At 50.8% G+C, this 57671-nt stretch carries 43 protein-coding genes (1 of these 43 cut by a window edge); 32 read left to right on the top strand and 11 right to left on the bottom strand.

Annotated elements, in window-relative coordinates:
* The 5 genes from RRY12_05175 to RRY12_05155 form a co-directional block, all read right to left on the bottom strand.
* A protein-coding gene (locus RRY12_05175; GenBank protein ID MEG2184046.1) for a hypothetical protein crosses the window boundary here: on the bottom strand, positions 1-174 show its start. The gene continues 2799 nt to the left of window position 1, outside the view; only the first 174 of its 2973 coding nucleotides appear in the window; the start codon lies at positions 172-174; its stop codon lies off the left edge, out of view.
* 240 nt (positions 175-414) lie between these two features.
* Entirely contained in the window at positions 415-2010 is a 1596-nt protein-coding gene (locus tag RRY12_05170; GenBank protein ID MEG2184045.1) for a BCCT family transporter, read from the bottom strand.
* 55 nt (positions 2011-2065) lie between these two features.
* A complete protein-coding gene (locus RRY12_05165) occupies positions 2066-3520 on the bottom strand; it encodes a trimethylamine methyltransferase family protein (GenBank protein ID MEG2184044.1) in 1455 nt (484 codons plus the stop codon).
* A 36-nt stretch (positions 3521-3556) separates the two neighbouring features.
* A complete protein-coding gene (locus RRY12_05160) occupies positions 3557-4231 on the bottom strand; it encodes a GntR family transcriptional regulator (GenBank protein ID MEG2184043.1) in 675 nt (224 codons plus the stop codon).
* 409 nt (positions 4232-4640) lie between these two features.
* On the bottom strand, positions 4641-5279 hold the full coding sequence (locus RRY12_05155; protein ID MEG2184042.1) for a GntR family transcriptional regulator: 639 nt from the start codon (positions 5277-5279) through the stop codon (positions 4641-4643).
* 335 nt (positions 5280-5614) lie between these two features.
* Between RRY12_05155 and RRY12_05150 the strand changes: the two genes are divergently transcribed.
* From RRY12_05150 to RRY12_05090, 13 genes are all read left to right on the top strand, one after another.
* Positions 5615-6244: a corrinoid protein gene (locus RRY12_05150; GenBank protein ID MEG2184041.1), complete on the top strand. Its 630-nt coding sequence runs from the start codon at positions 5615-5617 to the stop codon at positions 6242-6244.
* Between the two features lie 27 nt (positions 6245-6271).
* Positions 6272-7663 carry a monomethylamine:corrinoid methyltransferase gene (locus tag RRY12_05145; GenBank protein MEG2184040.1) on the top strand — a complete coding sequence of 464 codons (1392 nt, stop codon included), beginning with the start codon at positions 6272-6274 and terminating at the stop codon, positions 7661-7663.
* 105 nt (positions 7664-7768) lie between these two features.
* Positions 7769-9136, top strand: a complete 1368-nt coding sequence (locus RRY12_05140; protein ID MEG2184039.1) for a uroporphyrinogen decarboxylase family protein — start codon at positions 7769-7771, stop codon at positions 9134-9136.
* 215 nt (positions 9137-9351) lie between these two features.
* Entirely contained in the window at positions 9352-10911 is a 1560-nt protein-coding gene (gene nhaC, locus RRY12_05135; protein ID MEG2184038.1) for a Na+/H+ antiporter NhaC, read from the top strand.
* Positions 10912-11028: 117 nt separating this feature from the next.
* The gene (locus RRY12_05130; protein MEG2184037.1) at positions 11029-12378 is read left to right on the top strand and encodes an aminotransferase class III-fold pyridoxal phosphate-dependent enzyme; all 1350 of its coding nucleotides are present in this window, start codon (positions 11029-11031) and stop codon (positions 12376-12378) included.
* On the top strand, positions 12378-13991 hold the full coding sequence (locus RRY12_05125) for an ASKHA domain-containing protein (protein ID MEG2184036.1): 1614 nt from the start codon (positions 12378-12380) through the stop codon (positions 13989-13991). The genes RRY12_05130 and RRY12_05125 overlap by 1 nt, the downstream gene beginning before the upstream one ends.
* Positions 13991-14785: a hypothetical protein gene (locus RRY12_05120; GenBank protein MEG2184035.1), complete on the top strand. Its 795-nt coding sequence runs from the start codon at positions 13991-13993 to the stop codon at positions 14783-14785. Before RRY12_05125 ends, RRY12_05120 begins: the two co-directional genes overlap by 1 nt.
* Before the next feature lie 355 nt (positions 14786-15140).
* Entirely contained in the window at positions 15141-15770 is a 630-nt protein-coding gene (locus tag RRY12_05115) for a corrinoid protein (protein MEG2184034.1), read from the top strand.
* Between the two features lie 63 nt (positions 15771-15833).
* The gene (locus RRY12_05110) at positions 15834-17225 is read left to right on the top strand and encodes a monomethylamine:corrinoid methyltransferase (protein ID MEG2184033.1); all 1392 of its coding nucleotides are present in this window, start codon (positions 15834-15836) and stop codon (positions 17223-17225) included.
* 109 nt (positions 17226-17334) lie between these two features.
* Positions 17335-18876, top strand: a complete 1542-nt coding sequence (locus RRY12_05105; protein MEG2184032.1) for an AbgT family transporter — start codon at positions 17335-17337, stop codon at positions 18874-18876.
* 14 nt (positions 18877-18890) lie between these two features.
* Positions 18891-20078: a M20 family metallopeptidase gene (locus RRY12_05100; protein ID MEG2184031.1), complete on the top strand. Its 1188-nt coding sequence runs from the start codon at positions 18891-18893 to the stop codon at positions 20076-20078.
* A gap of 85 nt (positions 20079-20163) precedes the next feature.
* Positions 20164-21564, top strand: coding sequence for a sodium:alanine symporter family protein (locus RRY12_05095; GenBank protein ID MEG2184030.1), 1401 nt, complete (start codon positions 20164-20166; stop codon positions 21562-21564).
* 228 nt (positions 21565-21792) lie between these two features.
* Entirely contained in the window at positions 21793-24750 is a 2958-nt protein-coding gene (locus RRY12_05090; protein ID MEG2184029.1) for an AAA family ATPase, read from the top strand.
* Positions 24751-24870: 120 nt separating this feature from the next.
* Here RRY12_05090 and RRY12_05085 read toward each other — a convergent pair whose 3' ends face one another.
* Genes RRY12_05085 through nhaC (RRY12_05070) form a run of 4 tightly spaced genes read right to left on the bottom strand, consistent with a single transcriptional unit; the run spans position 24871 to position 29650 of the window.
* Positions 24871-27060, bottom strand: coding sequence for a hypothetical protein (locus RRY12_05085; GenBank protein ID MEG2184028.1), 2190 nt, complete (start codon positions 27058-27060; stop codon positions 24871-24873).
* Positions 27057-27683 (bottom strand): molybdenum cofactor guanylyltransferase, encoded by a 627-nt coding sequence (locus RRY12_05080; GenBank protein ID MEG2184027.1) that lies wholly within the window; start codon positions 27681-27683, stop codon positions 27057-27059. The genes RRY12_05085 and RRY12_05080 overlap by 4 nt, the downstream gene beginning before the upstream one ends.
* Entirely contained in the window at positions 27680-28207 is a 528-nt protein-coding gene (mobB, locus tag RRY12_05075) for a molybdopterin-guanine dinucleotide biosynthesis protein B (protein ID MEG2184026.1), read from the bottom strand. Before mobB ends, RRY12_05080 begins: the two co-directional genes overlap by 4 nt.
* A 15-nt stretch (positions 28208-28222) precedes the next feature.
* Complete coding sequence (nhaC, locus tag RRY12_05070) at positions 28223-29650, bottom strand: Na+/H+ antiporter NhaC (GenBank protein MEG2184025.1); 1428 nt, start codon at positions 29648-29650, stop codon at positions 28223-28225.
* A gap of 186 nt (positions 29651-29836) precedes the next feature.
* Here nhaC (RRY12_05070) and RRY12_05065 point away from each other — a divergent pair, with 186 nt between their 5' ends.
* From RRY12_05065 to RRY12_05040, 6 genes are all read left to right on the top strand, one after another.
* The gene (locus RRY12_05065; GenBank protein MEG2184024.1) at positions 29837-31651 is read left to right on the top strand and encodes a helix-turn-helix domain-containing protein; all 1815 of its coding nucleotides are present in this window, start codon (positions 29837-29839) and stop codon (positions 31649-31651) included.
* Positions 31652-31948: 297 nt separating this feature from the next.
* Positions 31949-33361, top strand: a complete 1413-nt coding sequence (locus RRY12_05060; protein ID MEG2184023.1) for an AbgT family transporter — start codon at positions 31949-31951, stop codon at positions 33359-33361.
* A gap of 22 nt (positions 33362-33383) precedes the next feature.
* On the top strand, positions 33384-34586 hold the full coding sequence (locus RRY12_05055) for an amidohydrolase family protein (GenBank protein ID MEG2184022.1): 1203 nt from the start codon (positions 33384-33386) through the stop codon (positions 34584-34586).
* Between the two features lie 268 nt (positions 34587-34854).
* Positions 34855-36084: an FAD-dependent oxidoreductase gene (locus RRY12_05050; GenBank protein ID MEG2184021.1), complete on the top strand. Its 1230-nt coding sequence runs from the start codon at positions 34855-34857 to the stop codon at positions 36082-36084.
* Positions 36085-36102: 18 nt separating this feature from the next.
* The gene (locus tag RRY12_05045; protein MEG2184020.1) at positions 36103-36612 is read left to right on the top strand and encodes a 4Fe-4S dicluster domain-containing protein; all 510 of its coding nucleotides are present in this window, start codon (positions 36103-36105) and stop codon (positions 36610-36612) included.
* Positions 36602-38671, top strand: a complete 2070-nt coding sequence (locus RRY12_05040) for a molybdopterin-dependent oxidoreductase (GenBank protein ID MEG2184019.1) — start codon at positions 36602-36604, stop codon at positions 38669-38671. The genes RRY12_05045 and RRY12_05040 overlap by 11 nt, the downstream gene beginning before the upstream one ends.
* 55 nt (positions 38672-38726) lie before the next feature.
* On the opposite strand, the gene RRY12_05035 is transcribed toward RRY12_05040, so the two are convergent.
* Positions 38727-39608, bottom strand: coding sequence for a DMT family transporter (locus RRY12_05035; protein MEG2184018.1), 882 nt, complete (start codon positions 39606-39608; stop codon positions 38727-38729).
* A 250-nt stretch (positions 39609-39858) separates the two neighbouring features.
* On the opposite strand from RRY12_05035, the gene RRY12_05030 reads away from it, so the two are divergent.
* The 7 genes from RRY12_05030 (at position 39859) to RRY12_05000 (ending at position 49817) form a co-directional block, all read left to right on the top strand.
* The gene (locus tag RRY12_05030) at positions 39859-43659 is read left to right on the top strand and encodes a hypothetical protein (GenBank protein MEG2184017.1); all 3801 of its coding nucleotides are present in this window, start codon (positions 39859-39861) and stop codon (positions 43657-43659) included.
* A gap of 2 nt (positions 43660-43661) precedes the next feature.
* Entirely contained in the window at positions 43662-44237 is a 576-nt protein-coding gene (cobU, locus tag RRY12_05025) for a bifunctional adenosylcobinamide kinase/adenosylcobinamide-phosphate guanylyltransferase (protein ID MEG2184016.1), read from the top strand.
* A 107-nt stretch (positions 44238-44344) separates the two neighbouring features.
* Positions 44345-45049 carry an adenosylcobinamide-GDP ribazoletransferase gene (locus RRY12_05020; protein MEG2184015.1) on the top strand — a complete coding sequence of 235 codons (705 nt, stop codon included), beginning with the start codon at positions 44345-44347 and terminating at the stop codon, positions 45047-45049.
* Positions 45046-45852 carry a Cof-type HAD-IIB family hydrolase gene (locus RRY12_05015; GenBank protein ID MEG2184014.1) on the top strand — a complete coding sequence of 269 codons (807 nt, stop codon included), beginning with the start codon at positions 45046-45048 and terminating at the stop codon, positions 45850-45852. The genes RRY12_05020 and RRY12_05015 overlap by 4 nt, the downstream gene beginning before the upstream one ends.
* A gap of 60 nt (positions 45853-45912) precedes the next feature.
* Complete coding sequence (metF, locus tag RRY12_05010) at positions 45913-46782, top strand: methylenetetrahydrofolate reductase [NAD(P)H] (GenBank protein ID MEG2184013.1); 870 nt, start codon at positions 45913-45915, stop codon at positions 46780-46782.
* Positions 46775-47461 carry a vitamin B12 dependent-methionine synthase activation domain-containing protein gene (locus RRY12_05005; GenBank protein MEG2184012.1) on the top strand — a complete coding sequence of 229 codons (687 nt, stop codon included), beginning with the start codon at positions 46775-46777 and terminating at the stop codon, positions 47459-47461. The genes metF and RRY12_05005 overlap by 8 nt, the downstream gene beginning before the upstream one ends.
* Complete coding sequence (locus tag RRY12_05000; protein MEG2184011.1) at positions 47439-49817, top strand: homocysteine S-methyltransferase family protein; 2379 nt, start codon at positions 47439-47441, stop codon at positions 49815-49817. Before RRY12_05005 ends, RRY12_05000 begins: the two co-directional genes overlap by 23 nt.
* Positions 49818-49933: 116 nt before the next feature.
* On the opposite strand, the gene RRY12_04995 is transcribed toward RRY12_05000, so the two are convergent.
* Positions 49934-50149 carry a 2-hydroxymuconate tautomerase family protein gene (locus tag RRY12_04995; protein ID MEG2184010.1) on the bottom strand — a complete coding sequence of 72 codons (216 nt, stop codon included), beginning with the start codon at positions 50147-50149 and terminating at the stop codon, positions 49934-49936.
* A gap of 84 nt (positions 50150-50233) precedes the next feature.
* Between RRY12_04995 and RRY12_04990 the strand changes: the two genes are divergently transcribed.
* From RRY12_04990 to RRY12_04965, 6 genes are all read left to right on the top strand, one after another.
* On the top strand, positions 50234-51010 hold the full coding sequence (locus tag RRY12_04990) for a prepilin peptidase (GenBank protein ID MEG2184009.1): 777 nt from the start codon (positions 50234-50236) through the stop codon (positions 51008-51010).
* Between the two features lie 79 nt (positions 51011-51089).
* The gene (locus RRY12_04985) at positions 51090-51707 is read left to right on the top strand and encodes a nitroreductase family protein (GenBank protein MEG2184008.1); all 618 of its coding nucleotides are present in this window, start codon (positions 51090-51092) and stop codon (positions 51705-51707) included.
* Positions 51708-51714: 7 nt separating this feature from the next.
* Positions 51715-55302, top strand: coding sequence for an ATP-binding protein (locus tag RRY12_04980; GenBank protein MEG2184007.1), 3588 nt, complete (start codon positions 51715-51717; stop codon positions 55300-55302).
* Positions 55303-55347: 45 nt separating this feature from the next.
* Positions 55348-56736 carry a phosphomannomutase/phosphoglucomutase gene (locus RRY12_04975; GenBank protein MEG2184006.1) on the top strand — a complete coding sequence of 463 codons (1389 nt, stop codon included), beginning with the start codon at positions 55348-55350 and terminating at the stop codon, positions 56734-56736.
* A 30-nt stretch (positions 56737-56766) separates the two neighbouring features.
* Positions 56767-57459 carry a hypothetical protein gene (locus RRY12_04970; protein MEG2184005.1) on the top strand — a complete coding sequence of 231 codons (693 nt, stop codon included), beginning with the start codon at positions 56767-56769 and terminating at the stop codon, positions 57457-57459.
* Between the two features lie 12 nt (positions 57460-57471).
* On the top strand, positions 57472-57671 hold a 200-nt coding region (locus RRY12_04965), incomplete at its 3' end, for a GGGtGRT protein (protein MEG2184004.1).

The following is a 57671-nucleotide window of genomic DNA, read 5'->3' as shown; positions in this document are numbered from 1 at the left end:
TGCTTTTTCAATCGTTTTGTCGGCCCAGAGGTATTCGCAGACCTTGTCGCGGGCGATGCTCTGCTCCTCTATAAGTATCAGCGCGAATATCTGCGCCTTTCTGAACGGAAAGACGTGAGGGGCGCCATCTATAAACAGTTCCGGGTTGCCAAGAAAGCGAACCTTGTATTTCATTTTTATCCCCCATGAAAAAGACTTGCGCTCTATCTTATACAAAACGCAAATACTTTACTCAAATTTCACTGAATTTTAACATAAATTTTGCGCCTTTATTTTGTATCGATCCAATCTCACACTGCCATACTCTATAGTATACAAAGGCAGGCTAAAAAAAATGCAAAAAGCATAGCCCACGGTTTTTGATAAAATCGTGGGCTACGCTTAAGTTTCTTTGTCCAGCTGGACAGAAAATTGCTACTTTGCGGAATTTACAGGAGCTTCCATCACCTGGGAGCTTTTTGCAGTGGCGCAGGCCGCTTTCTCGGACGCTTCATTTTTATAATGCCCCTTGAGCATTATATATGAAGATGCCGCCTGAAGGATAACTACTAAGGCCGCCGGCGCCGCAGCCAGCGTTACCACCATCCTCAGTCCGTCTATCTTAGCGAAGGTTATAACGATCCATGCGATGAACCCCATTAAAATGCCCCATGCCAGCTTTATAGGAGCGGGCGCCTCTTCACCTTCCTGAACCGCGTCCTGCTTCGTGCACATAAGAGCTACTGTCGAGGTCATTGAATCCGCCGCAGTTGAAAACGAGAGCACGATGACTACGAAGAAGATAGGTACCATGATTTTTGCCAGCGGCAGGAAATTCAAGAACGCGAACATTGCCGCTTCTACTCCTGAATCATTCAGTATCTTTGCGATGCCCAACTTTTGTACTATCTCCATGTGCATGGCCGTGCCTCCGAAGAAGGTGAACCATATAGCGCCGAATGCGGCTGGAAGGAGCATGTTCATAACCACAAATTCTCTTACAGTGCGTCCATAAGCCATCCTAGCCAAGAACATGCCTGTGACTGGAGCCCATGCGTACCATATCGCGAAAAAGAATAGGGTCCAGTAACGGGGAAACGGATCTCCGCTGACAGGTGCCAAGAAAAGATGGCGGCTGAAAAATGTCTCGATATAACTTGCGAATGCTTCCAAGCCGATGTTTATATTAAAAATAGTAGGTCCGACTATCATCACAAAGCCAAGCAGGAAAAAGAAGAGTTTACCGTTGATATCGCTGAGGATGCGTATTCCCTTGTTGATGCCTGTATAGCTGGAAATAGTGTAGATGACTACCATGATAAGCGAGATTATGCCCCAGCTCAACCTTGAGGACGGAATGCCAAACTGTGAGTCCAGACCGCTTGCAACCTGCAGAACGCCTTCGCCAAGGGAGGTCACAACGCCACCGACAAGCGCGAAGATGATGAAAGCGTCAAGTATCTCTCCGCCTTTACCGCGCACCCTGTCTCCAAAAATAGGAATGAAGGCGGAGCTGATTGTCTTAGGTTCCTTCAAATTGTAGAAGGCATAAGCGCAGGAAATGCCGCATACGCAGTACATCGCATAAGGTGTGAATGTCCATTCAAGAAAAATCTGTGCAAGCGAAAAACGTGCCGCGGCTTCAGAAAATGGCGCAATGCCAAACGATTTCGGGGGATCTTGGAACTGCATGATAGGTTCAGCCACTCCCCAGAATACAATCCCTATCGCTATACCAGCGCAGAGCGTCATAGCAAACCAGTTCCAGTAAGTGAACTCCGGCTTTGCGTCGTTGCCTCCGAATTTTATATCTCCGTAGCGCGAACAGGCAAGATAAATCGTGAGAAGACAAATGACGAGCGCGGCGGAGGCGTAAAGCCAGCCGAACTTGTCGAGTGCCATGTTGAACATGTTAGACATTACCTCGACAGTATGCGCTTCGTTCTGCATACCGGCGACTAGACTAAATATTGCGGCTATTATCAGCAGGATAAATGGTGGAAAAAATGCAAACGGCCTTATAGACTTCATTTCATATTCCTCCTCTATCAAACTTTCTATGATACATGCAGAAATAAAGTAAGAATTACTTTTTAGTGATGTTTCTATACCCTGAATCCATAATTGCAGCGATTTCAGCGTCGACAGATTCACTAAGCGGCTGAGGCTTATATTCTGCTACGATCTCCAGCACCTTTTTATGGGCACGCTCACCCATAGAGAAGGAACCGCCCTTGGACCAGTTGTCAAAAGTCATGTAATCTCCGAGGTCGCTGCGCCAACCCTCTTTTGCAGCCTTTCTGGTGGAAGCGCATCTTAGGTAATTGCCGTTGAAGCCGGCCTGCTTGATTTCATCAACGGAGAGCGTTGACTCGCTGATCTCCACGCCAGCCATCACTTCTTTTGTTCTTGCGATGATGTCGTCGGAGATAAGAAGCAGTTCAAGTGAATAGCTGAGGCCAAAATCCAGATAGCCTACGTCATGGGTCAGATTGCATCCCTGTAGCGCCGCCATCTGAATGAACTGCGTCGCTTCCTCGACCGCCTGTTCGTCGCATATTTTTGAGCATCCGTCGCCGGCCTCTCCCCAGCAGGGCAGATTATAGTAATGCGCCATGGCGCACATTCCGCTCTGTATCTGTATCGCTAGTGGAAGCGCGTAGCAACACTGGAGCGTCCTCATATCCATTGGTGAATTTCCGAAGCCGTAAACGAAGGGAGCTCCAGGATTGACAAGCTGATGGATGACCATGCCAAAAAGGCATTCAGCGTTGTTGAGTACCACCGTGCCGGCGGCTGATATCGGCGTAGTTGCGCCCGCCATGCTGCCCGCCGCGTAGTTCGTTGGAACGCTGTACCTTGCGCAGAGCATCAGTTTGTCAATAGCTTCATACGAGTGCAGCAGAGGCGACGTCGGTTCGTTGTAGACGACCGCATAAGGTTTGTGCTTGAGCGCCTCTGCGCTTCCCCTTACTGCAATATACATTTTGAAAATGTCTTCAAGGTCGCCCGCGTTATCGGCCACCACTACATGCGGCTTGATGGAGTTATTGATCATAGCGCGATACTGTTCTCGAGTGTTCATTTCGAATGGAATATCGGACATAATTCCCATCGACATAATAAAGTCGATATTTGGGAGGTAGTCGCAGATTTTTACCGCATTCTCGACATCATTTTTTGTCCACAGCTTTCTTCCTCGGCTTTCAAAATCAAGAAGGTTTACTGTGTCTGAGCCGCTTCCGTAATAAACATTTCTGCCTTCAAGGTACATGGCAGGTTCCCCGTTTCTGTCAAAGAGCGTTACGCGAGACGGAAGCCGCTTTAAGGCGTCCTCAACGAGAGAGGCGCTCAGATAGACCTTCTCCCCATCAACTGTTGCGCCAGCTTTCTTTAACAATTCTCTTGCTTCTTCGTGCTTCAGGAGCATTCCTTGTTCTTGAAGAACACGGCAGCTTGCTGCATGCACCTGTGCCGCCTCATCCGCGCCAAATGCCTGATAAGATGAATCTTTGCTGTAATACCTTTTTCCGATGTACATGAAAATAGCCCCCTTGATAAGTTTATGATTAGTGCGTTAAAAAATTTTATTGATATTATTTAAATCAGCGCAGTGTTCGTAAACTTCATTTATATGATGATGTAGCAGTTCCTGCGCCGCCTTTGTTTTTTTGTCACGAATAAGAAGGACAAGTTGATGATGCTCGTCCAGTCCCTTTGTCATGTATTCTTCCTCTGCGGCGCAAAGCATAAGCCGCTGGAGTTTTTCCAGTGTCTTTACAAGCTGCTCGTATATGATCCTGTTGCCGCCAAGCTCGGCCAAATAAATATGGAATTGACTGTCCCGCTCAACCTTTTCCGGCTTCTTTGCAAAACGAGGGGGTTCATTCTCGTAGTAAAGTCTGTCTTTGTACGAGAGACTGTCTAAATGAGCTAATTCATCCGCATGGATCCTTTCAATAGCTTTTAAAAGGCAGGTGTTTTCAAGGATGTATCGATATTCATGCATCTCCTGAATATCATCCAGAGAGATTTCGCTGACACAATATCCCCTGCGTGGAAAAACAGTTACCAGGCCGTCGTACGAAAGACGTAACAAAGCCTGTCTGACTGGAGTTTTGCTTGTCTCAAATTTTTCTGCAAGAAATGATTCAGTGAGAAATTCTCTGGGCTTAAGACGGAGCCATAGAATATCCTGCTTAAGAGAAAGATAAATGTCTTCGAATAAGATTGACTCATGATTGTTTGTCATTGCCTGTCACCTCATGAAATCTTACAAATATTTTACTAATATCTTTATGATATATTACAGATATCTTAGCAAACATCTCAGATAAAGCAAGTGTCTTTTTGAATTTATGTATATACGGAAATATTTTTTGCGTTATAGTTGATATTATTAAGTGGATTATGTTTGAATCGTTAAATAATTAACCAATTTTGAGTTTTGGAGAAAATAGTAAAGTGCGCAAGCCGCCCCGAACTCATGCATGCGCTTTTTTATTAATATGTATGACGTAGTGGGGAAAGCAAGCGGCATTGATATGCTGTTTCTGACAAACGGCGGTCTTTCATCGCTTACGTGGAACACGCGAAATCACATGGGCATAGGCGCAAAAGAGCCGCTACTACTTTATAGACATATTATGACGAATGCTGCATTAAAATAATTTAGAAATGGCGCGAGCCTGGGAGATGTGTTCCAGAACTTCGCTTATGTGATGGTGCAGAACTATCTGAGCTTTTTCTAATTCTTTGTTTGCAATATGTCTTACCAGCTGATGATGCTCCTCGCAGCCTCTAAACATATAGTTTTTTTCTGCGACAAAATACATTATGCGTTGGAGTTTTTCAAGGGTATCAGTCAGCTGTTTAAGCAATATTCTATTTCCAGTCATTTCAGCAAGGTAAAAATGAAAGGCGTTGTTTGACATTGCCTCTTTTGAAAAATGGGGTACTTCTTCTGTGTAGTAGCGATCTTTTTCTGCCAGCGCGTCAAGATGCTCCAGCTGTTCCTGTGTAGCGTTCTTTACCGCGTAGACCAGATTGGCATTTTCAAGTATGTAGCGGTATTGATGCATGTCACGCATATCAGTAAGAGAAACGTCCGTTACCATGTATCCTTTTCTTGGAAAGATACTGACGAGTTCGTCCCTGACGAGCATTGAAAGTGCCTCGCGTATAGGCGTTTTGCTAGTTTTGTAAATATCCGCCAACAGAGATTCGGTCAGCATAGTTTTTGGCTTTAAACGAAGCCAGAGAATATCCTGTTTTAGTGATATATAAATATCATTTACCATACTTTTTCCTCGGTCTGATTGCATTCAATTCATCTCCATTTGAAAATATGATACACAATAAAATGTTTTCTGGATAGCCTTATGTCCGATAAATTGTTAATTTTGCGAGGTACCGCAGGTGATGAGGCTTTGGAATTACTTGGAATGTTGAAAATCTTGTCTGCTGTTTGGATGTTATCTGCAAAAAAATTACGGCAATTTGCGGGTGATAAAATTTTTACCTATTGCATCCCAGGCTCCTTTTGCATTCATTTTACCCCCACATGATAAATTGATGTTGTTAGCGAAAATCAATGATTCAAAATTTAAATTTAAACGTATGGAGGTAGTTGTTAATGTCAATAGCTCAGATTCAGCAGTACATGGTAGACGGAGAAGGAGACGCGGCGGTAGCTCTCGTCAACGAGCTTCTCGCAAAGGGAACACCGGCACAGGATATCATGACCGGTCTCACAGATGAAATGGGAGAACTTGGAAAGAAGTTTGAAAACTTTGAAGTCTTCCTTCCCGACCTTATGATCGCGGGCGACGCGTTCATGCAGATCATGGATGTTCTCAAAGAGCACCTTGTTGCAGCCCCTGGCGACAAGAAGGCTGCTACAGTCATCATTGGTACAGTAAAGGGCGACTATCACGACATCGGTAAGAATATCGTGGGTATAGTCCTTCAGGCAAACGGCTTCAACGTCATCGACCTTGGTGCAGACGTAGACCCCGTCGCTTACCTTGACGCGGCGCGCAAAGAAAAGGCCGATGTTGTTGGACTGTCCGCTCTTATGACAACCACAATGCCTGGACAGGAAGAATTTATAAAAATGATCAAAGACTCTGGCGATAATGGCAAATACCTTGTGTGCGTCGGCGGCGCGCCGACCTCTGTCGAATGGGCGGAGCGTATCGGAGCCGATGTGTGGTCATTTGACGCGTTTGAATGCGCGGCAAAACTGAAAAAGCTTCTTGGCTAATTTAAACAGGATAACGGAGGAATAATAATGTCAACATTCAGAATGTGGGAAGTATTTGCAAAGGCTGATAACGGCCCCTTCTACAAAGATCAGAGCGAGTGGATGATCAAGAGCTTCATTCCTAATATGAAGAGGGTCATCAAAGAGCATGATATCAAATATGATGGCAAAACAATAGTTAACTGCGACGACGCTCTGGCCGACAGAGTGTGGGAAGCTGCAAAAGATTTCTTTGTTTCCGTTGGCGTTTATAACCAGGATACCCACCGCGTAATGAAGTTTACAGAACGCGAAGTCAACGAAGTGCTTTACACAAAGCGCCCGAAGTACATGATCGGCGCAGGCCATGATCAGCGTTGGCTCCAGGTTCGCGGAATAGAAGATAAAGAGCGCCGTCCCTTCCATCTCTTCAGCCCCGACGCCAACTTCAGCACCGATATCCATAAGAAGGCCTGCATGGCTTACCTGAAGGAACCCCTTCTTGACGGTCTATGCGCACCTCTGCTTGAAGACTTCATGGGCCGCAAGGCTACGTCACAGAGCCCGACCGAAGTTGCAGCCGCTATGGAACATGCGATGAACTTAAGAGACGCGCAGCGCCTCGTTGGACGCCCTGACGTTTGGACTGTTTCTGTTGGTACGGCGGAATCAGCGCAGGCTCAGATCGCAGCCGGAAACCCAGAATGGGGAGTACGTCAGTCACACCTTGACGGCCGCATGGTCTCTATCCTTACAGAAATGACCACCAACAATGCGATGCTCAATAAGTCCCTCCATTACCGTTCATACGGCAACGTATTCGGCAACCTTTGCGGAGCCATCTACGGCGGCCATGCCGGCGGCACTGAAGGTACACTGATCCTCCAAACGGCCTATAACATCGAAGGCGCATGCCTCTACGGTTCATGCTGGGCACTGAATTTCCCCTTCCATCTGAAGTGGCAGTCAACGACGACAAGGGAACTTCTCTGGCTCCAGAGTGTGCTGAGCCAGGCGATGTCACGCAATTCAAACCTTATCTTCCTCAACAACCTCTTTGCAAACGCCGGCCCCGCCACAGAGCAGCTCTACTGGGAATGCGCGAACCACGCGATCGCCACAGAGTCTTCCGGCGGAAATCCGTGGGGCGCAGCCACCTGCCGCAATAAGTTCACCGACATGGCGACCCCGCTTGAGGGACGTTTCTATCATGAGACATCTGAAGCGTCATTCAAGATGCGTCTTACAAGAGCTCAGGCAAATGAAATATGCCAGAAGCTTATGGAGAAGTATGAGAAACTTATTCCTATCGATAACTACGGCAAGACGATACAGGAAGTGTACGACATGGAGAAACTTGCGCCGCGTCAGGAGTTCCTCGATCAGTACAACCGTATGAGAGACGAACTCAATAAGCTGGGTGTAGAGTACGCATATTAATATAAACTGAAGATCCATGCAAAGGGAGGAGTCGTCTCTTTGCATGGTCTTTTCTTATATCTGCCAAATTTCAGTAACTAAAAAATTATTGGATGGGGTGAATTCATGAACGGAAAAGAAAGAGTTTTGAAAGCTCTACGTTTTGAAGAGGTGGATAGAGTCCCGTGGGTGCCCTTTACAGGGGTACATGTCGCAAAATTGATCGGTTCAGACGCAGAAATATTGCTTAAGGATGAAGACGTACTGGTCGAGGCTGTAATGACTGCCGCGGAGCGCTATAACGCGGACGGCGTATGTTCGGCGTTCGACCTTCAGGCCGAAGCCGAGGTCCTTAGCTGCACGTTGAACTGGTGCAAAAATAACCCACCCGCAGTGACGGGACATGTTCTCTCACAGGGTAAGACGCTGGAAGATCTTCCTGAGTTTACGAAGGACAAGGGACGTCTGCCTATGTTCTTTGCGGCTACCAGAAAACTTGTGGAAAAAATAGGCGATGAGAAGGCCGTTTTTGCCCTCTGCTGTGGTCCGTTTACTTTGGCGCTCCATCTGCGCGGTTCCGCCTTCATTATGGATATGATGAAAAAACCCGACGAAGCGCACAAAGTCCTCAAATACTGCGCTGAGATCACAAGACGCATGGGCGAATGGTACATGGAGACCGGGGCTCATGTAATAGCTGTCGTCGATCCCATGACAAGCCAGATAGCCCCTAAACATTTCGAGGCTTTTGTCGCTCCCTATGTAAAACCCGTCATTGACGAAGTGCATGGTAAAGGCGGAATCGTTACCCTCTTCTGCTGCGGTAACGCTACGAAGAACATCGAACTTATGATGAAGAGCGCGCCCGACGCCATAGCGTTTGACGAGCAGGTCGATCTTCAGCATGTAAAGGATCTTGCCGATAAGTACCATGTGGCGTTTGAAGGCAACATCCCGCTTACCACTACGCTTCTTTTCGGGTCCCCGCTTGAGTGCGTTGAAGATATCAAGAAGAGGGTAGAGATCGGCGGCAAGAGAGGCTACATACTCTCTCCCGGATGCGACCTTCCGTACGACACGCCCTTCTACAATCTCGAAGCTATCGGAAACTATATGGCGAAGGGTGAAGAACCGCTCAAGACCTCAGGATTCCTGTCTCTGGAAGAGGCCCTCAATCAGGCTGAAGAATCAGGCGAGCTCATTGAAGATGTCAAGATCGAACCTGGAAAGGTCTTTATCGAAATAGTAACGCTTGACTCAGAAGGCTGTGCCCCCTGCCAGTACATGTGCGAGGCAGTTAAGAATGTGGCGCCGATTTACGGCGATAAGCTGGTATGGAGAGAATCTCTCATCAAAAGCGCCGCAGGAATCAAACGCACAATGGCTCTTGGCGTTGCGACGCTGCCTACTCTTTTGATAAACAATGAAGTCGTTTTCGATAATATAACGCCGACTCCTGACGCTCTTATTAAAGAAATCGAAAAAAGGATGTAACCAGCCAACACAATAGTTATATGAACCAGGCTGTATCAGTTGCAGTACGGGGGAAGGCGTCTTAAGAACGCAGCCGCCTTCCCTTGTTATGTATCATGCTTTTTTGTCTGTCACTTTAAATACCACTTTCAGCACCAAAACATCTCAGATATTTTATGCCTCATTAAATTAATTGGTTTCACAGAAACATATTTAAATAGAGGGGTTGAATTATCATGGATCACGGTAACAGCAAAACAAGGCCCAGTTTCGCAATTGCTTTGGTAACTTTTGTCATCATCGCAGCAATAATCAGTTTTGGTCTTCTTGGACTAAAATTGGACGCACACGTACCCATCGCCCTCGCAGCAACCGTTGCGGCTCTCGTCGGAAAATTTATTGTAGGTATTACTTGGGAAGATATGGAGATTGCTATTTGCAACGCGATATCGTCCTCAATAGGAGCGCTGCTCATCCTTATAGCGATAGGTATGCTTGTAGGTTCATGGGTGCAGGCCGGAGTCGTGCCAGGGCTTATTTATTATGGATTTGATGTCCTTTCTCCCGGCATTTTTCTGACAGCTTCGTTGATTATCTGTTCGATAATTTCTGTAGCAACAGGGTCTTCATGGGGCGTAGGCGGTACGGTCGGAGTCGCTCTCATCGGCATAGCGGCCGGTCTTGGCATCCCAGCTCCGCTTACAGCCGGAGTCATCATCTCTGGAGCATACTTTGGAGATAAAATGTCCCCCCTTTCGGATACGACCAATCTGGCCCCGGCCGTTTCCGGTTCAAATCTTTTTGACCATATCCAGGCGATGATGTGGACCACCATTCCAACTTACGTAATCGTGGTGATTATTACAATAGTGCTGGGATTTGGATACGCCACCGATTCCGCGTCTTCTTTCGACGCAAGCCGCATAGAGGCATTCCAGAAAATAATCGCCGCCGAGTTTTCCATCAACCCGCTGTATGTAGCTGTTCCTCCGATAATAGTCCTGGTTCTGGCCGTCATGAAATGCCCGGCCCTCCCGAGCATGATAGCGGGTACTGCGGCGGCCTCAGGACTTGCGATGCTTCAGGGAAAGAGCCTTGCGGACGCCCTTGGCGCGATCCATTACGGCTACGAATCCACGGTAGCTACAAAACTCTCAGAGGCGGCCACAGAGGGACTGCCAGCACTGATGAATGAACTGGGCATAGCAGGCGTCACGCCGCAGGCGGCGCATGAAGTCAGCTCTCTTGTCACGGAACTCCTCAACAGAGGCGGCCTGGACAGTATGATGTGGTCACTTTCTCTTATCATGATCGCCCTTGTTCTTGGCGGAGTTATGGAAAGCTGCCATTATCTGGATGTTCTTCTTAACCCGCTGCTCTACAGAGTCCGTACAGTCGGCGGTTTCGTAACGCTTGTCGTCTCCTCCTGCTTCGTCAGCAACGTCTTCCTCGGTGACCAGTACCTTGCGATAGTGGTTCCCGGCCGCATGTTCAAAACGGCCGTCGCCAGAACGGAGCTCTCTCCGAGGATGCTTTCCAGAACGTTGGAAGACTGTGGAACTATGACGGCGGTCCTTGTCCCCTGGACTGGGTGCGGAGCGTTCCAATCTGGAGCCCTAGGCGTTCCGACCCTTTCGTACGCGCCGTATTGTTTCCTCAATTATCTAAACCCGTTCGTTGCTATAATCATCTCCTACCTTGGCATAGGGAATTATTGGGGCAAGGATAAGGCCGACAAAATTGAGAAGCGTACAGCTTTGGTCTTCCCACCTGAGGAGGCCGACGCAACAGCCTAACGCGGAGATTGGATAGACAAATACACGCTAGGTTTTAAATATTTAAATTCAAACTGGGACGGAGAAGATATAAATCATCTTCGTCCCTTGTTGAAATTTGAAAGGATGGCTGCCTATATGTACACCAACATCAAACATTCTTTGGAGATAGTTGCGCGCGACAAGAAGGTCATATCTCCGTGTTCACGTTCTCCGTACTATCCCTTTGCCGTTCGGTCCGGTTCAGGCGCGCTGCTGAAAGACGCTGATGGCAATCAATATATAGATTTCTCCGCCGGTGCAGCCTCTCTTAACACAGGAACATGCCATCCTAAAATTGTAGAGGCAATAAAAAAACAGGCGGATGAACTGCTTTGTTATACCATCGGGTATATGTATGAAGAATCCGCGGTAGAGCTTGCCGAAAAACTTGTCAATATCACGCCAGGCGGCTTTACTAAGAAGGTCGCGTATGGACTTTCCGGTTCGGACTCCATTGACGGAGCTGTAAAATTTGCCAGAAAATTCACGGGACGCAGTGAAATAATCTCATTTGAAACCGCCTATCATGGCAGCACCTACGGAGCGCTTTCAGCTTCCGCAATATGTCTTGGCATGAGGCGAGGCATCGGCCCCATGCTGCCTGGTTTCCACCACTTTTCCTACCCTCAGTGCGCGCGCTGCCAGTGGAAAGAAGAGCCGCACACGTGTCAGCTTCACTGCCTGAAAGAGATAGAACACGCCTTCGCGCTTTATCTTCCTCCAGAAGAGGTTGCGGCCGTTCTCTTTGAGCCGATCGGAGGCGACGTCGGCATAGCCGTTCCCGCGAAACGCTATGTGGAAGCGCTTGCCGAGCTTTGCCGCAGGCACGGCATACTGCTTGTCTCAGACGAAGTACAGCAGGGAATGGGACGCACCGGAAAATGGTTTGCCATAGAACATTTCGGTGTGGAGCCGGATATGATAGCCGTTTCAAAATCTCTTGCGTCGGGCATGCCGCTCAGCGCCATCATCATGCGTGAAGAAATAGCCGATTCCCTGACAGACCCAGGACACTGTTTCACGCTTGCCGCAAACGCCGTTTGCTGCCGCGCCGCCCTTGCCACCATAGAAGTGATAGAAGATGAGGGACTTATTGCAAGAAGCCGTCTTCTGGGACAAAAAATAATGGAGCGCCTTGAAGAGATGAAGCGTGACATCCCTGAACTTGGAGAGACCAGAGGGCTTGGACTCACCATCGGTCAGGATATAATAAAGACGGACGGTTCTCCTGACAGGAACGCCTGCGCAAAAATCTGCTATCGCTGCTGGCAGAGAGGCCTCATCCTGACATTTCTCAGCGACAACGTACTGAGGATCCAGCCTCCGCTTGTTATCTCCGACGAGGAGGCCGAGAGAGGGCTTATAATAATAGCAGAGGCCATCAGCGACTACAGAAACGGCCTTATAGGAGACGAAGTGCTCGAGTTTGCAAAGGGATGGTCATAATGGAATCTTCGGAAAAGGTAACAATAAAATTTCTTCCAGACGGAATTGAGGCCACAGCGCCAAAAGGCCGGATGCTCTTTGATGTCGCGGCATCAGCCGGTGTAAAAATAGACCGCCACTGCGGTGGAGCCGGGGTGTGCGGCAAATGTCGCGTCATGGTCAAAGACAAAGATATTCTTGGGCAAATAACGGAGACAGAGAAAAACTTCTTTTCGAGTGATGAGGTTGAGGCCGGCATCCGTCTCTCCTGTTGTTCTGCCGTGCAAAAAAGCGGCACAGTCTATGTAGTAGACAGAGCTGCGTCAGACGGCCACCGCATACTGGAGGGCTTTTCAGGGAGCATCTCCGAATGGAGGCCTGACTCTGCAGGCTACGGCATATCCGTTGACATTGGCACAACGACGGTAGTCTGCTGTCTCTATGACCTTAACGAACATAAAGAGACCGACAAAATTTCATTTCTGAATCCTCAGGTGACCTTTGGCGACGATGTCATCTCAAGGATAGCCTACTCTTCGTCCGAACAGGGCGCTCTTGAACGCATACAAAAAATTATAACGGACGATATGAATAAAGCAGTTGGGACGCTTGTTCATAGAAACGGTATCAAACGCTGCGCCGTCACAGAAATCGTTATCGCAGCCAACACCGTAATGGAACACCTCTTTGTCGGCGTCTCTCCCGAAAGCATCGGCAGGAGCCCCTATGCACCAGCCTTTTCGCTTTACCCGCCCTTTAAGGCGTCTCAGATAGGCATAGAAATAAGCGAAAACGGAACTATCAAAATGCTGCCGAATGTGGCGGGCTATGTCGGAGCGGACATAGTAGCTGGAGTCGCAGCGCTTGATATAGACGCCTCAAATGAAATAAGGCTGCTAGTCGATATAGGGACAAATAACGAGATAGTCATCGGCAACGCGCAGGCGCTATACTGCTGTGCTACGGCCGCGGGGCCGGCCCTTGAAGGCGCGCGCATACAATATGGCATGAGGGCGAGCCTAGGCGCGATAGAAAAGGTCACGTTCAAAGATGGACAGCTTTGCTGCGAGACGATAGGGGATGTCCCGCCCACAGGACTCTGTGGCTCAGGACTCATCGACGCAGTGGCCCTTTTGGTCAATACCGGCGTCATCAACAAAGGCGGCCGCTTTGAATATCCTGAAAAATGCACGGACACCCGCTTTAAAGACAGGCTGGGACGCAATAAAAACGGAATGGTGCAGCTGCTCCTCACCGACGAGGAAAACCCCGTCTATCTTACCCAAAAGGACATAAGAGAGGTACAGCTTGCAGTAAGCGCCGTAAAGGTCGGCGTAGAGGTAATGCTGGAAAAGGCCGGCATCACAACGGAGGAGGTCTCCGAGGTCTGCCTTGCTGGCGCCTTCGGCAATCATATCAACATCGAAAGCGCAGTCCGCGTCGGGCTTATTCCAGACGTAGACAGTACAAAAATCCGCGGAGTCAGTAACACGTCGGGATTGGGCGCCTCAATGGCCCTTGCCTCCGTTGATTTTTATGAGCGCACAAAAAAGACGGCGGCAAAAATGTCGTATATCGAACTGTCTTCCCTTTCAGATTTTCAGGACCGCTTCATTAAAGCGATGACCTTCTGATGGCTGTGAATAAAATGGAAAAAAAACTGAAGAAAATAAAAATCTGCCAGTCAGTCTACGGTAATGACCTTTGTACAATGGATGAAAGCAGCCTCATGGACGTAGATTTGCACGCCCTGGAAAATTTTTACATGGAAAAAGGCGAGAAGCACCAGAAATCCCTCTCCAAATTCATGAACTTTTGGGAACAAGACGGGTATGAAAAACTCTTCAACCCAAGCGCTAGGATACTTTCTTTCACAAAAGACGAGGCCATAAATATATTTGGCAAAGGCTTCATGGAAGTTAATGAGAGCGTTGACCGCATAGTCATGTCCGTATGGACCATAGGAGGCACCCTAGAACAATCTGGAAGCGCCCTAATGTCCACTACCGGAAGTCTAATGACAGGTTACCTTCTTGATGTCACAGGCTCCATTGCGCTCTATGAGATGCACGCTATGCTTATAGAATGGATACAATCCAAAATAGCGCTTCCGGCGAACCGTTACATCAACGGAGAATTTTATCCCGGCATGGGAAGCATGCGACAGGATCTGATGGAAAAAGTAGTCAGCGTCGGCGACACGGAACGTTTGATAGGAGTCTCTGCCAGTGGAAATTCGCTGCTTCGCCCACGAAAATCACAATGCTCCTTCTTGTCGCTGGGATCCGCCGAGAACGCTGTACTAGTAAGAGAAGAACCGTGCCATCCGTGCAGCGGCAAAAAATGTCTCTATTACCAGCTTGGAGGCTGTCACATGCTGGAAAGCAAAAAAGGCCTGCCGGATAATTTAATAAGCAGCGAGAGATAAGCGCGCCAAGACAATCCGCAAATCGCCGCTCAGTCCTTAACTGAGCGGCGATTTGCGCTGTTATGCGGCAGCATACTTATTTTCTGAAAAATTTAGTTATTTACCAGATTATGATTTTATCCTTCTTTATAAAATCATTTATGCAAGATGTTATGGCCTCATACTGTCCCTTCTGACTCAATTATCTGCGCAATAAAAAAGAAATTCTATTATATGCTTTTTTTATTTTATAAAAACACATATTTATTACCTTTTTACACGTATTTTATATCACTTTATTATTCTTGTTTTATTAAGGATAGTTATTTTGATGCTACCTGTTTTAATTGATATTTATTCTGGGAGGTTTGTGGTGATGTCAATAACAACGGTTCGTCAGTATATGGTTGACGGAGAGGGCGATGAGGCTGTAACGCTTGTAAAACAGCTTATTGCTGATGGCACAGAGGCTCGAGATATTATGAACGGGCTTACGGACGAGATGGGGATACTTGGTAAGAAATTTGAGAACTTTGAAGTTTTCCTGCCGGACCTCATGATTGCTGGCGATGCCTTTATGCAAATAATGGAGGTCCTTAAGGGACATCTGATAGCCAATGCTGATGATAAAGCCGCGAAGAGAGTCATCATCGGTACGGTCAAGGGCGACTATCACGACATAGGTAAAAACATTGTAGGGATAGTGTTGCAGGCCAATGGCTTCGAAGTTATTGATCTTGGAGCTGACGTTGACCCAGTTGCTTATCTGGAAGCAGCGCGGAAAGAAAAGGCGGATGTCGTCGGGCTTTCGGCTCTAATGACAACGACGATGCCAGGGCAGGAAGAATTTATCAAGATGGTTGCTGAAGCAGGAGATAAGGGCAAGTATCTCGTCTGTGTAGGCGGAGCTCCTACTTCCATCGAATGGGCAAAACGCATCGGCGCTGATGTATGGTCATTTGACGCCTTTGAATGTGCCGCGAAATTAAAAGAAATCCTTGGCTAACGCTTTCAATTCGTTACTAGCATCAGGGAATATTATTTGTATTTGATTGGGAGGAAAATATAAATGTCTACGTTCAGAATGTGGGAAGTTTTTGATAAAGCACAGACAGGGCCTTTTTGCAAAGACCAGAATACGTATACCATCACCCGCTTTATTCCAGAAATGAAGAGAGTTATAAAGAAATACAACATCGTATGGGATAAAAAAAGCGCAGTGAATATGGACGACACTATGGCGGATGCTGTATGGAATGCAGCAAAAGAGTTTTTTATCAGCGTGGGAGTATATAACCAGGACACGCACCGCGTCATGGAGTTTACAGAAGAAGAAGTCGATGAAATCCTTGGCACCTGCCAGCCTCGCTATATGGTTGGCGCCGGTCATGACCAGCGTGCAATAGGCGCCAGAAAGGTTGAAGATAAAGAGACCCGCCCGTTCTTTCTCTTCAGCCCTGACATGAGCTACAGTTCCGATATACATAAAAAGGCATGCATGGCATATCTTAAAGAACCCTTAATTGACGGACTTTGCGCCCCGCTGTTGGAGGATTTTATGGGCGTTAAAATACGCTCAAACTCCCCGTCGGAGGTTGCTGGAGCGATGGAGCATGCCATGAATCTTCGTGATGCGATGCGCCTTGTCGGTAAGCCCGATATCTATTCAGTGTCAGTTGGCACGGCAGAGAGTGACCAAGCCCAAATCGCCGCGGCCAACAAGGAATGGGGGGTTCGTCCGTCACACTATGACGGCCGAATGGTTTCAATACTTACAGAGTTGACGACCAATGATGCGATGCTCAATAAATCATTCCACTATCGCGCCTATGGGAATGTCTTTGGTAACCTGTGCGGCGCAATATATGGCGGTTATGCCGGCGGAGTAGAAGCCACAGCCATACTCCAGACGGTATATAACATTCAAGGCGCTTGTCTTTATGGGGCACAGTGGAGCCTTTGCTTCCCATTCCACATGAAGTGGCAGACCAATACTGGTAAAGAAATGTTGTGGATCCTTTCCGCAAATTCACAGGCCGTTGCTCGCAATTCAAACCTGATCTTCCTTGAAAGCCTGTTTGCAAATGCGGGGCCAGGCACAGATTTAGTTTATTATGAGGCCGCCGCCCACGCACTGACCGTTGAGACTTCGGGAGCGAACATTTGGGGAGCGGGCACCTGCCGCAATAAATTCTGCGACATGGCGACCCCGCTTGAGTCACGCATGTTCCATGAAACAGCGCTTGCCTCTTTTAAGAACCGTATGACGAGAGAAGAGGCTAACGACATTGCACTTAAACTTCTTGAAAAATATGAAAAACATATCCCTGAAGATCACTATGGTTACAAGATCCAGGAAGTGTATGACATGGATAAAGTGACGGTGCGCCCTGAATTCACGGCCCAATATAAGAAAATAAAAGAGGAGCTCAAAGCGCTTGGAGTGAAGTACGCCTATTGATCTATAAATAAACTAGAAATTTTCGGAGAGAGATATCTCTCTTCGAAAATTTATTCTTGATTTGGCACTGTAGACTTAATTCATGATTCTAACAGGATGGTGAAATAATATGTCGGATATCTTAGCGGAAAATAAGAGAACCAGCGGATTCTTTGGTATGGTTGAGAGGATCGGAAATAAAATCCCTCATACCCTTACATTATTCATCTATCTCACAATATGTTTGATTATATTATCTATTTTGTACGCGGTTGCCGGTATAAGAGTAATACACCCTGTCTCAGGTGAGACCATTGCTCCCATTAACCTGTTCAGTAAAGATGGATTAATGCTTTTTTTGACGGCGTTCACGTCCAGCTTTCAAAAGTTTCCAATACTTGGAATAACGATCACTGTTGGCCTGGGGATGGGATTGTGTGACGCAAGCGGTACCTTCTCGGCCATTATCAAACTACTCTTTAAACGAGTTAATAACTCGTGGCTCGCCTTTTCTGTCACATTTGTCGGAGTGTTTATGTGCAGTCTAGACGGCAGCGTTTCTATGATCATCGTCCCAGCGCTTGCAGCCGCGATATACAAGGCAGCTGGCAAGAATCCACTCATAGGTCTTTTCTGTGGCTACGCTGCCGCATGTTCCGGCGCGGCGCTAGAGTTTGTTCCTGCTTTTTGGCAGGTCTGCCTTACTCCGATGACGGTCAAAGCTGCCCAACTATATGACCCCAACTTTACAATGCCTCTTATGAGCGATTACTACGCTGTGCTTTTTAGCTCCTCTGTATTGGTTTTGGTCACAACATTTGTAACTATAAAATTTGTAGCTCCACGATTTGCAGTCTACAATGAGGCGGACGCGGAGGAGGGGTTCGTTAGCGCAGAGGCAGAACTGACAGATACGGAGCGTTGCGCGGCAAAAAAAGCTATCATGGGTGTCGCCGTGTATTTTGCACTTATCTTTGTAGCCTGCATCCCCGCAAGTAGCTTTTTTAGGGCGCCAAGCGGCTCTCTTGTTATAGATGCGCCGTTTATGTGGTCTATGGAAAACTTGCTTGTATTCTTCTTCTTTATTCCTGGTTATATCTATGCGAAAAATACGGGGCAAGCAAAGACCATCGGAGAAATGGCGGAGTTAACCGCTAAAGGGGCATACTTTATTTTGCCTGTTTTGATCATATTTGTAGCCATAGCCCTCTTCTTGGCGTTCTTCCAACTGTCCAATCTGGGGCCGATTATCTCGATACAAATTGCGGACACACTGAAGAGCCTCGCTGTTCCTCCTCAGGTGACTGTTGCGACCATTTTCATATTTGTTGCTCTCGTTGGAGTTTTCATCACAAGCGGAAGCTCAAAATACATTATATTTGCTCCGATTTTCATTCCGCTCCTAATGCAGTTTAACATCCATCCTGCGTTTGGTCAGTATATTATGAGAATGGCAGATGTGTGTGGGAATAATATTTCGCCGCTTATGGCCTTCTTCCCTGTTGTTGTTGTAATGGCACAGAAATATGATAGAAAAGTCGGAGTGGGAACAATGTTCTCCGCGATGCTTCCCTATACTATCTCCTATGTAGTAATTCTTCTGACTATTGTTTTATTGTGGATGACATTGGATTTGCCGCTTGGGCTTGCTGGTGGACGAGTATGGCTGTGAAGGGGAATGCCGTTATGAAAATCGAGACAATAGAAAAAATGATGGATGAGTTTATCTTTTCTCATAAAGCCGAAATCGTTGAGGTAAGCGATTACATTGGAAGGCATCCGGAAATATCCTCTCAGGAATTTGCCACAAGTCAAAAATTGGCGAAAATACTCAGTGATGATGGTTTTGAGGTCGAGTATCCATTTCTAGGGATCCCGACGGCCTTCAAAGCTGTTAAGAAAAACGGCGTTGGAGCTAAAATAGCCATAATGGCGGAGTATGACGCGCTTCCAGAGATAGGACATGCTTGTGGGCATAATCTTCATGGAACGATGTCTGTGTATGCAGCGATGGCGCTCTCACGAGCGCTAGATTCTGTACCTGGCGAAGTGCATCTCATTGGAACGCCTGCAGAAGAATGCGAGGCAGAGAAGGTTCGCATGTGCGAGGAAGGTGTGTTTGACGATTACGACCTCGCTATAATGTTTCACTCTTTCAGCAATATAACCGGCGTAGATTATAAATGTCTAGCCATGGACGGTTATACCTTTGAATTTAGAGGGCGCACCTCTCATGCCTCTGCCAGCCCATGGCTTGGACACAGCGCACAAAATGGCCTAAGGCTTTTTATGGATGCCATAGATATGATGCGGTTTTCGCTGCGAGATGGCAGCAGGATTCACGGTATCGTAACAAAAATTAGCGGTGCTACAAATATTGTCCCAGATTATGCCTCGTGTCGTATTGAATTTCGAGGTACAAAAAGATTCTTGGTCAACCAGATGTTAAGCGACATAGAGCTGTGTGCAAAGGGAGCGGCTATGGCCACAAAGACCAGTGTGCAGTGGGAGAAATTCATGTACAGTTGTGATGATATGCTTCCTAACGCAAAAGCCGAAAATCTTGCAGAAGAGATATTGAATGAATTGGGCGTCAAATGTTCGCCATTCCCGGCGGATGCTCTTGGTTCGACTGATGTTGGGAATGTTTCTTATCGTTGTCCCACATTACAGCCCTATCTAAAAATAATTAGCCAAAAATTAGATTTACATACTAAAGAATTTGCCGAAAGCATGTTTACAGAAGAGGCGCATCAATCTCTTATAACTGGTGTGCGTGCTCTAGCAAGAATCTCTCTGCGCGTCATGGCAGACGAAAAGCTCCGGGCTCAGATTTATGAAGATTTTAAAAACAATCTGAAAGACGCTGGGTAAGGAGGGGCACGGCATAGTGGTTGTAAGCATTTTATCTCACAGAGTTTGTTGTCTTTGCAGCGAATACTGAACAGGGGGGAAAAATATGGACAACGTAATTATGAAATTTATCCTTGCTTTCTCGGGGTGGATATGGGGCGATCCGATGCTCTATATTCTTGGTTTAGGCGGAGTATTTTTGATGGTGCGCCTCGGATTTATCCAGATTCGTTATTTTAAATATATCTGGAGCCAGACACTGGGTAAAATATTTGATAAATCCACGGATGAAAGCGCCGCAGGGACGCTAAAACCGATTCAGGCTCTTTCAACGGCTCTAGCTAACACTGTGGGCGCGGGAAACATCGTAGGCGTTGGACTCGCTATTGCTTGGGGCGGTCCAGGAGCAGTCTTCTGGATGTGGCTGCTTGGAATTATTGGAATGAGCACTAAATTTGCGGAGGCCGTTCTTGGGCAGAAGTACAGGACGCGGAACGAGAAGGGTGATTATGTCGGCGGGGCTCAGTATTTCTTAAGCGGCGGTCTGCGAAAATATCACCTTGGATGGCTCGGCGCATTTTACGCCTGCGCCTTGGTTGGTCAGTGTTTTGCGGACTGTATGGTGCAGTGTAATGCTATAGTTGGTTCTCTTAACGAGGCATTTGGGTTGAATATTTATGTGGCAGGCGCTGTTATCACGCTAACAGCAGGAGTTTGTCTTTTCGGTGAAGTCAAACGTATCGGTGCTATTGCAGAGAAACTTGTACCTACAATGGCCGGGCTATATATTCTTGCTACAATAATAGTGGTTGTCTGCAATCTGGGTAAACTTCCTGGAGTTATCTCTTTGATATTCACCTATGCCTTTACTCCTATTGCGGCGGTGGGTGGTTTTGCTGGAGCTACATTAGCTACCACTATGCGCTGGGGGATTGCAAGAGGCGCTTATTCGAATCAGGCAGGCGATGGAACTGCGGCGGTCGCGCACGCTACCGCTATAACAGACCATCCTGTTCGTCAGGGTTTTTATGCCGTGATGGAAGTATTCCTTGATACGATAGTAGTCTGCTCCTGCACCGCTTTTGCGATATTGATTTCTGGTGTCTGGACCGCGCCTGACGTGGCTGAAAAAGCCTCTGTGCTGACGACGGTTGCCTTCTCCTCTCAATGGGGTTTCTTCGGCAAAGTGCTCGTTGCTGTCAGTCTTACATTGTTTGCATGGACAAGTATCCTGGCATACGCATGGTATGGTGAAAAACAGGCTGAATTCCTCGGCGGCTATAAATTCTCCGTATTTATGCGCTGTGTTTTTATAGGCTGTATATTTGCTGGAACGTTCTGGAATGCGGAACTGTTATGGCCGTTTATGGATCTATTCTTTGCGTTTATGATACTTCCAAGTATGTTGGGTGTTGTGCTCATGAATGGAGAAGTCGTAGCTCTTGTAAAAGAATTTTTCAACACGCCCGGTAAGTACTACCTGAAAGATATCGACTCGGGCAAATAGAGCCGTATCTAGTTGCACCACTATAATACAGTGTGTCTGAGGTTTTGAGCTCTCCAAAATGTCAGGCACGCTGTATTCTACATTGATATTATCCCGTTATAGTTGATGAAAATTTGATATACTTTAAGTAAAATATGTTAAATATCTACTTAAATTTTATTGTATATGATGGCTGATAGCCTTAATTCTACAAGATTGGATAGCACTAGTAAAAGACGAGAGGGTGACATGATGGAAAATGGATATTATGTAAAGCTGCTGGGTGCGCCGGAACTTTTTGAGAATAATCAAAAGGTGAATTTTCCCTTTTTAAAGGCAAAAATCCTTGCCCTACTCATAATAGAAGAACGTCATGTCTCTCGTGAAAAGGCAGTCGCGTTACTGTGGAGCGAAAAATCCTCCGAAGCTGGAAGGCGCAACCTTAGTAATGCGCTTTGCTGTATTAGAACTATAGCGCCATTTATACATGTGACAAGCTCTGCTTTAGGATTGTCTGAATGTTTTGAATTAAGGCGTGATATTGATAATTTGACCAACATCAAATCTCTTGAGGCTTCAAAAATGGCCGCGCTGTTCGACGTGTATATGGATCTGCCTAAACTGGACGATTTGCCTCTGTTTGAAGAATGGCTCTCTGGACGAAGAGACGAGTATCGCGGGCGGCTGATTGAAAATGTAAAAAAGCGCGCTCAGATGATGGAGCAGCTCAACGCGGCCTTTTCTCTCGCGGATGCGGTCATGTGCTACGAATGGCTTGTAAAGTGGGAGCCATACAATGAAGTCATCAACGGGGAGCTTGTTCGGCTTTATATCAAAACTGACCAGAAGATCAAGGCGGCGGAAGCGGCGAAGAGATTTTCTCTAAGAATAGAGAATGACCTTGGCGTGAAACAAAGCCTTGCATCCGCCCCTCCGCTTGTTCAAAGGTGTAAAAAAGAATTTTCCATAGCTGCGCTGCGCCTGCCCACGGACGATAATCCGCTTGAGCGAAATAACGAGTTGGTGAAGATACTTGCGTTTTTATCGGAAGAGCCTGATCGTGATTTAGTGTTGCCAGCCTCGGTGTTTGTATGGGGTGAAGAGGGCATTGGCAAAAACGTATTAATAAACGACATCGATGCAAAATTGGCAAAAACGGGATGGAAATGCAGCCATATCCGTTGTTTTCAAGAAGAAATGAACCGTCCGCTAGCTTCAATCCTCAAGTTTCTCTATGATGGCAGTGATGAAAGCGAACTTGAGCACCCCTACCTTACAGAAAAAAACATCCCGTCGCTGATTCAGGAACTTATCAAAAAATGTTCGCTCAACTGCAGTTATAAAACGCTGCTGATTGTGGAAAATATTCAATGGATGGATAGCTCGTCGTGGATGATTCTGGAGGCTATATTGTGGAATAGTGATTCTCCGAGATATATTATCGTCAGTGGTTATGAAGAGGCCAGAAGCTTATTTATGTATAGAGCCGGCTTTATTGACGAAGATTTTAAGAAACTGGAAATATTCCTTGGCCGTTTTAACAGAAAAGAAACAGAGACAATTTGCAGACAGTTAAAAAAAGATGTGGAATGGAGCAAGGAACAACTGGACGACATTTATGCAAAGACTGAAGGAAATCCGTTTTTTATTCGGGAGATGCTGGATTTTTATTGTGACGCCGGAGAATATCGAAGCGTAAAGTCGCCCGAGAGTCGTTTTTTGTACCGCGCGGAGATACTCTCCGAAACCGAAAAATTTTTTTTAGAGGCGGTGGCTGTTTTTGGAGATGGCGTTTCCATGCTTCAAATTGCAGACATATTGCAACTAGAGCCTCTTGCCATCGCAAATAGTTATAAAAATATAAAACTCCAGGGTCTTTTGAGGGAATATATAAACGATAAAGGAGAAATTTTTTACTCGTTCACGCACCCTAGGATAAGAGAAGACTTTCTGGCTAAAATGTCTGTCTCGCTGAAAAAAGCGCTTCATGTGAAGATACTTGATTATCTGAAAAAGGATCAAGCAAGGAGCTTTAGAGGGGAACAGGAATATTCCCTGCTTATATATCATTCTTCTGAGGCGTCTTTCAAGGAAGAGGAATTAATGTGGAGAATTGAACGGCTGAAGTTCCACTTTCAACACACACATGTTATTTCCCCTGTACTGAGCGATCAAGAGATAACGGGCTATAATCCTTCAACTGGAGATACCGGATATGTTATGGATGATATAGAGGGCGCCTCCGCACTGTTGGACAACCTTATACGGGCGCATGGCCGTAACGAAAGGCTGCTGTGGGCGGAGAGAGAACTTTTGATTATTGGCGCCGGCTATAACTGTTGGAAGGGAAATTTTACAGAGGCGCGGACGATCCTAGAAGAGGTGTTGAAAAAAGCGCTGAGGGACGGAACTTCCACCAATATAATCAACGTCTGTGAACAGCTCTGTTATCTTGCCGTTGAAACTGACGATCCGAAAATGTTGGGTGTCTATGCTAAGAAGGTTTATAGACTGGCAATGATGGAGCACGATCATTTATGGATAGGAACGGCTTTGAGATTTCTTGCAACATTTCAACTTATGGAATGCCGCTACGACGCAGCTGTCAGGCTGTTGGACATGTCTGTCCGCCTCTTTGAAAAACTTGAGGAGGAGGGTGTTAGTTACACGACCTCTCTTATCGCCGCCGAACATACAAAAGGCAATATCAATATAGCCAGGGAAAATTATAGCGAGGCTCTCTCCCATTTTAAAAATTGCATGTATATGGGCGAATCTCTAATATTGCATCGAGGACAGTCTCTCTTTTTGACAAAGGCTGGATATTGCCTTATTCGTCTTGGGAGAGACAAAGAGGCCGAGGAGATACTTATCAGAACGGAGCGTTTCAACAATATCATTGGCTCTAGCCGTGAGCATTTCGGCGTCTTACAAAATGGAGCTATCACTTTAATACTGTTGGGGTATTTGAGTGCAAAAAATGATGACTGGCAGCTGGCGGAAGATTACTGGAACAGCGCGGATAAACTTGTAAAGAAAATAATGCGTCCTGTCTGGAAGGGGATACTGTACTGGGTAAAGTGGTCTCTTTTGGAGGCCGGTCTCACGCCGCCGCATGAGTTTGCAAGGTTGTTTTTTAGTGAAAATAAAGAATGGTATCATTCTGCATATATAAAAATTTTGAACAAGTCCAGTTGGAATTATTAAGCACCGCTGGAAATAATGAGTATAAAATCAAGTCCGGGCGTGCCGCAGACTCTGCGGTACGGCCGGACTTGATTTAGATAAAGATATAGGAACTTGTGTGGATTTTAAGAAATCGCTGGCTTAGTGTTCTATGTACAGTTTCTCAACGCAGGAGGCGATGATTTTTCCGTTGGAGCTGTCTATCAGAACGGGGCGTTCGTATTCTTTTACACGTCTTTTATAGACGGCGGTATTGTATGGGACGCCTTTGCTTTCACTGCGGCTGTAGGCGATAAAGCAGTTGTTGAGCTCCGAGATAGGAGCGCCGTCCGGCGAAATTTTTACGGTGCAGTGCGACGCCGCTATCCCCAGTCTCCGCAGCAGCGCCGTTATGAACCATCCTTCGTATCTGTAGAGCAGATAGAGTTCGTACCCAAACGGGGTTGTGTGGTCCGCGATATCACGCGTGTCTATGTATAGGTTTCTTATCGGCTTACTGCTTGTCCTGCGGTTTTCGGTTATCTCGCACGCCTCTCCGGAGGCTAGCATCGCCGTCACCTCTTCAAGCGACGCCGGAATTACCGTCGCCTCGTCGCTGAGATCGCTTACGCGGATAGGTTTTGGACTGCCGTTTATGATCAATTCTGTAAATGGTTCTTCCGTATACCTAAAATTGACTTCCGCGTTTGCATTTATGTAGACGGCGGCCGACTTAGGCGAAAGCGTAGTAAAACGCGCGATGTGGGGTGCGCTTACGCCTACCGTCATGCCCTCGAATACTCCCTTGACGCGGCTTGTACGAATAACGGCGTTATTTTTATCGGCGTTTAAAAGCTTCAGGGTGTAGCCTACCAGCTTTATTGCAGACGCTCTCTCCCTTATGACGACGCCAAGCAGACCCTTTACGGCAGCCTCATTTGCAGAGACAGCGCATCTGTACACGCATGGCGCGGCAAGCTGAGAAAAATCCTTCTCGTTCTGATGAAGTTCGTCGGGCGCGGCGAAGGTTTCTTTTTTCTCAAAGGTCAAGACGGGACGGCACTGGCCCCTCACGTCAAGGATGCTGTCGATATATGTGGGCGTGTTTGCGTGATAACCGTCATTTTCAAGATACTGCATCTTCCATCCGTCCGGGATATCAAGCGTATTGCCGTCTTCGCCGCAGAGGCTGCTTATGATTTCAGAAATCAGGATCCCCCGGCAGACAACAGTTTTGAATATGCCGTGATCTTCGTAAGAATAGTTTTGTTCGCATAGGTTGTAATTTTCACAGAGTTCTTCCGCAGAAAAATTATAATATAGCATGCCGCCGTTCCACTCGACCGCACAGTAGAACGAGGCTCGAGAGATGTCCTCTTCCCTTTGCCAAGGCTTTTTCTTATATTGAGGCCGTTTGCCGATTGCAATCGTTGTCTCTATAGGAGAAAACTCCAGCGCGGATATGTCGTCTATGACGACTCCGTCGCCGTATAATTTTAAATCGGTGTTGTTCGTCTGCGGCATACCGTTTGCGCAGTCCTCTGAATGCCACGCCAACATGTACCGCTCTTTTTTTATGGAATCAAGCGTCAGGCGTTCTCCGCTAGAATTTTTTACGCCTATATTCCACCCGTTTATTTTTAACCTGTGCAGCAGCGAGAACAGGTCGATGCCGGTGCATTGATAGGAGTTCCCGGAGATCGTGTAAATTTTCTTTTCGCAGCCTATAGCTATCAAATCGGCCAAGGCGAACGAGCCCCATGGTTTTGAGGATGACAATATAGCAAGGGCCGGCGGAAGGTCCGTAGGCTGGATGCGGCAGAGGTCACGTACAAACGAACATTGGTTGATGTCGCTCGCGCCCCTCTGTCCGAAGATGAGCCGCGGATATATGCCAGATTTGCGCGCGGAAAGAGCCTTGCCGTCCTCCGCTATTCTCACGCTCTCCAGTGCAAGCATCGCTGGGGCCTCTTTTTTGGGTTGATTACCGTCAAAATAATAACGTGCCGTAGTGGGATGTTCAACGATGGCTTTGTAGTTTGTGGCTGCGAAAAGAAGCTGTCCGTTTTTCTCTTCTTCGCTTAGGCCTGCCCTATCGAGCACTTTTTTAAGATCAAGGCCGCCCGCGACGTAACGATGGTCGGTGACTACGCCATGATCCTCACGCGCCGAATATCGGTTCCACCGCCAGCATGACCCCCATTTTTTATTCAGTTCACGCTCTTCCACCAGGCGGCGGAGCTCTGATTCCCCTATTACGAAAATACGCTTTGAATATGTGTGTGTAGCGCCTTCATCTTCAGAGCCATACTTTCTGCCTATAACAAGTCCCCTTAACGGAAGGTCGTTCATTGCCGTCTGAGCCCCTTTTCACCACAAAAAGTATGTAGTCTTCGTTTATATCTCTTTGAAAGATTTGATTGGATCTCGTGTATTTTTTCCGCGTCTTCCTGATAATTGATGTTGAAAAAGCAGTTTTCACTCTTTAAATAAATCGTCGGAAGCATATCGTACATGTCCAGGATGCAGTTGCTGTCTGCGCTCAGCATCTTTTCCGCGCAGGAAAGGCAGTCTGCGTGATATAGGGCGCAAAGAGGTTCTATCACTCCGTCGTGATGCGGGAGTATTATTTTTACGTTTTCTGATGTCGCCTCGAAGAGTTTGAGTATCAAGTTTCTGTTGATGCTGGGCATGTCGCAGGCGGCTACGAAAGACCACTTGCAGCTTGAAACGGTCAACCCCGCGTGGACCCCGCCCAATGGGCCTCGTTCTGTGTAGATGTCCTTAGTTTCCGTGACTCCTGGGATAAGAAATTTGTTGCCAGTGTCGCTTACAATGACCACCTCTGCAAAAAGGTCCCCCCACGTTTCTATAGAGCGCTCTATGAGCAGCTTGTCATCTACCTTAAGAAGGCTTTTGTCACTGCCGAAACGGCTGCTTTTCCCGCCGGCGAGGATGATGGCGGAAACATTCAATATGATCCCTCCGCTTTCTCCAGCACCAAGCCGACATCTTCCCAGGCGCGCCGCAGCGCAAGCTCAGTCAGTTTATCCGCCTCAGTAAAACAGTTTAAGAGCGGAATATCTTCAAGATGCCCCAAGCACTCTGCGGCTTTGCCGGAAAGCGCGAATGTCTGCGATGTACAAAGTGACGCGGCCTCTTCGATAGACGAAGCTGTTACAATTTTGGGGATGTCCAGTTTCTTGAATCCTTCAAGAATCACGACGTCGAAGTTCAAACACGGAAGTATCTCACAAAGCGTAAGCTGTCTCCCGTAAACGAAGGATGTGACCTCTGGAGTTCTAAGTACGGCGGCGGAGGCTCCCGCCGCTCTTTGACGGCCCGTGTCCGACCCCGTGTTCTCCATTGCGATATCTTTGCAGCCGCTGTCCTTGATCGTAGCCACCAACAGGCCGCGTCCTGAAATAGAGCGGATAAGCGCCTCTGTTACCGTAGTTTTTCCGGTCTTTGAGAAACCGCTGACTGCAAAGATACGCATCGCTTTGACTGACTCCTATTTTGATACCGGCGGGGTTTTACCCGAGAACAGTTTATTCTCAGAGCCCTTCCAGAAGATTGCCATTCCAAGATAGGCGAATATTATTGAGATGAGCGGCGTCAGATAGTTGAGGAAGGCAAAGGGCGCGTAGTCCCATGTAGGAACGCCGAGTGTGCCCGAGATAAAGGCTCCCATCGTCGTCCACGGTATCATTGAACCCATGCATGTCGAACCCTCTTCTGTGAGCCTGCTGAGCATGGCGGGTTTCAGGCCTCTGTCCTCGAAACATTTTTTATAAACCGTGCCGTTGAGGATGATGCCAAGGTAAACTTCAGCCATCGCGGCAGTAGAGATAGTGCAGGAAACGATTACAGTCAAAACAAGCGCGCCAGCGCTGTGGATCCTATTCATCACTCCGCTGATGAGCACTTTGAGGAACCCTGCTTCTTCAAGTACGCCGCCTAAGGAAAGAGCAAGGAACGATAGAGAGAAGGTCCACATCATGCTCTGGATGCCGCCGCGCATGAGGATCTTGTCAACAAGCGCCACGTTGGTGGAGTGTGAGTAGCCGTAGTTCATCGCGGTCAGTACCTGCGCGAACGAGAGTCCTTGGAAAAGCATCCCAACAAGCGAGCCTGTCAGCGCGCCGATAAACATAGCCGCAGTCGCGGGAACCTTCATAAGACTTAAGGCAAGCAGCACGAAGAATGGGATCATCACCAGCGGATTTAAATTAAAGGTCTTTTCAAGCGTCGAGGTGATAAGCTCCACATCTTTGAGGTTGAGTTCTCCGCTTGCGTACTGCAGGCCGAGCACGACATAAAGAGCGAGAGCTATGATGAATGCCGGTATAGTAGTGTATAGCATGGCTTTAATGTGGTCATACAGCCCGGCGCCAGCTGTGACGGAGGCAAGGACCGTTGTGTCTGAAATGGGAGACATCTTGTCGCCGAATACAGCGCCGGATACAACCGCGCCTGCAACCCAGGAGGCCGGCATTCCAAGTCCCATCCCCATTCCCATCATAGCCACTCCCATGGTTCCCGCCGTGCCCCATGATGTACCGGTGCAGAGAGAAGTGAGCGAGCAGAGCAGGAAGGCCATAGGCAGGAAAATGGCTGGGGATATCAACTTTAAGCCATAGTACATAAGAGCCGGAACCGTTCCGGCTGAGATCCATGAACCGATGAGCACGCCAATAAGAATAAAGATAAACATTGCCGGCAGGCCTCTCGTAACGCCTCCGGCCATTGCGCCGGAAAGTTTTTCAAAACTGAACCCCTGCGACATGGCAATAAGTATTGTTGAAAGAAGCCCCAATATCAGCAATATGTGTAAATCCACATGCAGCGTCAATATACCCACCATCAATATGGCGACTATCACTACCAAAGAAAGAAGCGACGAGCCAAAACTAGGGAGCTTATTGGTTGATTCTGACATAAACGCACATCTCCTTCAACTAGATTTTAATTGGTTAAACTAAAACAAGCTGCATAGTATTTTGCGCAAAAGTCTTATTTATCATGATATAATCATTCTATAATCTCTGAACTTAGTTCACAATGTGTGCGTTTATATATAAACAGGCTAAGATATGTAGAAATATATATAAGAGGTGCCTCTTTTATGGAAACTAAAAAAATGACAGAGATGTTTGATAAAGCCAAGGTCCTTTTCAGCCATTTCAACTCGCCCGATTTTTATAAATTTTTGTTTTCGCAAATGGAGGCTGAGATGCCCGCCGCGAAAGCCATGCTTATATATGCCTATGATGCAGAGCAGCAATGTCTGCGTATAGAACATGCGTATGGATTTGAACGCAACGTAAAAGGCAGCCATCAACTGCTTGCCTCGGAGGGGCTTTGCGGCGGAGTCTTTTCCACCGGCCAGAGCCGGCTCATATCAAACCCGTATGAGATAAAGGGCGTTGCCGGCGATGTGGAGCTGCTGGTGGAATTGATGCGGCTTGACAAGGGCAACCAGTCGCCCTTTCCCTCGTCGATAATCACGGTGCCAATATTGCTGGAGGAGCACACATACGGAGTGATAATGCTCTTAAATTTTTCTCCAAAGGATACCTTCTCCCAACGCAATCTTGACTATGTGGAGGGCATGGCTCAAATAGTCGCGCTTCACTGCAAGTTTGAGCGTTTAAATAATGAAAACGTACATATGCAGGAGGAGCTTTCCCTGATAGAGGGCGTCCTTGAACGCGATGCTGATATGCAGCTCTATTCCGGCGTTGTGTCGGCGGCTTTCAGCGCAGTATTCTTCAAGGGACAGGAATTTTCCGAAATGCTCAAGCTGGCATCTTCATATATTTCGCTTCCGATGGCCTTATATAATATGTTCCTTGAAAGACTCAGCTGCACGGATGACGCAGAGGATTACTTCCTCCCAGTGAATATAATGGATGCTATCCGCCAAGGTGCGCCGCAAAAAAGGCGTCAATGTCTGGTGCAGGGCGATAAAGTCGTCTATTTTATCAAAGTGCAGTATGGCGGGATGACGCGCGGCATCTTAGCCATTTGGGCGCCGAACGAACTCATCTCCAAAAAAACATGGGTGATAATAGAGACGCTTGTGTTTTATCTTTCGCTCGTATGGCTAAAAAAAGCTTCTGTGAATGAATATAACAGAAACCTGAAAAGCGAACTTCTGACCGGCATATTGTCGGGTAAGCGTGACAGCAGTCTGTTGACGAAGGTAAAAATGCTCGGACTGGAAAAAAGCAGCAGCTTTTTTGTACTGCTGGTCTCCGTCCCGGATGTCGTCAATCATCTTGACTACTGTGAAAAACAGGATGGAATATCTCTTGTCCGCTCACTTGAAGAAACCATAAAGGGAAAAACAGAAGGGAACATCATCGTCCCCGAATATAATGACATCTGCATTATCGCGTCGTGTAGCACCCCAGAATGCAGCACGCGCAGATACAATAATATAGTCAATGATCTGATAAAATCCATAACGGCTCAAAAACCGGAACTGACGGTAAGCGGCAGCCGAATATATGAGACGATATATAACGTCAGAAAATGTTACTGGGAAGCCAACCAGTGCCTTACTATAATAAACAAATACTTCATTCACAGAAAAAGCGCGAACTATCTTGATATGGGAGTGCTGCGCCTTCTTTTGACGCAAAAAAAAGAGGACATAGAAGCTTATCTGGAAGATATCCTTGGGCCGGTTGAGGAATATGACAAAAGCAGGGATACAGATTTGCTCCGAACTCTCTTCTATTATGCGCGCTTCAATAAATCAATCAGATACGTTTCCGCGAAGCTTAATATTCACCCTAACACACTCTACCAAAGGATAAAAAAGACAGAAGACCTTCTCGGGTACGATTTTGAAAATCCGATGGATTGGTTCGATATTCAGGCGGCAAGCATCATGTACGGATTAGTATATACAGACCTAATAACTAAGCTCTAAAAGATAAGATAAAGAATGTTTTTGCCTAAAAGAGAAAATGTGGATACCTACATAAAAGGAAACTTTTTATTGTATGGCTGTATACTGTCATGATGCTTTCCTTGGTTTATACTCTCCATATCTTATAAATCTCTGAAATACATTACTTGCAGAAGTTTTCTGGCCCCGACGCAGAGTTTTGATCTGGCTGAGAGATATTCACGCCGCAACCTGATCCTATGTCGCAGGCGGGGGGGATTTTTGGCAATAATGTAGATGCGGAGATTGGATAGGATATATAAAGAGGAGGTATCTTCCATGGAAAAGACTTCGAAGGTCACACGTTTGATAAGCTCTCTTCACCCGCTTGTACTGATATTCTCGCTTATTTTTTTAGCGGCGGTTCTGACTCATCTTATTCCCGCCGGAGAATTTGAACGGGCGGCTGATCCCAATACTGGCAGAACTATCGTTGTATCGGGAACTTTTCACAGAGTAGACGCCGTTCCTGCGACTTTTGCCAGTTTCATGACCTCCATAAACAACGGAATAATAAACTCCGCCTCTATCATTGCGTTTCTTTTTCTTGTCGGCGGAGCCTTTGGGATAGTCAATTCCACCGGCGCTATCTCTTCTTTGATGATATGGTTTGTATCAAAAGTTAAATCAGAGAAGGGGCAGACGCTCTTAATAATATTATTGATCGCCTTCTTTGAAATCTGCGCCGGTACTTTCGGTATGGCGCTGGAATCTTTAGTCTTCGTTCCATTCCTGATAGCCCTCATGGTTCGTATGGGCTATGACCCGCTGGTTGGCGTCGCCATTCCAGTTATTGGATGTAATATTGGATATGGCGCGGCGTACATAAACCCGTTCAGTTTGGGGATAGCGCAGGGCATAGCAGGACTGCCGTTTACCTCAGGAGCTGGCGTGCGCATTGCGCTGATGTTGATTTATCTTGGGATAAGCTCTTTCTTTATCATCAAATACGCAAATCGGGTAAAGGAGGACCCGTCCGCCAGCCTGTGTGACCGCGGAAGCTACGAACCGCCAAAATCGGATGGTCTGTCTCAGGCGACCTTTACATCCGCCCATAAAAGAGTCCTTGTCATATTTATCGCATCAATAGCGTTGCTCATATATGGGACCTCTTTCTTGAACTTCTGGATGGCGCAATGCGCGACAGTATTTCTGGTGATGGGGATCCTGTCTGGAGTGGCCGATAAAAAGTCTCCCAACGAAATTGCCGGCGAATTTGTTTCAGGAGTTAAAGAAATGGTGCTCCCGTGCCTGCTGGTCGGTTTTGCCACAGCTATCAATTCTGTCTTAAGCTCTGGAAAAATCCTGGACAGCATAGTTTATTATATGGCTCTTCCGCTGAAAGATTTCTCTCCGTTGGTATGCGCCCCTCTGATGGCAATAGTCCAAACGTGCGTTAATTTCTTCATAAGTTCGGGTTCTGCCCAGGCGGTCGTCATGATGCCCCTGATGGTTCCGATTTCAGATCTGCTTGGCGTAAACCGTCAGGTCGCCGTTCTTGCCTATCAAATAGGAGACGGGCTTTCAAACATGTTCTGGATAACAGGTATGCAAATGCTTATAAGCATCGGCATCGCCAAGGTTTCATATATCAACTGGCTTAAATTTGCCGCGAAGATATTCTTAAGCAACCTTGTTGTCGGTATGATAGTTTTATCCATTGCCCAGGCTATGAACTGGGGTCCATTCTAATAATATCAAGGAGCTGGGTGAAATGACGAAGAAAATATACACTAATGCGACGATCATTGATGGAAACGGCGGGAAACCCCTCCAAAACGGGGCGCTGCTGGTAGACGATGACAGAATCACAGCGGTCGGCGAAGCGCGTGAGTTTTGCGGCTGCGAAGAGGCTGAAGCTGTAGACTGTACGGGCAAAACTATCATGCCTGGTTTGATAAACGGACACGTACACTTTTTCATGGAACCATACACATGGGAGCGGAACGCTTGCATACAACAGCCTTTGTCCGGGCTTTGTCTGGACATCCAGAGCAATATGAAAAAAATGCTCCGCTCCGGCGTTACCTACGCGCGCGACCTTGGCGGCGTCTTTGATTTGGATATGCAGTTCAGAGGATATGTAGACGAAGGGCGTGTCGAAGGACCTGAAATGATATGCGCGCGTAATCCGCTCACCATAACGGGAGGACACGGCGAAGATTTCAGCATGGTCTGCGACGGACCGCAGGCGTTTATCCACGGAGTGCGGAGTCAAATACGTGGAGGAGCCGATCTCATAAAAATAATGGCGACAGCGGGCTATGCTCGCCCGAAAATGCGCGTCAATCATTCGATAATAGCGGACACAATCTACATGTCGCCCGAAGAGATAAAGGCCTCCACGGATGAGGCGCACAAGATGGGAAAGATGGTAGCGGCGCACTGCTGCGGTTTCGCGGGCGTTTATAATTCCGTCATGAACGGAGTGGACACCATTGAGCACGGACAGTTCAGAGAGCCGGAGAGCGACGAGGCGAAGGCGCTCGCGGACGAGATGGCAAAGCGCGGCGTCTGGCTTGTGCCTACGCTTGCGGCCTTTTTCAAGGAATACGACCGCGAGGAAGTTGAGAAACAATATCAGTCGGTCATAGAATCTTTCCGCCTCTGCCTGAAGGCGGGAGTCAAGATAGCAATGGGCACAGACGCTGGCGTGCCGTGGGTTGGCCACGATAAGACGGCGGCCGAGCTGGAACATATGTCTCTTTACGGAATGACGGCGATGGAGGCCATCGTTGCGTCAACAAAGAGCGCGGCTCAGATGCTGGGCGTTTCTCAAAACTACGGGACGCTTGAAGGCGGAAAGTACGCGGATTTCCTCATCCTCGAAAAAAATCCGCTTGAGGACATCACAGCTTTACAGCACAATCTTCAAGCGGTGTTCAAAAAGGGACGCGCCGTTGGCGCGCAGGCGTAAGATCGTCGCGCAGCCTCCGCTTTGCTCTATAGTTTGGTAAATACCAGGACCAGCCGTCGGGTTGGTCCTGTGTCAATTCTATTCTTAGACGCCGATATTGACCGCGCCCTAACGGCGGCGCATCTGTGGAATGATATATGTGAATGACTACAGTAATTGGCATTTAATACTGTAGTCCGACATATACTCAAGGAGAGAACGGTGTTGTTATAATCGGGGTGCAGCGGCTCATAGACAACCAATATCGGCTTCGGAAGGGGCGATGTTATTGCATACAGTCATTATCGGAAATGGTGCGGCGGGCCTGGCGGCGGTCAGGGCCTTTAGAAAATATGATAAGCAAAGCCGTATCACAGTAATATCAAAAGAGGGAGGAGCGGCCTATTCAAGGGTGCTTCTGCCGTATGTTCTGCGTGGCAAGCTGTCATACGATAAATTATTTTTGCCTTATGCGGAAAGATTTGAAGAGCTTGGGGTAAATTATGTTGAGGACGAGGTGCTTTCGCTGAATGACGCGTCGAAAGAGATATCTCTTGCCAGAAGCGGCGTCCTACCATACGATAAGCTGCTGATAGCAAGCGGCTCAAGGGCGCTCTGGCCTCCGGTCAAAGGAGTGGAGCAGGAGGGCATACACCACCTGTGGACCAGAAAAGATTTAGATGCCCTCATTGAAGCTTTTAAAGAAAAAAGACATGTGCTCATCATAGGTTCCGGTTTTGTTTCTCTTCAAGCGGCCTGGTCCGCGCGATCTCGCGGCCTTGACGTGACGCTTGTGGAGATAGCCGACAGGCTCATGCCGCTTGTGCTTGACGAACGAGGTAGCGCTCTTATGGCGGAGCAGATGGAAAAATTCGGCGTCAAGGTGTTCACCTCTACAATTACAAACGAAATAATTAAGAATGATGACGGCAGTTTTCGTATCCTGTTGAAAGACGGCGGCGAGATAGATTCGGATCTTATAATTGTAGGCGCCGGAGTCGGCGCAAATATAGATTTCTTAAAGGGAAGCGGCGTTGAGTTTGGACGCACCATCCCAGTGGACTCCTTCATGCGCACAAACGTTCCAGACGTATTTGCCGCGGGAGACGCGGCGGCAGGCCCCTCCGCCTTTGGAGACGAACACGTCACGCACGCCCTGTGGCCCACAGCGGTCGAAATGGGAGCTGTAGCCGGCTCGAATATGGCGGGGAAAAATATCAGTTACGACGGCAGCCTGAACATGAATGTAACGCACATGTTCAATGTGACGGTAGCCTCAATGGGTAAGTTCAACAGCAAGGATATAGACGAATCCTACGTATATGACGCGGAGGCGGGAAAAGGCTACTGCAAGCTCTGCTATAAAGACGGCCTCATCGTCGGGATATGCCTGGTTGGCGTTGCCGAGGCGGTCAGCATGTTCGGACGTCTGCGCCCCATTATTAGAAAACACCTCGCCGTGGAATGCTCCCCGACGAAGCTGGACGCGTTTCTCAACATCAGATACTTTGAAAGGTAAGATCGGGGAGGTTCTATGATGAAAGTAATTACCATGGACAGGTCAAAATGCGTTGGATGTAGAAACTGCGAGCTGGCCTGCGCCTTTATGAATTCAAAAAACACCTGTGAGCGGGAAGAATCCATGATCAAAGTCAATCACTACATAGACGAACACGCGGTCATTCCCATGACCTGCCTTCATTGCGAAGAGCCTTGGTGTATGGCGGTCTGCCCTTCAGGCGCCATCACGCGCGACCCCTCGACCAACGCGGTTGTAATACAACAGGAAAAATGCGCCGGATGCAAGATGTGCATCCTTGCGTGCCCATACGGCAACATACACTTTGACGCGGAGCTTCAGGTGAGCCGCAAGTGCGATCTCTGCGGGGGGCGTCCGCGCTGCGTCGGCCATTGTGTCGCCGGTGCCCTGAACTTTGAAGAGGTAGAGGATTACACAAAGAGGTCCCGCAGAAAAGCAGATTTACAACTGTTGAAGCAGATGAAGGAAAATTGTTTCCACAAGGAGGCAAAGAAAGATGACAAATAAAAAAACAGTCGAAACTACCTGCCGCATGTGCGGGACGCTCTGCGGCATAAAGGCGCACATAGAAGACAATAAAGTCGTTGAGATCGAAGGCAACCCCAATCATATTTTCAACAAAGGGCGCGTATGTATCAAAGGCAGTTCCGCCGCCACGTGGCTCAACCTGCCAGACCGTCTCTACAAACCGCAGAAACGCCAGCCGGACGGCAGTTTTAAAGAGATAGAACTTGACCAGGCGATGGACGAGATAGCGGAGAAGCTCCTTCTGATACAAAAAAAATATGGAGATAACTCCATAGGGATATGGAAGGGCGAGGGCATAGACTTTGCGCAGCAGGAAAATCTTGCGCGCCGCTTCGCCCACGCTGTAGGCACGCCCAATTATTTTTCAAACGACACGCAGTGCTACGCTTCGCGTCATATAGCCTTCTATCTGGTTTACGGATGTTGGCCCCTTGCGGACTACGCAAACGCAGACCTTATCATAAACTGGGGTACTAACGCTCCGCTTTCCCACTCACATTGGATGCAGGCGATCAACGAGGGGCGCGAAAGAGGCGCTAAGCTGATGGTCGTAGATACGCGCTACACTGAAATCGCCCGCCAGGCGGACATCTATATTCAGATACGGCCAGGGACGGACGGCGCTCTCGCTTGGGGAATAATCCGTGAGATGATAGAACGTGACGAGATCGACCACAAGTTTATTGATGACTTTACCGTTGGTTACGATAAAGTCGCCGAATACTGCAAGTCCTTCACGCCGGAACGCGTATATGAAATAACCGGCGTAAAGCCCGAAGTGCTCATGCAGGTTGTGGACGAGATAGCCAAGGCCCGTCCGCGTCTTGCGAGTTGGGCTGGCTGCGGGCTGGAGCATCAGATCAACGGCGTGAACAATATCAGGACGATAACGATGGTTGACGCGCTCTCCGGGGCTACCGACCGCAAGGGAGGGATGCGCATACCGATGGATTTCGGGATGCCAGACCTCACCTTGTATAATGAAAAACCCCTTACTGAACTTGATCCAATAGGCGCAAAACGTTTTCCCGTACTCTACGAGATGCGCCGCGAGTGTCACACGGGGATGTTAATGGATCAGATCATAAGCGGCGAACCGTACCCCTTCAAAGGTCTTGTGATGACGGCGGCAAACCCTGTACTTACAAACGCAAACTCCGGTAAGGTGACGAAGGCGCTCTCAAGCCTTGATCTGCTCGTCGTAAAAGATCTTTTTATGACTGAAACGGCGAAAATGGCCGATTACGTCATACCTGCCGCCTCATACCTTGAAAGGGAAGAAATGTTTTTCAACGGCACAAAAAGGGCGGCCTTTATCACCGGTAAATATCTGGACTACGGGCTTCAGACGGAATATGAATTTATCAAAGGGCTTGCGGAGAGAATGAACGCCGGCCAATACTTCCCATGGAAAGACGACCATGAGCTGAACGAGTGGCTGCTGGCTCCCACCGGATTCACAACGGAAGACCTTCATACCGCGCCGGGAGGTTTTATATTTGGAGAGAACCCGTATGAAAAGCATAAGATAAAGCAGAGCGCCGAAGAAACTCGATTCTTCAGCACGCCAACGGGCAAAGTTGAATTTTACAGCGCCCATCTCGAAGCTAAAAAGATACCCGGCATCGACGGACTTCCGCAGTACCACCCGCCATACCATCTTGCCAATCCTGATCCGGAATATCCAATCCTGCTCTCTACAGGGGCAAGGAAACAGAAATTTTTCCACGGGAGATACCGCAACATCCCGCAGCTATACAAGGCGGAGCCGCACGCGCATCTTGAAATGCACCCAGACGACGCGGCTGAGCTGAAGGTAAGAGACGGGGACCGCGTGCGAGTCTCTTCACGTATAGGCAGCTTTGAGACGACTGTTCAGGTGATGGACGCAAAGGAGATATTCAGGGGTTCTATGCAGCATACGCACGGCTTTGTCGATGAGAATGTCAACGATATAACCTATGATGACGTCTCAGATCCCATTTCAGGGTTTCCCGTGCTCAAATCTGTGCAGGTGAAGGTAGAAAAACTGCTCTAAAGGCTATGGCAAAGCCCAGGCAAGAGAAAGGAGGCTGTCGCAAAACGCAGTCTCCTTATTTTTTGTCCTTTTGAGAAATATATACGCCCATGAGAGTTAAAAGCCCTCCCGCCACTGCAAATACCGTGATCCGTTCGTGCAGTATTATCGCGGCGTTGATCATTACCAGAGGCGGCGTCAGATAGATGAGGTTGTTTGCCCTCACGGCGCCCAGCGCCCATATTACCTTGCTCCATGCCCATGTGCAGAAAGCTGAGGCGAATGCGCCGAGAAAGAGCAGGTTTGCCCACACTTCCCAGCTAAAGAGGGCGTCCGGCCGCCATTGGATGAGCTGGGTCAGCGTAAGGGGCAGCATTGACAAAAGCGCATAAAAAAAGGTTTTGCGTGTAATGACGATGAGGCTCAGGTCTCTGTTTATATTTCTTATTATGAGGGAGTAAAAGGCGAAGGAAAGGGCTGCCGCAAGAGAGATCAAATCACCAAGAGGATTGAGCTTCAAAATAAAATGACCATTGAAGACGATCAGAAATGCCCCCATAAGGCAGAAGAGGCTCCCAATGGCGAAAGTTTTTGTCATTTTTTCATTTTTTGTGCAAAAATGGGCAACAACTCCGGTAAGCATGGGCGCTGTCGAGACCAGCAGAGCTACATTTGACGCTGTGCCGTAGAGGAGCGCGAAGTTCTCGCACATGAAGTAGAGCGATATCCCCAACACGCCCGCCATAGCAAAAACGCACTCTTCCCGCAATGTCCCAAACTTTATTCTGCGTGGATACATGGCAAAAAAAATGAGATAGGCTATGATTATCCTGTAAAAGAGTATCTCGGTTGGAGAAAGATGACCCAGCAGAAGTTTTGTGGAAACAAAGGTGATGCTCCATATTATAGTCGCGGCGGCGGCCAGCCAATAACAGATGTTCTTTTTTAAAGAGCCCAATAAGAATACCCCCAAATGCGCAGCAATTATAATATTGTATATGATAACCAGCCAGTTGTCCGCAGCGCGGCATTGGAAGCCCCGGCAGTGCGAAAAGCGTAAGTGAAGCTGCGGGACGACAAGCCGTCTTTGCTCTTTTGTGCGTTTATTACGATTAAAAGCGGCGGTTACGTGATAAAATCATTCTGTGTCTCAAACTGTGAGACGCAGGATGTGGTGTGCTAAGGCGATAAGGTAAGGCGGGATAGATATGACTGAGAAGGATATTGAAACAACTGCGATAAATAGACCGGACGCGGGGGACGGCACGGCTGCCGCGCCTAAGCGCCGTAAAAACGGCGCGGGGCGGCCTAGGCTTGTGCGGTGGCTCGTTGGGCTGTTGGTATTTGCGCTTATTATTTTTGCTCTGCTGCAGGTGCTCTCTCACACTAATTTTTTAGGCGAGCTGGTGCAGTCGAAGGTGCAGGCTGAGGCTGAGAAGGTGCTTTCCGCAAAGCTCACGATGTCTCCCCTTGCCGGAAACCCCGTGACGGGCTTCACGGCGTCGAACGTTGAGATAACGCGTTCTGGAGACAGGCTGCTCTTTGTAAAAAATATCGGCGTGGACATTTCTATGCCGAGCCTTCTGCGCGGCAAACCGCGCGTTTCTCTGATAGGGCTAAACGGCGTGGACGCCTCTCTTGATTCTCTGATGGACCTGCTGCCGAAGTCGAAAAAAGAATCTGACAAGCCGACTGATATTCCGATAGACGCCGTGCTCATAAGCGACAGCACGCTGCGCACCAAATGGGGCGACATAAAATTTGAACCGAGCCACGTCTATATAGACAGCTCTTTTTACTACAATCTGGATCTGAACGGAGCCGTTTCCGGCAAGCCCTTTGCTGTTAAGGGCGTCGCGGAAAAAATCTACGGCAAGTGGACGACGAAGGATTTTTCTGTGAAGCTGGCCGGAGGCACGGCGCAGGTGACGGGCGCGGTCTATCCGTCGGTGGACGTTTCAGTCGCGATAAACCAGCTCAACCTGACGGACGTGGCGGAGCTTGTGCCTCAGCTTGAAAAATACGGCGTAGTCGGGATGCTCTCCGGCAGCGCCACCTTTGCGGGAGACGCGAAGGCCTTCACCTCGAGGGGAAAGGGGCTTTTGCAGAACGCCGTCATTCGCGGCATCCCGCTTGAACAGCTTGACACGGAATGGGACTGCGCGCCGGGAAGGATAAAGCTCGTCGTGGATAAGGGGCGCATCTTCAACTCGACGCTCACTGGAAATCTGTCCATCGAAAAGAGGTCGGACGACACCTATCTTGAACTTGCCGCCGACGTGAAAAACCTTAAATTCGCTGACTGGAGCGAGCGTCTTGAAAAGCAGACGCACGGCAGGGCGCTCTTTTTCAAAGGCGGAGTCTCGTCGCTCAAAGCGGACATAAAAGGGCCGCTCAACGCGCTTTCTGGCCGTGTAGACATAGGCGCGTCAGATGTCAGCTACAAGGATATAGCGCTTAAGGGGCTTTCCGGCAGCGCCGTCTTCAACGGACAGCCGGCTGGCCTCATAAACCTGACGGCTATGGCCGACGGCAGGCGCGCGTCGCTTTCCGGCCGTATCTCCCTCGGAGACAAGATACCGACCGACATGGTTTTTTCCACTGACGGCTATCCGATAGAGAAGGTCTTAAAATGTCTGCCCGAGCCGCCGAAGATGAAGGCCGCGGGCACGGTCAGCGTAAAGGCCGCCTGCCGCGGGCTTTACGGGAAGTGGCGCATAACTGCGGAGGCTTCGTCTCCGCTCGTTGAGGCGCAGAAGATAGGAAAGATCCTAAATATCAAAGCGAACGGCGCCTATAACATGGCGGATAAAAAAGCGGAGCTTGTAAAGGCCTCCGCCCAATGGAACGGGGCGCAGCTCACGGCCTCGGGCATAGCGAACTTAACAACTTCGTCCGACCAGGGACTTAAATTCCAAGGCTCCGCGCGCGGCGTTGTGCTGACGCGTTTTTACGACCTTGTGCCGTTTTTTAAGTCTATGGAAATAGAAGGCGCAGCCTCCGGCAAATGGAGGCTTACCGGCACGGCGGCCGCCCCGGTCGTTGCGGCGGACGTCCGTGCGTCGGGCGGCAAATTCCGTGACCTGCGCATATCGAACTTCTCGCTTAAACTGGCCTACGCCGCCGGCAAGCTCTACCTTTCGCAGGTGGACGTGACGGCGGGAGGCGGCCGCGCGCTTCTTACATGCAACGTCACTCTGCCTGCGCGTCGGGCCGACGGCGGCAAAAGCCCTGCTTCGTGGAAGCTCGGCGGAAAAGTGACGGGCGTGGACTTGGCCGCGCTCAACGGCCTTCTGAAGATGGATGAACAAATATCGGGCGCCGTGACGGGCGCTGTGACCGCCGGGTCGGACGCGGACGGCGCGCTTGAATGGGGCGCTGACTTTACGGCGCCGTCAGCTCAGTGGCGCGACTTCCGCGTCGTGGACGCAAAGGGCGCGCTTTCGGGAAACCGAAGGACCATCACCGTGACGGGCGTGCGCGGAAAATTCCTTGGAGGCGCAACGACGGTCGCGGGCGCCATCTCGATGCCGGCAAAAGGTGAAAAATTTACGAAAGCAGCTCTTGCCCTCGATGTAACGACGGAAAAGCTCAACGTCTACGAACTGCTGCGCCGCCACCTGCCGGACATTCGCTCAATACAGGGGCTGATTGCCGGAAAAATGAAGGTGACGGGCACGGTCGGCGACCCGAAGTTCAAAGGAGAGGCGCGCGTTGCGCCGATCCGCTGCCGCGGCTTCATGCTGCCGATTCTTGACACAAAGTTCCACGGCAGCCTCGCGGAGGTCGTCGTAAGCGAGGCAAACGCCCTCATTCAGGGAGGCACATTCAAGGCCTACGGCCGTTTCTATGACAAGGACAAGGAATGGTACGGCGATTTCAACGTAAAGGGCGACGACATAGAGCTGCGTCAGTTCGGCTCCTATCTGCCGGAGGGCTTCAAGCGGCGTTTTGGCGGAATCGCGGACTTCGATATGAGCGGCAAGGGCAAGCTGAAGGAGATAACCGGCAAAGGCGCCTTCTCCTCGCCGCGTATGCGAATCATGGGAATACGCTTTGACAACGTGAAAGCGCCGTTCTTCGTCTCAAACAACTACGCGATGATAGAAGATCTGAAGGCCGGGTTAAACGGCGGCACACTTGCAGGCGGAGTCGGCTTCGACTTGAAGAACAACGTTTGGGGAGGCAACCTCACCGTCATGAGCACCGATATAAACCAGCTTATAAAGCAGGCCGCGCCTCGGCTCAAAGGAAACGTCACAGGCAAGGGCGATCTCAAGGTGCGCGGCGGCGGAGAGATAGGCCGTGCCTCGACAATAAGGGCGGGCGGCGCGGTCTATCTGCATAACGGAGATATAACAAGCTTTGACGCGGTGGAGGCGGCGAAGAAATTCACGGGCGGCAAGCCGCTGCTCTTTGAATCTATACGCGGCACCTTCACCTACGACGGCGGCGATATAAACCTGCTGCCGGGCAGCCAGGCGACGGCCCCCAAGGGAGACCCAGTCTACCGCTATGTGATGCTTGACGGCTTCATCGGCAACAAGGGCAACATCTCGCTCTTTTCGATGGGCAAGGTCAACATCCGCGCGCTGAACTCGTTCATCGGAGCCTTCCAGGGGCTTCTCAACGCGGGCATTGATATGACGGCCGGCACGCTGGACAAAGGCGAGCTGCTGCAGAACGTGCTGGGCGGCGTGCTCAGCGGCTTTGCAAAGAACGAATTCCGTTTCGTCACTTTCAACATAGGCGGCACGGTCGAGCACCCACAGTTCTTTAATGTAAAAGTTGAAAAGGCGGTCAACCAGACCTCCGCGAAAGAGGCGATACCGACGAACCAGAGCGATCCGGACGAAAAAAGCCTGACCAACAACGGCAACACTACCTTCAAGTTTAAATTTGAGATACCCGTCGGGCCGGGGTACAGCCAGACAAGAGGCGACGCGAAGGGGCAGGTAGTAGAGCAGACGCTCGAAAACCTGCTGAAGAACGTCGATTTCGGGTTATAATTATGAAAAATATTACGCTTGTGCTTGGCGGAGCCAGAAGCGGCAAAAGCACCTTTGCGGAGAAGCTCGCGCTTGCGCAGAGCGCGCCCGTCACCTACCTCGCCACGGCGGACTGCCGCGACGGCGAGATGGCAAAGCGCGTCGAGCTGCATCAGCTGCGCCGCCCCGCCCATTGGCGCACATGGGAGGGGGAGCCTTCGGATCTTCCGTCCGCCGTTGAAAAGCTGTCGGGCTTTTTGCTGCTTGACTGTCTCACGATGTGGCTGACGCGGCTCTACCTGGCAAGCCCCGAGGCGGAGTTTGAGGACGAAGAGGCGTGGTTTGCCGCGGAGAAAAAAATAACCGGCCTCACCGAGCGGCTCTGCTCGTCGCTGCGCGACGACGCAAGCCTCGTCGCCGTCAGCAACGAGGTCGGCTTCGGCCTCGTGCCTCCCTATCTTATGGGACGCAGGTTCCGCGACCTTCAGGGCCGCATCAACCAGCTTGTGGCGTCGCGCGCGGAGAACGTAGTCCTCGTGGTGGCCGGATGCCCGCTTTGGGTAAAGGGCGGAATAAAAACGGAGAGTGAGCAAAAATAGAAAATTTCAAAGAGAAATTCCACAAATATTCGGATCAGCTCGACGCGGAGCTGCGCGACAAAGGTTTCAAACGCGACTTCGCGGCGCGCTTCGTAGTAATCTGGACCTTGTTATCGCGCATACCGCTGCCAAAAGAGTTTTGGCCCGACGAGATGCCCGCCGGCAACAGGGCGCTTGCCATAGCGCCTCTTGCGGGCGGTCTGCTTGGCCTTTTGACGGGACTTGTAGTAGCGGCCGCCTCATTCTTTGGCATGAACGCGCTTGCCTCTGCATGGGTGGGGGCGGCTTTTTATTTCCTCATCGGCTGGGCGCTGCACCTTGACGGTTGGGGAGACCTCTGGGACGGCATCGGCTCAGGCAGAAGCGGAGACGCGCTTCGCGAGGTGATGAAAGACAGCAGGCTCGGCTCCTACGGCGGAGCATCGCTCATACTTGCGCTGGGCCTCTGGACTTCGCTGCTTGCCTCCGTTGCTCCCGGTTCGCGCCTTGCCGCCTGCATAACGGCGGGCGCCGCTTCGCGCTTTGCCGAATGCACAGCCGCCTACTTCGGCGATTATCCGTGGGAGATAGGCATGGGCAAAGGCTGGGTCGACACCTTTTCCTCCTACGACCTCTTTACCGCGGCGCTCTGCCTCGTTCCGTTCCTGCCAGTATCCATCTTCCACTTTTCAATATGCGCCGCGCTTTCAGGTTTCGTAGGTTTTGCGATGGCCGTTCAAATGAACCGGCGTCTTGGCGGCGTAAACGGCGACGTTCTGGGCGCGGCCGCGGTAGCGGCGGAGCTTGCGTCGCTTGCGGTGTGGGCGCTGTGAAGCGGCCTCAACTGATAGCGCTCGACATGGACGGCACCATGCTCGACGCGCAAAGCCGTCTTACGGCGCGCACGAAAAAAGCGCTGCAAAACGCGCAGCTGGCCGGCATTCGCGTAGTCGCGGCCACAGGGCGCATGTACCCCTCCGCCATGATACACATACGCGACATCGGCATCGAAAGCGCCTCCATCTTTTACAACGGCGCGCTGATCCGCGACCCGCTCACCGACGCCACCATCTTTGAGCGCAGCCTGGGCGCTGCGCTGACCGCTGAGATACTTTCCTTCTTCAAAGAAAACGACTGGTACGTGCAGATATATTCTCAGGATAAACTGATAGTCCGCGACAGGGACGACGAACGCTGCAAATATTATGAAAATATATGCGGCCTTACAGCCGCGGCGCTTGGTGAAAAATTTTGGAACTGCGGACTGGACTCATCGAAACTGCTTGGCATCTGCTTTGACAAGGCGGGCTTTCGGGTAATGTGCGAAACGGTCCGTGATAAGTTCGGCGCGCGCATCTATCAGGCCACCTCGTGGGGCGCCTTCATAGAGATGGTGCATCCCGATGTGAACAAGGCTGCGGCGCTGCGGCGCGTTGCGGAATACTACGGCATATCCCGCGAAAACGTGACGGCCATAGGCGACGGCATAAACGACATCGAGATGATTGAATGGGCCGGCACAGGCATCGCTATGGGAAACGCAAAGGACGAGGTAAAGGCGGCAGCCGACCTCATAGCGCCTTCAAATGAAGAAGAGGGCGCGGCTCGCGTCGTGGAAGAATTTTTAAAGGCGTAACGGGCGCGCCCGCGCCGCAAAACGTAAAATATTTTATATTTTTATACAGGAGCCGTATAGATGAAAAATTTTTTTAAACTTGACAAGCCGACCTTCTCATTTGAAATTTTTCCGCCCAAAGGCGCGGGCGACCTCTCACAGATATTCGCCACGGTAGACGCGCTCGCCAGCCTCGACCCGGATCTCATCAGCGTCACCTACGGCGCGGGCGGCACGAGCCGCGAGAACACGGCGGAGATAGCCTCGCGCATCGAAAAAGAGTACAGCATACCGGCGCTTGCGCACCTCACCTGCGTCGGCAGCACGAAAGACGAAATGCGCGCGACGCTCGACTCGCTTGAAGCGCGCGGCGTCAAAAACATCTTGGCCATGCGCGGCGACTTGGGCGACGAGGGCACGAAGGACTTCAAACACGCCTCCGACCTCATCAAATTTATCAGCGAAAACTACAGCTTTCACCTCTTCGCCGCCTGCTACCCGGAAAAACATCTTGAAGCCTACTCGATGGAGGAAGACCTTGATCATCTCAAGGCTAAATGCGACATGGGCGTCGAGGTGCTCATAAGCCAGCTCTTCTTTGACAACGAACACTTCTACAGCTTCCGCGATATGGCCCGGGCGCGCGGCGTTACGACGCGCATAGAGGCGGGCATCATGCCCATCACCTCGCCGGTGCAGATAAAACGCATGGTCTCCATGTGCGGCGCCTCTGTGCCAGCCGCCGTTCAAAAAATAATCCGCGCCTACGGCCACAACAGCATGGCCATGCGCGAGGCGGGCATCGCCTATGCCACAAACCAGATAATAGACCTGCTGGCGGAGGGAGTGGACGGCATCCATCTGTACACGATGAACCAGCCGGACATAGCAAAGCGCATCTGCGAAAACATTCGCGGAGTGCTCTACTCGCAGAGGGTCAAGCGTGGTTGAAAACGGCCTCTCCCCACAGGAGCTATCTGAGATACTGCGCCTGCTTGGTGCGGAAAACGGTGCGGACGGCGCGCTGCGCAGCGAGATAGACGGCTGCTTGACGGAGCTTAGAGGCTGTGACGCGCGCGGCCTATTTAAAATATTTGAAATAAAGACAAACGACGCGGAGGTAGAAATAAGCCCCCGCCTTAGGCTTGAGGGAGCGGACTTGGCGCGTCTTTGCCGCGGATGCGGGCGCGCCGCGCTCCTTGCCGTGACGCTTGGTGCCGGAGCGGACAGGCTCATCGCGCGCGCTCAGGCGCAAAGCATATCGCGCGCCGTCGTCATGGACGCCTGCGCCTCGGCCGAGGTGGAACGTATGTGCTGCGAGATGGAGCCGCGCATAATGGAGGCCGCGGGCGCGGACAAATTCCTCACAATGCGTTTTTCTCCCGGCTACGGCGACGTGCCGCAGTCAGAATCCGCAAAGATAATAGAGGCGCTCGACGCGGCAAGGCGCATCGGCCTCACGGTGACGCGCAGTCAGATGCTCGTGCCAGTAAAGTCGGTGACCGCGGTCATAGGAATAGCGGACGCCCCGCAAAAAAGATACGAAAGCTGCGGCCTCTGCGCCGCGGCCGCTTCATGCCCTTATAAAAAGAGAGGAGCCTACTGCGGTGAAAGAGCAAAATATCGGTAAAATGTTAGAAAACAGAGTAATGCTTTTTGACGGCGCTATGGGGACGATGCTCCAGCGCGGCGGCATGGAGCTTGGGATAGTTCCCGAGACGCTGAACCTTACGCGTCCCGAAATGATAGAGGAAATACACAGAAAATATCTTGAAGCGGGAGCGGACGTCGTGCTCTCAAACACCTTCGGAGCGAACCGCTTCAAAGCGGAAAAGGCCGGAGTATCTCTTGAAGATATGGTGACGGCCGGAGTCCGCATCGCAAAAAAGGCGGCATCGGCCTTCGATGGAAAATACGCGGCGCTGGACATAGGCCCCTGCGGGCGCGTGCTCCAGCCGGCGGGAGACCTTCCCTTTGAAGAGGCGGTGGAAATATTCGCGCAGGTGGTGCGCGCGGGAACGGCGGCGGGAGCCGATTTCATACTGCTGGAGACCTTCACCGACCTTTACGAACTAAAGGCCGCGGTCATTGCCGCCAAAGAAAATTCGACGCTGCCCATCTTTGCAACAATGAGCTTTGAGGAAAACGGGAGCACCTTTTTCGGCGCCTGCGTCGAGTCGATGGTGGCTACGCTTGAGGCGCTCGGCGTCTTCGCGCTTGGCGTAAACTGCTCGCTCGGCCCAAAGCAGCTGGCTTTAGTTGTCAAAAGGATTCTGGCCTGCGCCCACATTCCGGTGCTCGTGCAGCCGAACGCCGGCCTTCCCGTCATCCGCGAAGGCAAAACCAGCTACGACATCACGCCGCGCGAGTTTGCTGACTGTGTAAAAGAGTTCGCGCAAAGCGGCGTGCGCTTCGTCGGCGGCTGCTGCGGCACCGACCCGGAATATATCCGCCTCACGAAAGAGGCGGTGGCGGATGTGACGCCCACCGAGATATGCGCGCCGCGCCGCTGCCAGATATGCTCGCCGTCAAAGGTCATTTGCTTCGACGCGATCACCGTAATCGGCGAAAGGCTCAACCCCACCGGCAAAAAAACGCTTCAGGCGGCGCTGCGCGCGCACGACATGGACTATGTGCTGCGCGAGGCGATAGGCGAGGAGGAGCAGGGCGCGCAGGTGCTCGACGTAAACATGGGCCTGCCTGACATAGACGAGCCGGCCATGCTTGCCGAAGCCGTGCGCGAGCTTCAGGCGGTGACGCCGCTTCCGCTGCAGCTTGATTCCGCGTCGGCCGCCGCGCTTGAACGCGCCGCGCGTATATACAACGGCAAGCCGCTGCTCAACTCCGTAAACGGCAAAAAAGAATCGCTTGACGCGGTGCTTCCGATAGCGAAAAAATACGGCTGCGCCGTGCTCGGCCTTACGCTTGACGAAAACGGAATACCGGACGACGCGCAGGCGCGTCTTGAAATAGCGCGCCGCATCGTAACGGCCGCAGCCGCCGCCGGCATTCCGCGCGAGGACGTGCTCATAGACTGCCTCACAATGACGGTCAGCGCGCAGCCGGCTCAGGCGATGGAGACGATGAAGGCCGTATCCCTCGTAAAAAAGGAGCTTGGCGTAAAGACGGTGCTCGGCGTGAGCAACGTCTCCTTCGGACTGCCGCAGCGCCCGATAATAAACCGCACCATGCTCGCTATGGCCTTCGCCGCGGGGCTTGACGCGCCGATAATGAACCCGTCGGACGCCGGCATGACAGAGACCGTAGCCGCAGCTCGCCTGCTGCTCTCCCAGGACGAAAACGCCGCAGCCTACATAGAAAAATACGGCGCGGATGCCCTCCCGAAGGCGGCGCCCGTAAAGGACGAAACGCCGAAGCTCGAATACGCGATTGCGCGCGGTTTAAAGGACGAAGCGTCGAAGGCCGCGTCGTCGCTGCTTCACGAAATGCCGCCCATGTCCGTCATAGAAGAAAAAATAATCCCGGCGCTAGATTCCGTAGGCAGGGATTACGAAGCCCAGCGCATCTTTTTGCCGCAGCTTATAAAATCCGCTGAGGCTGCCAAAGGCGCCTTTGAGGTGCTGCGCGCGGAGCTTGCAAAAAGCGGGGCCAACAACGCAAAGGGCAAAAAGATAGTTATAGCCACCGTCCACGGCGACATACACGACATCGGCAAAAATATAGTGAAAGTCATCCTTGAAAATTATAACTTCGATGTTATAGACCTAGGAAAAGACGTGCCGCCGCGCCGCGTAGCGGAGGCGGTAAAAGAAAACGGCGCCTCTCTTGTGGGGCTCTCCGCGCTTATGACGACCACCGTAGCCAGCATGAAAGAGACGATAGAACTGCTGCGCCGCGAATGCCCGGGCGTGCGCGTCATAGTCGGAGGCGCCGTGCTGACGGAAAGTTTAGCTGAATATACGGGAGCCGACCATTACGCGAAAGACGCGATGGAAACGGTGCGATGCGCGGAGATGGAAAAATAAATTCATAGCGAGTGCGGTAAAATATACTCAACACTGCGCAAACAGAATGAAGCGCGGCAAAAGGGCACATACACCTTTTGCCGCGCATTTTTTTGCTTTGGCGTTGCCGTTTTCGCCTACGCTTCTTTTTTCTTTACCTGCTTTGACGGGTCGTCGCAGACTAGCGTGCCGGCGATGGCGAAGTTGTCGTTTTTCATTTCGTTGATGATTATGCGCACGGAGCTTTGAGGGACTTCCATAGTTTCGCAGAGCACCGCGGTCATTCCCGTCACCATGGCGCGCTTTTGCTCCACGGTGCGGCCTTCTTTGATATTCACCATTACTATTGGCATTTTACGCATCTCCTTATGCCTAAAAAATAGAAATTACGTGTAAAATATAAAGGTATTTTAACCTAGGCGTGCAGGGGTGTCTACATGGTCAACGGAGTATATATGGCGGCCGGTTTTTTCGTCGGCGCAGCGCTTGGGTCGTTTGCGAACGCCGCGGCGATGCGCACCGTCGCGGAAAAAAAATGGTGGGGCAGCGAACGCTCCGTATGCGACAGCTGCGGACGCAGGCTCTCTGCGTGCGACCTCATCCCAGTCGTTTCATATCTTGTTTTGCAGGGGCGGTGCCGTGAGTGCCGCGCGCCTATCCCAGTGCGCCACTTTGCGGCCGAAGCACTCTGCGGGCTGCTTATGGCGCTTTTTGTCTGGCGCTTCGGTTTCACGTGGGAGCTTGTATTTGCCGCGGCGTCGCTTGTCTTTCTTGCCTTCAACACAATGACGGACCTCGACTGCGGATACATCTATGATTCATGGGCGGTCGCAATGGCCGCGGCGGGGCTTCTTCTGCGCGCGGGCGGCGGCTGGAGCGCGGTGCTGGACGGAGCGCTTGGCGCGGCGGCCGGCGCGGGCGTCATAGGTCTTATAATAATCGCAAGCCGAGGCAGGATGGGGCTAGGCGACGCCGTGCTCATGCTAGGCATCGGCGCCTTCATGGGTTTTAAGCTCTCGCTGCTTTCGCTCTATCTTGGCTTTCTTTGCGGCGGCCTTGTCGTCGTGCCGCTTCTTATTGCGAAAAAGGTGACGCGCAAGACGGCGGTGCCTCTTGGGCCGTTTCTCTGCTGCGGGATGCTCCTTGCGATCTTCTTTGGCGAGAGGCTGCTGTATTTTATGGGATTTCTGACGCAATGGCCGTGGATAGGCTGATATACGCTTGCGGCCTATGCGACGGACGATATATGATCACCGCTTGTTGGCGGTCAAAAAACTAAGGAGGAACATAAACATGAAAAATATTTTGATGATCACAGCGCTCTTTATCCTCACCTTCTCCACGGCGGCATGCGCCGCAAACATCATCCTGCCCGAACCGGACAAGACTGGCGGCCCCTCTGTCCTTGAAGCGATAGCCAATAGAGCCTCCGCCGCGCAGGAGCCGTTTGCGAAGCAGGAGCTTTCGATGAAGGAACTTTCAACAGTCCTCTGGGCCGCGACCGGAAAAAACAGAGAGCCTAAGGGTTGGACCGTGCCGATGGCGATGGGGCGCGAGCCGTACGTCACCGTCTATGTTATCTTAAAAAACGGCGGATACATTTACAATTGGGAGAAAAACGCACTGATAGAGGTCATAGCTGAAAAGCGCCTCATAAGCCGCGCAGTGACGCAGGATTTCGCAAAGACCGCGCCGTGCCTGCTCGTGCTCGTAAACCGCGGCACGATGAACGTTGAGCAGTACAGCGATATAGCGGCTGGCGCTATGGCGCAGAACGTCTACCTCGCGGCGGAAGCGTTGAACCTCAAGACTCGCTTTCTCGCCTCCTTCAATAAAGTCAGCCTGGAATCAGCGCTCATGCTCGGCCCAATCATGAAAATCGCCGGGGTAATGGTAGTAGGCAGGCAGTAAATAAAAGATGGAGACGCACGGAAAGAACTGGAATATCGACGAAGCCAAGGCCGCGGCCCGTGTGCGCACCGAGGCTGAGACGCGCGACATCGTCGCCGCCTTCGACTCCGTGCCGGGAGGCATTTTCAAAAGCACGCCGTGGCCCGACTGCCGTATTCTGTGCGCAAACGACGGTTTTTTTAAGATAATCGGATACAGCCGCGAAGAGCTTCAAAAATCAAAGGACGACAGGATGCGGGAGGTCGTCTTTCCGCCTGATTTGAACAACCTGCTCAAAGCCATGTCGGAGCAGCGGGGGCCAAAGCTGCGCTGCGAGCACAGGATAACCTGCGGCGACGGCTCCGTAAAATGGATATCAGTCGATGGGGAGCAGTTCTGCGACGATACTGGCGCGCGGTATATCTACGGCATGATAATGGACATATCAAAGGCCAAGGAGCTTGAAATCAGCCTGCGCGAAAAAAAGGCGCTCTACGACATAGCCGTCGAAGGCAGCGACCTCATCATCTGGAGCTACGATATTGCAAAAGACATGCTGACGCACACGCAGCGCAGCATGGAACTGCACCACGCGCCGCAGATGACGCGCAGCCATCCGCTGGAATATGTCACCGCCGCTGGCTGCCTCCGTGACGACTGCCGCGAGAGGGCGCGCGCCGTTGCGGCGAAGATGCTCTCCGGCGCCGCAAACGCGACGGAAGACTTCTGGTTTCGCTTTGAAGGAGACGCCGACTGGTGGTGCGAGCGCGTCGCCTTCACCAATATCTGCGACGACGCGGGCGCGCCGGTCATCGTCATTGGAGTCGGGCGCAACGTGACGGAAGAAATACGCGTAAAGACGGAGAAACAAAAAATGGAGACGGCTATGCACAGCGCCGCCATTTTTATATGGGAATACGACCTGACGACGGGGCTTTGTTTTTACAGGCCGCGAAACGACGGCGGCAGGCCCGTCCCCGACGGCGAGATAATAGACACGCCGTACGCGATGGTCGAGCGGGGAAGGATACACCGCGACTCGATAAAGGATTACATCGGCCTTCATAAAAAAATTGAGGCGGGCGCCGCCTCCGCCAGCGCCGACGTGCGTATGTACGACGAAAGGGGCCGCGAGGTGTGGATGCGGCTTTCCTACCGCGCGGTCTATGACGAAAGCCGCGCCGTGCGCGCAGTCGGTCACGCGAAGGACATCACAGGCGAGATACATGCGAAGGCCGCCAAACGTCAGATGGAGATGGCGCTTTCAGCCTCCTCTCTCTCCCTGTGGAGCTATGACATAAGAAACAAAATTTTTAACGACACAAACAAAGGGTCGGAACGGCTGGGGCTTGTCGCCCCAATAACAGGCGGCTGCGAGGCTATAATCGCCTCCGGGCTTGTGATGCCTGAGAGCCGCGAAGACTACCGCGAACTTCACCGCCGCATTGATTCCGGACAGAAATCCGCCGAAGCGGTCATCCATTTTGACAAATCGCGCTCAAAAATAGAATGGCAGCGCATAACCTACTCCACAATTTTTGACGGCGACGAGCCGGTGATGGCGGTAGGCATAGGAGAGGACGTCTCCGAGCTGATGAACGCGCAGCACCGCTACAACGAAGAACTTTCCTTTCAAATGTTCGGCGAAAGCGGCAACCTGCTCGTCAAGATACGCGCAAACGCCACGGAAAACAAAATAGAAAGCTACATCGCTCAGGATAACGTCTCCACAAACATAGAGGGCCTCAGCTACGAAGAGGGAATGAAGATAATGGCGGCGACTGCGATACTTCCGGAGAGGCGCGAAGAACTGCTGCGCATCCTTGACCGCGCGCGCGTCATAAAAGATTTCACAGGCGCGGAGCAGGTGCAGAACGTCGAATTTCAGCGCAGGACGAACGACGGCGGCGCCATTTGGCTCAACCTCGTCGTCAAAACCTTCCGAAATCCTGAGACGGACGACATCCTCTGCTTCATCTACGCCTACGACATCGACGCGGACAAGACGAGAAAGATAATAATAGACCGCATCGCCGAAAGCGAATTCCAGATGGTGGCGCTCATCGACGTAAAGAGCGGTCTGCTCAAAATACATTCGGAAAACGACCGCGAAATAAAACACGGCGTCAGCGAAACAAGCTACAGCGGCGCATTCGTCGGGACGATCCTGCCGCTTATCGCGGCGGACAGAAAAAACGAAGCGACGGGCGCCTTCGCGCTGGATCATGTACTGAAGCAGGTGAACGCGAAAGGCTACTATGAGTGCAGCTTTCCAATAATATCAAACGGCGCCGTCAGACATAAGAAATGGCGCTTCTGCTGGCTTGACGAGGCGCATACGGCGCTTCTTCTGTGCCGCAGCGACGTCACGGAGTTTCTTGCGCGAAGGACGCGCCAGGAGGAGCTGATGCGCTCGGCTCTTGCGCAGGCGCGCGCGGCGAGCGTCGCAAAATCAGACTTTCTCTCAAGCATGAGCCATGAGATACGCACGCCGATGAACGCGATAATCGGCATGACGGCGCTTGCGAAGGAGGCGGCCGGCGCCTCTGAGGAGGTGCAGGACTGTCTCTCAAAGGTGGAGCTCTCCGCCCAATTCCTGCTTGCGCTCATAAACGACATCCTCGACATGTCAAAGATAGAAAGCGGTAAGGCCGAGGTCGAAAGCCACCCGCTGAGCTGGCGCCTCTTTCTTGAAAACATTTGCGTCATCTGCCGCGGGCTCGCCGAAAAAAAGAGTGTCCGCTATATATCCGACATCGAAGAGGGCGGCTGCGACCGTCTCATGGGAGACGCCACGAAGCTTCAGCAGATACTGATAAACATCATTTCAAACGCCGTAAAGTTCACGCCGGAGTGCGGCTCCGTCACCTTCGCAGCAAAACAGCACGAGCCCGAGAACGGCCGCGTGCCCGTCACCTTCGTCGTGCGCGACACCGGCATCGGAATAACAGAAAGCTTCCTGCCCCACCTCTTTGACCCGTTCGCCCAAGGCCACAGCGGAAACACCTCGTCATACGGAGGCACCGGCCTGGGCCTTGCTATATGCAAGAACCTCGTCTCTCTGATGGGCGGCGAAATATCCGTCAAAAGCCGTGAAGGACAAGGCGCGGAATTTACGGTCTCGCTGAGCCTCGCGCTGTGCGACGAACAGGCCGAAAAGTGCGCCTCAGCCGCGTACGCCGAATGTCCCGACGGTTATGACTTCAAAGGCCGCCGCCTGCTGCTTGCCGAAGACCATCCGCTCAACGTCGAAGTGGCAAAAAAAATGCTCGCGCACCGAGGCTTTGAGGTAGAGGTTGCCGCAAACGGCGAAGAGGCGCTTTCTGCCTTCACCTCGCATCCTGAAGGCTGGTATGACGCGGTGCTCATGGACATACGAATGCCGCGCATGGACGGCCTCACCGCGACGAAGCTGATAAGAACCGCCGAAAAAGAGCGCGCGGTATCCGTTCCCATAATCGCCATGAGCGCCAACGCCTTCGTCGAAGACATCGAAAAATCCCGCGCAAGCGGAATGGACGCGCACATAGCGAAGCCCATAGACGCGCGCAGGCTCTACGGCACGCTTTACTCACTCATTGAAGTTGCAAAACAAAGCAAAAAGCATTATGCTTAGAGCATAAGCTCCTTGTTTTTATGATCAGGAGGTAAAGAGATGGCTATGACAATAGTTCCACAGCACATATTCCGCGAATACGACATAAGAGGCATAGCTGACGCCGAATTGACCGACGAAAACGTCTTTCTCATAGGGCAGGCTTTTGGCACGTGGCTCAGAGAACGCGGCGTCGCCACCGCCACGCTTGGCGGAGACGCGCGCCTCTCAACGACGCGCATCAAAGCCGCTGCGGCGCGCGGCATGAACGCGGCGGGCATAGACGTCGTAGACATCGGCCTCGTCTCCACGCCGACCTTCTACTGGAGCCTCTTCCGCCTCGACGCGGGCGGCGGCATCATGGTCACAGGCAGCCACAATCCAAAGGAATTCAACGGCCTCAAAGTGGCATACGACAAAGCCACGCTCTGGGGCGACGACATAATGGAGATATACAGGATAATCAGCGAGGGGCGGCTCTTTACCGCGCCAGACCCGGGTGCTGCGGCGCGCGCGGACCTGAACGCGCAGTACCTGGAGATGCTCGTTTCAAAGATAAAGCTGGGGCCGCGCCGTCCAAAAATAGTCTGCGACTCCGGCAACGGCACAGGCGGCCTATACGCGCCGGACTTTCTGCGCCGCATCGGATGCGATGTGACGGAGCTTTACAGCGCGCCCGACGGAAACTTTCCAAACCATCATCCAGACCCCACGAAGCGCGAAAATCTCCCGAAGCTCATAGAGACCGTCCGCGAAACGGGCGCGGATTTCGGCGTAGGCTTTGACGGCGACTCAGACAGAATAGGCGTCGTCGACGACAACGGCGAGGTCGTCTGGGGCGACCGCCTCATGGCGCTCTACTGGAGCGAGATACTGCCGAAGCATCCGGGCGCAGTCGCGATATGCGAGATAAAAAGCTCAATGGCGCTGCCGGAGACCGTAGAAAAACTGGGAGGGCGTCCGCTTTGGTGGAACGCAGGACACTCGCTCGTCAAGGCTAAGATGCGTGAGGAACACGCGCTCTTTTCAGGCGAAGTCTCAGGGCACATGTTCTTCGCCGACGAATATTTCGGCTACGACGACGCCTTCTACGCAGCGGCCCGTCTTGCGCGCATCATATCAAACACCGAAAGCCGGCTCTCCGATCTGATGAAGGATATTCCGCTCTACCCGTCCACCATAGAGACAAGGTTCGACTGCCCAGACGACGTGAAATTCGGCGTGGTCGAACGGGTAAAGGCGCAGGCCGAGGCGGAGAAACTCGATATAATAACGATAGACGGAGTACGCATCACCTACCCGGAAGGCTGGGGGCTGGTGCGCGTCTCAAACACGCAGCCAGTGCTTGTCGCGCGCTGCGAGGGGCGCAACGAACGTGCGCTCGAAACGATAACAAAAGACATGAAGGCACGCTTACTGGCAGCGGGCAGCCCTGATTTTGCCTGGGGCTACTAGCCGCTCAACAATTTAAAGGAGGACTATTCTATGCAGTGTTCACGCGAAGTTGAAGAGATGGTATGCGTGGCGAAGGGAGCGAACCACGGCCCGGCGCCCATACCTGAAGAGGGAAAATGGGTCGAATCAAAACAGATAGGCGACATCTCCGGCTTCACGCACGGCGTGGGCTGGTGCGCGCCGCAGCAGGGCGCCTGCAAACTTTCACTCAACGTAAAAGACGGGGTCATCCATGAGGCGCTCATTGAAACTATAGGCTGCTCCGGCATGACGCACTCGGCGGCAATGGCCTCCGAGATACTGCCCGGCAAAACGCTGCTTGAGGCGCTCAACACCGACCTCGTCTGCGACGCAATCAACACGGCGATGCGCGAGCTCTTCCTCCAGATAGCATACGGCAGGACGCAGAGCGCCTTTTCGGACAACGGGCTGCCAGTAGGCGCGGGCCTCGAAGATCTCGGCAAAGGCCTTCGCTCACAGATAGGCACCATGTACGGCACGCTCGAAAAAGGCCCGCGCTATCTTGAGATGGCCGAAGGCTACGTGCTCGACCAGGCTCTTGATAAAAACGGAGAAATAATCGGATACCGCTACGTCTCGCTCGGCAAAATGATGGAGGCAATACGCAAAGGCATGGACCCGAAAGAGGCCTTTGAGAAAAACACCGCCAAATACGGACGCTACGACGAGGCCGACAAAATAATAGACCCGCGCAGGCAGTAGGAGGGAAGCACAATGGCAAACTTTGAAGGTTACGAACGCAGGATAGACAAAATAAACGAATTTCTTACGGCAAACGGCTTCGCCTCCCTTGACGACGCGCGCGAACTCTGCCTCAACAGCGGCATAGACATAGCCGCCATAGTCCGCGGCATCCAGCCGATAGCATTCGACAACGCCGTGTGGGCCTACACTCTGGGCGCGGCTCACGCCCT

The organism is Cloacibacillus sp. (assembly GCA_036655895.1).
In the GTDB taxonomy this organism is placed as follows: domain Bacteria; phylum Synergistota; class Synergistia; order Synergistales; family Synergistaceae; genus JAVVPF01.
Note: the sequence above shows the minus strand (reverse complement) of the source record. Positions and strands in the feature narration are given on the sequence as shown.

Excerpts from the sequence above, each read along its gene's own strand:
- RRY12_05115 (MEG2184034.1), top strand. The coding sequence starts at position 15,141 with ATGTCAATAACAACGGTTCGTCAGTATATGGTTGACGGAGAGGGCGAT.
- RRY12_04990 (MEG2184009.1), top strand. The coding sequence starts at position 50,234 with ATGGTCAACGGAGTATATATGGCGGCCGGTTTTTTCGTCGGCGCAGCG.
- RRY12_05145 (MEG2184040.1), top strand. The coding sequence starts at position 6,272 with ATGTCAACATTCAGAATGTGGGAAGTATTTGCAAAGGCTGATAACGGC.
- nhaC (MEG2184038.1), top strand. The coding sequence starts at position 9,352 with ATGGATCACGGTAACAGCAAAACAAGGCCCAGTTTCGCAATTGCTTTG.
- RRY12_04975 (MEG2184006.1), top strand. The coding sequence starts at position 55,348 with ATGACAATAGTTCCACAGCACATATTCCGCGAATACGACATAAGAGGC.
- RRY12_05045 (MEG2184020.1), top strand. The coding sequence starts at position 36,103 with ATGAAAGTAATTACCATGGACAGGTCAAAATGCGTTGGATGTAGAAAC.
- RRY12_05100 (MEG2184031.1), top strand. The coding sequence starts at position 18,891 with ATGAAAATCGAGACAATAGAAAAAATGATGGATGAGTTTATCTTTTCT.
- RRY12_05125 (MEG2184036.1), top strand. The coding sequence starts at position 12,378 with ATGGAATCTTCGGAAAAGGTAACAATAAAATTTCTTCCAGACGGAATT.
- RRY12_05130 (MEG2184037.1), top strand. The coding sequence starts at position 11,029 with ATGTACACCAACATCAAACATTCTTTGGAGATAGTTGCGCGCGACAAG.
- RRY12_05085 (MEG2184028.1), bottom strand. The coding sequence starts at position 27,060 with ATGAACGACCTTCCGTTAAGGGGACTTGTTATAGGCAGAAAGTATGGC.
- RRY12_04995 (MEG2184010.1), bottom strand. The coding sequence starts at position 50,149 with ATGCCAATAGTAATGGTGAATATCAAAGAAGGCCGCACCGTGGAGCAA.
- nhaC (MEG2184025.1), bottom strand. The coding sequence starts at position 29,650 with ATGTCAGAATCAACCAATAAGCTCCCTAGTTTTGGCTCGTCGCTTCTT.
- RRY12_05110 (MEG2184033.1), top strand. The coding sequence starts at position 15,834 with ATGTCTACGTTCAGAATGTGGGAAGTTTTTGATAAAGCACAGACAGGG.
- RRY12_05105 (MEG2184032.1), top strand. The coding sequence starts at position 17,335 with ATGTCGGATATCTTAGCGGAAAATAAGAGAACCAGCGGATTCTTTGGT.
- RRY12_05055 (MEG2184022.1), top strand. The coding sequence starts at position 33,384 with ATGACGAAGAAAATATACACTAATGCGACGATCATTGATGGAAACGGC.
- RRY12_05065 (MEG2184024.1), top strand. The coding sequence starts at position 29,837 with ATGGAAACTAAAAAAATGACAGAGATGTTTGATAAAGCCAAGGTCCTT.
- RRY12_05140 (MEG2184039.1), top strand. The coding sequence starts at position 7,769 with ATGAACGGAAAAGAAAGAGTTTTGAAAGCTCTACGTTTTGAAGAGGTG.
- RRY12_04980 (MEG2184007.1), top strand. The coding sequence starts at position 51,715 with ATGGAGACGCACGGAAAGAACTGGAATATCGACGAAGCCAAGGCCGCG.
- RRY12_05155 (MEG2184042.1), bottom strand. The coding sequence starts at position 5,279 with ATGGTAAATGATATTTATATATCACTAAAACAGGATATTCTCTGGCTT.
- RRY12_05170 (MEG2184045.1), bottom strand. The coding sequence starts at position 2,010 with ATGAAGTCTATAAGGCCGTTTGCATTTTTTCCACCATTTATCCTGCTG.
- RRY12_05060 (MEG2184023.1), top strand. The coding sequence starts at position 31,949 with ATGGAAAAGACTTCGAAGGTCACACGTTTGATAAGCTCTCTTCACCCG.
- RRY12_04985 (MEG2184008.1), top strand. The coding sequence starts at position 51,090 with ATGAAAAATATTTTGATGATCACAGCGCTCTTTATCCTCACCTTCTCC.
- RRY12_05090 (MEG2184029.1), top strand. The coding sequence starts at position 21,793 with ATGATGGAAAATGGATATTATGTAAAGCTGCTGGGTGCGCCGGAACTT.
- cobU (MEG2184016.1), top strand. The coding sequence starts at position 43,662 with ATGAAAAATATTACGCTTGTGCTTGGCGGAGCCAGAAGCGGCAAAAGC.
- RRY12_05120 (MEG2184035.1), top strand. The coding sequence starts at position 13,991 with ATGGCTGTGAATAAAATGGAAAAAAAACTGAAGAAAATAAAAATCTGC.
- metF (MEG2184013.1), top strand. The coding sequence starts at position 45,913 with ATGAAAAATTTTTTTAAACTTGACAAGCCGACCTTCTCATTTGAAATT.
- RRY12_05030 (MEG2184017.1), top strand. The coding sequence starts at position 39,859 with ATGACTGAGAAGGATATTGAAACAACTGCGATAAATAGACCGGACGCG.
- RRY12_05040 (MEG2184019.1), top strand. The coding sequence starts at position 36,602 with ATGACAAATAAAAAAACAGTCGAAACTACCTGCCGCATGTGCGGGACG.
- RRY12_05160 (MEG2184043.1), bottom strand. The coding sequence starts at position 4,231 with ATGACAAACAATCATGAGTCAATCTTATTCGAAGACATTTATCTTTCT.
- mobB (MEG2184026.1), bottom strand. The coding sequence starts at position 28,207 with ATGCGTATCTTTGCAGTCAGCGGTTTCTCAAAGACCGGAAAAACTACG.
- RRY12_05150 (MEG2184041.1), top strand. The coding sequence starts at position 5,615 with ATGTCAATAGCTCAGATTCAGCAGTACATGGTAGACGGAGAAGGAGAC.
- RRY12_04970 (MEG2184005.1), top strand. The coding sequence starts at position 56,767 with ATGCAGTGTTCACGCGAAGTTGAAGAGATGGTATGCGTGGCGAAGGGA.
- RRY12_05165 (MEG2184044.1), bottom strand. The coding sequence starts at position 3,520 with ATGTACATCGGAAAAAGGTATTACAGCAAAGATTCATCTTATCAGGCA.
- RRY12_05095 (MEG2184030.1), top strand. The coding sequence starts at position 20,164 with ATGGACAACGTAATTATGAAATTTATCCTTGCTTTCTCGGGGTGGATA.